The following is a 52,663-nucleotide window of genomic DNA, read 5'->3' on the forward strand; positions in this document are numbered from 1 at the left end:
GGCAAAGCCCTTGCGCTTGACGAAGGCCTCCGCGAGTTCGTCCTCATCGTTCCAGGCGCCCTCTCCGACGAGCGAGTTGACGTTGGCGCCATAGGTGCCGTCGGAGTTGCCGAACACGCGCAGCGCAGCTTCCTCGATGCTGCCCCCGTGCGACGCCAAGTGGGACAGGACGTGCTTGCGAATGAAGTTTTGCTCTGCCGGCTCCTCGGCCACGGCGGCCAGCAGGGCGGCTTCCGCCAGCAGCTTCATTTGAAGCGGCAGGAGGTCGCGGAAGATGCCCGACAGCGTGATGGCAACGTCGATGCGCGGTCGACCCAGAGTCGCAAGCGGGATCAACTCGGCGCCGGCCAGCCGGCCGTAGCTGTCGAAGCGCGGACGAGCTCCCATGAGCGCGAGCGCCTGCGCGATCGGGCCGCCCTCCGTCTTCAGGTTGTCGGTGCCCCAGAGTACCATGGCGACGGTTTCCGGCACGCCATGACCGTCGGCCTCGTGGCGTTCCAGCAGGCGCTGTGCCTGGCGTGCCCCGTCCCCCACCGCGAAGGCGCTCGGCAGCTTGAAGGGATCGAAGCCGTGCAGGTTCCGCCCCGTCGGCAGTACGTCCATGCTTCGCAGCAAGTCGCCGCCCGGGGCTGGCCGGATGTAGCGACCGTCAAGTGCATGGAGCAGTCCCGGAATCTCGTGGTCGGTTCCGAGCAGCCCATCGAGCCGGGTGCGTTCCGCTGCGTCGGTGATGCCGGCGGCATCCAGCATCTCGGCACGCTGCCCGGCATCCGGCGGCTCGCCGACAACGTGCAGGCCATGCGGGATGAGGGTGTATTCAAGTTCGAGGAGCGAGCGTCCCAGTTGGTCGATCTCCCCCGTCGCGTCGTGCCAGACGGGCTCCTCCTTGGCCAAGTTTACGGCTGCCGCCTGCGCCTGGATCAGCCCCGCCAAGGCCGCGCGCTGCCCAAGGTCGGCATCTGGCCCGAACGTCCGCCACCGGTCGATGGACGCCTTAAGGTCCAGCAGGCCACGGTACAGGCCCGCAGCGGCGACCGGCGGCGTGAGATAGCTGATCAGCGCAGCGCCGGCACGGCGCTTGGCCAGCATCCCCTCGGACGGGTTATTGGAAGCGTAGAGGTAGAAGTTTGGCAGCGTCCCGATCAGGCGGTCCGGCCAGCAGGTGGCCGACATTCCGGCCTGCTTGCCGGGCATGAATTCCAGCGCGCCGTGGGTGCCGAAATGCAGCACGGCATGAGCACCGAAATCCTCGGCAAGCCAGCGATAGAAGGCGGTAAAAGCGTGCGTGGGCGCGAACCCGTGCTCGAAGAGCAGGCGCATCGGATCGCCCTCGTAGCCGAAGCCGGGCTGCACGCCGACGAACACGTTGCCCAGCTGCACGCCAAGTATGAAGATGTCGCGGCCGTCGGTCTGCAGCTTGCCCGGCGCCGAGCCCCAGCTCCGCTCTATCTCGGCGAGCCACGGCGTCCGGCGCACGTGATCGTCGGCGCTGACGCGCGCACCGACGTTGGCCGTGGTACCGTGGCGTTCACGGTTGCCGTTGATGACCATCTCGCGCAGGGCATCGTGGTTCTCCGGTACCTCGACCGTGTAGCCGGCCGCCTTCATCGCGGTCAGCGTGTGATGCAAGGACGCGAAGACGCCGAGATACGCGGCCGTTCCAGTGGTACCCGCGTTGGGGGGAAAGTTGAACAGCACGGTTGCGATCTTGCGGTCGGCCCGCTCGGACCGCCGCAGCGCTACGAGCTTCGCGACGCGCGCCGCCAGCGTCGCCGCCCGTTCGGGGTGGGAGACCATGTCCCGGGCGCAATTGACCCCGTCACAGCCGGCGCACCGCTCGGCTGCGATCTCCGAGGCGCCGCAACGGCCACCAAAGGTCATCGGCCAGATTCCCCCGTCAAGCTCCGGGATGGCCACCATCATCGTCGCCTCGACCGGCAGTAGGCCGCGCGCGTCCGCTGCCCATTGCCGCATCGTCTGGAACTCCAGCGGATGCGCGGTGATGTAGGGCACGTCGAGCTTGGCAAGCGCCTCCTCGGCGGCCCTTGCATCATTGTATGCCGGACCGCCCACGAGGGAGAAGCCGGTTAGCGACACGATCGCGTCGACCGTCGGCACGCCCTCGCGAAAGAAGAAGGCGTCCATCGCAGGCCGTGCATCGAGGCCGGACGCAAAGACTGGGATGACGTTAAGTCCCTGCGCCTCAAGCGCGGCAATCATACCGTCGTAGTGCCGGGCGTTGTTGGCCAACACGTAGGATCGCAGCAGCACGAGCCCGACCGTGCCCTTGGTACCGGGCTGCGGTAGCTGGTCGGGCCGTTCCACCACACGGCCCTTGGCCCGAGGGTGATACAGGCCGACTTCCGGATACTGCGCGGGCGGCTCCACCGGGAACTTGCCGGCCAGCATCCGGTGCGTCCCCGTCGCATAGCGGTTGACGAGCATGGCGACCATGTTCGCCAGGTTGTCGGCCGACCCGGCCAGCCAGTACTGCAGGGTGAGGAAGTAGGCACGGATGTCCTGTGCCGTGCCGGGGATGAAGCGCAAGATCCTCGGCAGCTCCCGCAGCATCGTCATCTGGCCGCGGCCACTCGCGACGGAGTCGCCGGGCTTTGGCTTGCCGCGAAGCTTTTTCAGGAGGCCGGCAATGCCCTTAGCCTCGCCTGCCATGGTGAACTTGCCGAGGCGGGTGAGCCGCATGACCTCGGGGGCCGAGAGGGCGCAGACCAGCGCGTCGCACCCGTCGCGCCGGGCGGCGAGCGCTGGCAGGACGAGGCGGATGTGATCCTCTAGGAACAGCATGCCGGCGATAATGATGTCGGCGCTGCCGATGTCGCCGATGCAGCGTTCGAGCGCGACGGGGTCGGAGGCGAACTCGTCTGCCGCGTGCAGCACGAGGTCGAGCTCTGGCATGCTGCGCCGCAGGATGCCTTGTGCGGACGTGACGGCCGCGCCGAAATGGCTGTCCATCGTCAGGATGACGACCCGCATCGCCGAAGGGGCATCGAGCGAACGGCCTGCACTCATTCTCACGTTTCCTTATCGGAGCACTCCGGTAACACCCTCAGCCACATCGGGCCCGAGGATCGAACCGGGCTGGATCTCTGGCACGGCGCGAGTCCCAGGATCGCGCGGGTGCCTTCGCTGATCCTGGTTGCCCAAGGTTGATCCCTCACCCCGCGCCGGCTGGCGGAAATGATCTACGAACAACTCCGACACAGTCAAGCGAGATTGACGTCAGGTATCTCTGACACTCTGGGGTCGTGTCCCAACGCATGGTGTAGGAGCGGTGGCTCCTGGCGGGTGGGACCGCCGGTCAGGCGGGCACGGCGCCGAGCCTGACAGGGCCAGTATCGCTGACAGCGCTGATCGTGCGGGGGACATGTACCGGGAGCGCTGGGTGGCCCACTCGTCGGACTGCTCCAGCAGGATCGCGCCGATGAGCCGGACGGCGGCCGCTTCATTCGGAAAGATGCCGACGACATCCGTCCTGCGCTTGATCTCGCCGTTGAGGCGCTCGATCGGGTTCGTGGAGTGCAGCTTCGGCCGGTGCGCGGCGGGGAACGCCATGTACGCCAGCACGTCCTCTTCCGCGCTGTCCATCAGCGCCGCAAGCTTCGGCACCTTCGGTCGCAGCTGATCGGCAACCCTCCTCCACTGCCGCTTGGCACCTTCGGCATCGGCCTCGGCGTAGGCGGTCCCAATCCAGGCCGAGACGATGCGCCGCTGGCTCTTCCCGGCATGGGCCAGGGCGTTGCGGGCGAAGTGCACGCGGCAGCGCTGGGAGGTGGCCCGGAGCACCTTCGTCACGGCGGCCTTCAGCCCCTCGTGCGCATCAGAGATGACGAGCTTCACCCCGGCCAGGCCGCGGCGCTTGAGGGAGCGGAGGAAGTCGAGCCAGAACGTCTCTGCCTCGGAGGAGCCCACCGCCATGCCGAGGACCTCACGGCGGCCATCGGCGTTGACGCCGACTGCGATCGTGACCGCGACGGGGACGATCCGGCCCGCCTCGCGCACCTTCACGTAAGTCGCGTCCAGCCACAGGTAGGGCCAGTCACCCTCGATCGGCCGCGTCAGGAAGCCCCGCACCCTCTCGTCGATCTCGGCGCAGAGCCGAGAGACGCCGCTCCTGGAGATCCCCTCCATCCCCATGGCGCGGACCAGGTCGTCCACCGACCGCGTCGAGATGCCGTGAACGTAAGCCTCCTGGATCACCGCCGTCAGCGCCTTCTCCGCCAGGCGCCGCGGCTCGAGGAAGGCCGGGAAGTACGACCCTCGCCGGAGCTTCGGGATCCGCAACTCGACGGTGCCCGCCCGGGTCTGCCAGTCCCGCTCGCGGTAGCCGTTCCTCTGCACCAAGCGGTCGGAAGACCGCTCGCCATGGGCAGCGCCGGTGATCCCGGCCACCTCCAGCTCCATCAGCCGCTCGGCGGCGAAGCCGATCATCTCGCGCAGGAAGCTCGCGTCAGCAGACTTCTCCAGCAGCCCACGAAGGGCCATCGTCTCATCGGTCATCGCGGTCAGTTCCAGGTCAGGGGTGGGGGTCAGCAGCCCAACCCTACCCGAAGCCACCGCGGTGACCGCCGCCTGGGCGACCGTCAGCTCCTACACCACCAGCCGGGACGCGACCCACTCTGGCATAGCGTTTTGAGCCGGCGTGGGGCAGAAGCGGCACACCACCTGCGTGCCCCGGCCGGTGCTTTCGTAACCTCAAACATCGTCACTCCCGGTTGTCCTTGACCCAGGATCCAACTCCAGTCACGCCGCACCGACAAGCAGGCGTCCGCCGCACCGATCCGCCCGCCTTTAGAATCCGCCCAGCGAAGCCCTGATTCATCATGAGCGACCTCGTGCCCGAAAGCGGCTCCCGCCAGTTCCTTCGAGACTTCGCACGTCTCGCGACACCCTACTGGACCGGGAGCGGTCGCTGGCGGCCACGACTGCTGACAGGCCTGCTGGCGCTGCTGGGGATGTGCCAGATCGGGCTGGTCCTGCGGCTGAACATCTGGAGCGCAGATCTCTTCGACGCGCTGGAACGGCGCTCGACGGAGAACACTCTGGCGCAGATCGCCATCTTTGCTCTGATTCTGGTCGGTACGATGGTCGTCAACATGGGGCACCTCGTCGTGCGGCGGCATCTGCAGCTGGACTGGCGGCGCTGGCTGACGGGACGGGTCGTCGGAAGCTGGATGCAGGACGCGCGGCACTTCCAGGCCGGCCTGATCCCCGGCGACCACGCCAACCCCGACGGTCGCATCGCCGAGGACATTCGCGTGGTGACGGAGGCTGCGATCGACCTCGCCAGCTCGCTGTTCTACTGCTTGCTGCTGCTCGTGACCTTCGTCGGTATTCTCTGGTCGCTGTCCGGCTGGGTCAATGTGGCGGGCATAACCGTTCCGGGACACTTGGTCTTGTTGGCCTTCGTGTATGCTGGCGTGGGTGCCGCCATGGCCTTCACACTCGGCCGGCCACTGGTCCGGGCCACCGACATGCGCCAGACGAGGGAGGCGAATTTCCGCTATGACCTGGTCCGCGCGCGGGAGAGTGCGGAGCCGATCGCGCTGGCCCGGGCCGAAACTGCCGAGCGCAGACGTCTGACGACGGCGTTCGAGACCATAGCGCTGGCCTGGAAGGATCAGTCAGTCGGGCTGGCGCGGTTGGTTGCATTCTCATCCGGCTACGTGGCCCTGGCCGGGGTATTCCCGATCCTGGTCGGTACACCGCGGTTCCTGGAAGGCGCGCTGACGCTCGGGCGCTTGGTGCAGTCGGGGCAGGCCTTCCAGCAGGTGACGGCAGCGCTGTCCTGGCCGGTCGACAACCTGCCTCGCATCGCCGAGTGGCGGGCGTCCGTCGAGCGGGTGCTGGCGCTGGAGGACGCCGTGCAGGTCGTAGCCCTGGAGGCAGCGCGGGCCGGCGACACTGCCATCAACATGGAACGCGCGTCCGGCCCCTGGCTTGGCGTATCGGACCTCTGGGTAGCGGAGCCGGATGGCACTGCGCTGCTGAATAACCTGACCTTGCGGGTAGAGCCCGGTGAGCATGTTCTGGTCGACGGGGACGCGGACGCGGCGGCAGCGTTCTTCCGGGTCGTCGCGGGCATCTGGCCTTGGGGCTACGGCCGCGTGGACCTCCCCACCGACGCGCTCATGGTCGCGACCGGCCGTCAGCTCTTCTTGCCGCAGGGAACGTTGCGGAGCGCGCTGGCGCTGCAGGCGATCGAAAGTGGGCCGGGCGATCGCGCCATTGTGGATGCGCTTTCCGCTGTCGGGCTGTCATGGCTAGCAGGCCGGCTGGACGTGTCGGAAGACTGGGCGGCCGTCCTGAACGGTGCCGATCTGCAGCGGCTCGCCTTTGCGCGCCTGCTGCTGCTACGGCCGGAGTGGGTGGTGCTCGGCAACGCCACCGATGCGCTCGATCCGGCTTCCGCGGATGCGCTGCTGCATCTGATCGCGACCCGGCTGCCGCACGCCGCACTGATCGTCATTGGACGGCATCCCGGATCAGCGTCGACCTTCGACCGGCGCCTGACGCTCGACCGCTCGAAGGGAGGAGAGGTGCTGCTGAACGAGGTCTCCGCCCGGCGGCAAGCGGCGCGCGTTCCACGCCGCCGGCCGCTGGAGGTCGTGGACTGGTTACGCCAGGGCTACCCGGATGACGGGCCGAGCACGACGCATGGATGAGGGGAGGACATCAGCCGTTCCCCCTCACCGGCGGGATCGGCGCGTATCGGGCGGGACGTTCATCCTCGGGCTTGTCCTCCTGATGCTCGTACTGGTCGGCATCCTCGCCCTCGTTCAGTTCGTCTTGAACTAGGAATCTCCCGGCAACGCGCGCGAATGTCAGCGGCGCCATGGTCTCGGAGACGCAAGGCGAGGACTGGTTCGACGCACTCCGCGTCGGAAGAGGCCCGGGGGCGTCGGGCCAGCCGCCTCAGGCCGCGAAGGTCACGGTCGTCGAGACCCCGCCGACCCCTTCCACCACGATCTCGCCCCCGATCTGGCGCACCAGGGACCGCACGATCCCGAAGCCGAGGTTGCCCTTGGCCCCGACCTCCATGCCCACTCCGTCATCGATCACGCTCATCACCACGCGCCCCGCCCCGGACCGCGCGGCGCGCACCCGCACCGTCCCGCGGGCCTCGCCGGGAAAGGCGTGCTTCAGCGCGTTGGTGACCAGCTCGTTCACAATCAGCCCGACGGCCACCGCCACGTCCGCCACGATCAGGATGCCATCCTCCACGTCCGCGGCGATGCGGAGGCGCACCGGCTCCGCGGGCGGTACGAGCGACGCACAGACGCCGCGGAGGTAGTCCGCCAGGGCGACCTGCTGGGGATTGCCTGAGAGGCTCAGCAGGTCGTGGACGCGGGCCATCGCGTGCAGCCGGGACTGCGCCTCCTCCAGGGCGACCTGCAACGCCTCGTTCCCGTCCCGCCGCGCCTGCACCGAGAGGAGGGAGGACGCGACCATGAGGCTGTTCTTCGCCCGGTGGTTGACCTCGTCCAGCAGCACCCTGCGTTCGTCCAGCAACTCGGTCAGCCGCGCGTTGGCCGCTTCCAGCTCGGCCGTGCGCTCTTCGACCCGCCGCTCCAGCGTCGCCGAGAGGGCGCGCAGATCAGTCTCCGCCTCAACGCGCTGCGTCACATCCAGGAAGGATAGGAAGTGGTGCGTTACCACGCCGTCCTCATTCCGCAGCGGGCTCACGAAGACCGAGGCCGTCAGCGTGCTGCCGTCCCGCCGGTACTGCAGCAGGTCCAGCACCTCGTCGCGTCCGCTCTGGATGGCAGCATCGAACCGCGCGACCGAGGCCGGGTCCGTCCGCGGCCCGTCCATGAAGTGCGGCTCGCGCCCGATCACCTCGTCCATGTCGTAGCCGGCCATGGCCAGGAAGGCGGGGTTGGCGAAGACCACCGGGTTGCCCGGAACCGCCGGGTCGGTGACCAGCATGGGCACGCGCATCACGCGCACGGCGTCCACAAAGACGCCGCCGAGGGCCCGAACGGCGTCGATCCGGTTCTCGGATATCGTCTGCTGGATTTCAGGCGAGAGGACGCCGGCGATCTCGTTCATGTGAACAGCGACTTCCCATAATCGGTTTTCCGGCGCAACCTGGAATCAGGTTTGTATCGCGTCCCCGAGGGACAGCTGCTCGACCAGGGCGATGATCCTCGTGACGTCGAACGGCTTGGCCAGGAATGCGGCATAGCCCGAGCACCGCTCGGCAACCGTCGCCTCGGGCATCGAACTCATCATTACGACGGCGACACTACGCAGCCCAGGGTCGGCCGCCATGGCACGCAAGGTCGCCGCGCCGTCCATCACCGGCATCATGTAGTCGAGGAACATCACGTCCGGCCGCTCCTCGGCTAGCATCCTCATTCCTTGCTGGCCGTTCATCGCCGTCCGCACGCGGTGCCCCTCGTCCGAGAGCACCGCGTCGAACAGTTCCACGATCCCGAACTCGTCTTCGACCACGAGGACCGTCGCCATGGTCAGCCCCTGCCGCGCTCGGACGGCCCAGGCTCCCGCACCGCGGCGGAGTGTTCAGCGCGGAGCTGCCTAGCCATCGCTGCTGCCGCACCGTCGAACGGCCCCTCGATCCGCAGGCCCTCGCCGGTGGTGACGTACTCGTACAGCATGGGATCGAAGTCGTGGCTTCGCACCTTCACGAGCGACATCACGCGGTGCAGGCGGGAGCGCTGCTGGACGTACCGCATCACGACGAGGTTGTCGGGCAGGATGGTCAGATCGCCGCCGGGCGCATGGATGGATGCTTCCAGCAGGGCCGGGGCCACGGCCGTATAGACCGTCGTGACCCCTCGCACGCGCAACTCGTTCATCAGGGCGGTCAGGTATTGGCTGAAGCGGTTGGCCTCGATCGCCGCACTCTGCAGCGCACTTAACCCGTCGATGAAGAGGCGGCGCACGCCCCGGCGGTGGACGGCGTTCAGCAGCCGGTCACCGTAGGCATCGAGCAGGCCCTCGGTCGCCGGCTGCCAGAGCACCTCCACCACCCCGCTGTCGAGCAGGGCGTTCAGCGGCGGGCAGACCTCGTTCGCCCTGGCACGGAGGCGGGCTTGCGTTTCGTAGAAGCCGAACAGCAGGCCGGGTTCGTCCTCGTCGCAAAGCGACAGGAACTGCATCCCGAGCGTGGTTTTGCCCACGCCGGACGGACCGACGACCATGGTGGTGGAAGCGCCGGGCAGCCCGCCGCCGAGCATGGCGTCGAGACCGCGCACGCCGCTCGGCACCGTGCCGACCGCGCCGGGGTCCGGGCGCGACGGTCCTGCGAGCAGCGCCTCGATCCGCGGATAAACCACGAGCCCACCGGCAGTGATCCGGAATGCGTGCCGGCCGCGCAGGTAGTCCGTGCCCCGGAGCTTGACCACCTTCAGCGTACTCTCAGACGCCCAGCCGATCAGCTGGTCGCTCAGCTCCACAATGCCGTCGACGATGGTGTACTCGGGCGTCTCCTTCACGCGTTCCGCGCTGGAGAGGAGGAACATGGTGCAGCCCGTCGCGATGGCGACCGCCTGCAGCTCGTGGACGAACTCGTTGAAGTCCTGCTCCCCGGCACCCTGGCGCTGCGCGGTCGCGAAGCCGTCGAGGATAAGGATGGTCGCGCCATGCCGCGTTACCTCCCGGCGTAGCAGGTCGCGCAGCGCCGGGTAGCCCCCTTCGCGCAGCGTGCCGAAGCCGTTCAGGTAGGCGACCTGGTCAGGGATCTTCGAGACGTCGAAGAATGACATGCCGCCGAGGTGCAGCATCATCCGGCCGTGGTATTCTGCCAGCAGGGTGACGTAGAGCGCCCGCCCCCCGCCCCCCGCCGCGTGGTGGAAGCAGATCTGGTTCGCCAGCGTCGTCTTCCCGGTGCCGGGCTGGCCCTGCACGATATAGAGCCCACCCTTGAGGAAGCCGCCGCCGAGGATGGTGTCGAGGCCGGCGATGCCCGTTGGTACCCGCCGGATGATTGTACCGCTCACGGGTACGCTCCGCGCGCGTGCAGGGGCAGGGTGATGGTGAACAGCGCGCCCCCGCCCGGGGCGTCCCCTATCTCGACCGTACCGCCCATCGCCTCCGAGAGCTGGCGGACCAGCCACAGCCCGACGCCGAAGCCGCTGCGCCGCTCTCCTGCCCCCAACGTGCGCTCGAAAGCACCGAACACCCGGTCCCTGTCGCCCGCGATGATCCCCGGCCCGTGGTCGCGGATCCGGATGCACACGTGCTCGCCCTCGACGCTCGCGGAGACCTCGACCGGCGTGCGCCCGCCGTGCCTCAGCGCGTTGGCGAGCAGGTTGTCCACGATCTGCTCGACTGCTGGGCGGTCCCAGGTCACCTGCAGGCTGTCGGGCACGTTCAGCGTGATCGTGACGTCGGTGCGCCGGGCTGGCTCCTCGAACTCGCCGGCGACCTCGCGCAGCAACCCGACCAGGTCATAAGGCTCAGGTGCCATCCGGAGCCGGCCGGTGTTGATCCGGACGACGTCCAGAAGTACCCCGGCGCGTCGCATGTAGCGACGGGCGGCGTGCTGGATGCGCTCCAGCCGCTGCGCGACCTGCTCCGGCGTCAACCGCCCCGCCTTCACCTGGGACAGCATGAGGTCGATCTGGCCGAGGATCGGGGTCAGTGAGTTGCGAAGCTCGTGACCGGTCACCCGGATGAAGGTGTCCCGCGCTTCCACCGCGGCGGTGAGCGCGGCGACCTGTTGACCTGGCTCCTCAAGGCGATGCTCAGCGAGCAATGGAAACGGCACGCGTTCGTTTGGCGGCTCAGTCATCCTGGCGGGCGGGCTCCCTGGACGATTTGGCCGAAGGTGGCAGCAAAGCCTCCTCCCGACAACGGAGGTGCGCTGGGGCGAGAGCCATCGGGGAAGCCCGGTCCTGCTTAGCCCGGCAACGGCCGGCTCAGACGATTTGGGGTCACGCCATAGGACGTGGGATGATCACGGGCGGCGGTAGTCTGCCCGGGTCGGTGACGCGGTGTCATCGGCCCCCTTGCTCTCGACCAGATCCTTGGGCCGAGCATCAACCAGGCCGCTTTGTTGCGAACGAAGAAAAGCGCCAGGCTATGATGACGCAAAGCTCGTCTGGAAGGGCCTCGCGAGCAAGTGGAACAAGGGTCTTCCGTCCTGACGAACGCGCTTCGTGAACCGTCCTGCGCCGTCTCCGACTACCCGGCGGGCCGCTTTGGTCGTGTCCGCCCTCGCATAACGGTAGAACGCTCGTCGGTCTGGAACGAAGCCGTAACAGGCACTTCGCCCGCGATGTCGGGTTAACCATCGGCTTCACCCAAGCTTTCTTCTACGCCGCCTCCGTCGGCCTTCTCCGACATCGGCTCGGCTGTTACACTTGGGTCGCGAAACGGGCTCGTAGACGCTGGATTGCGACACAGCCGGCAAGCTGGACAGGATTTCCCGCTCGTCGTCACTGCCAGCATGGGAGTGCACACATTCCGACAGCCTCGCCATCACGCCAGCTGCTGGATTGGAATCCGGAGCACCTACGGGCTGCCATCGAGGCCGCTGGCGTGGGCCTGTGGTGGTGGAACGTCGAAACCGACCAGATCGCCATGGACAGGCGCGCCTACGCCCTGTGGGACTTGGAGGAGGGGAGCGTTGCGACCTTCGAGGACCTGTCCGCGAAGATCCATCCGAAGGACCTCGACAGAGTACGGGCCGCATTTGCCGCGACGCGGGCCATCATCGGCCCCTACGAGATCGACTTCCGTATTTTGTCAGGCGATGACATCCAATGGGTCTCGGCCCGAGGCCAAGGCAATGATGCGGATATCCGGCACGACGTCATGCGCGGCATCTTCCTCGACGTGACCGGGCGCAAACAAGCGGAAGAAGCCAGTCAACTGCTCGCCGGTGAGATGAGCCACCGGGTCAAGAACCTGCTGCTGGTCGCCTCGCAGCTGGCTCAGATCACGTCGCGCTCGGCGGCGACCACCGCGGACATGGCACGTGACCTCGCGAAGCGGTTGACAGCCCTCGGGCGTGCCCATGACCTCGTTCGCCCGAGGGGCGGCCGTCCGGTGGAAGCGGCGCTGCTCGGCGACCTGCTGGCGGTGCTGCTACAGGCCTATGACGATACCGACCGCTCCTCGGGGCGCATCCGTGTCTCGGTGCCGCGGATGGATATCGGCGAGGCGGCGGCCACGACGCTCGCCCTTGTGGTGCACGAGTTGGCCACGAACTCCCTGAAGTACGGCGCGCTTTCGGTGGAATGCGGCACTCTCGACTTAGGGTGCGCAGCCCCGGGCGAGTATGTCGTGCTCGTCTGGACCGAACGGGGCGGCCCGCCCGTGGTCGAACCCTCCGCTCCAGCCGGCTACGGCAGCGAACTCATCCGGCGCAGCATGGAGCGCCAACTCGGCGGTAGCATCGACTACAACTGGTCGGCAGAGGGGCTTATCGTCACATTGCGAATGCGCCGGAACCTTCTGGCCGCCTGACCGGTCAGAATGGCTGACGGCGCCGCTCGAGGTCACGCCATAGAGCGGGGTGTTGAGTCGGGGTGGCGCCATAGGACTGAGCTGGATTTGCCCTAAGTGACCGTTTGAGAAAGGCTTGGCCCGACCGCGGCCGAGGGTGGTTCAAGCTCGGGATGTGGACCCGAGAGACGCGAGGCCGGATGGCCGAACTTGGCCGAAAGACGAAGCGCTACCTGTCCGACCTGACGGACGAGGAATGGACGCGGATCGAGCCGCTGCTGCCGAAGCCATCGCGGCGCGGCAGGAAGCCCGAAGTCGATCTACGCGAGGTGCTGAATGCGATCCGCTACATGGCGCGCAGCGCGGGCGGCTGGCGGATGCTGCCGGTGCACTTCGGGCCATGGCAGACGGTCTATTGGTGGTTCCGGCGTTTCGTCCGGCGCCTGCTCTTTCGCACGATCCACGACGTGGCGCTGATGCTGGACCGCGGGGCGGCGGGCCGGGAGGCCAGCCCGACCGGCGGCGTGCTCGACAGCCAGACGGTGAAGGCGCCGTTCGCCGAGGTGCGCGGCTACGACGGGGGCAAGCGGATCATCGGGCGCAAGCGCCACGTCGCGGTGGACACCGACGGGCGGCTGCTGATGGTGAACCTCACGCCCGCCGACGTGTCGGACAGCGCGGGCGCGCAGACGATCCTCGGCGCCATCCGCAAGCGCTGGCCTTGGCTGAAGCACCTGTTCGCCGACGCGGGCTACGACCGCACCAAACTCATGGACAAGGCCGCGTTCCTCGACTTCGTCGTCGAGATCGTGCGTCGGTCCGACACGGCAAAGGGTTTCGAGGTCATCCCTCGCCGATGGGTCGTGGAGCGCACCTTCGGGTGGATGGTCCGCTGGCGCCGCCTCGTCCGCGACTACGAGAAGCGCCTCGACGTATCCGAAGCCATGATCCACGTCGCCATGGGCGCCCTGCTACTGCGCCGCGTCGCCCATCGATGATTCTCAAACTGATGCGGTGGACGGCCCCTGAGCGGCATCGATGTGCCAGGCTCGCGGCTGGCGAGGTCTGCGAGCAGAGGAGCCGTCCGCCATGGAGATTACTACGATCGGTCTGGACATCGCCAAGCGCGTGTTCCAGGCGCACGGAGTTGATGCTGCGGGTCGCGCGGTGGTGCGGCGTCGGCTTGGGCGTGCCGAGGTGCTGGACTTCTTTCGTGCTCTGCCGCCTTGCCTCATTGGTATCGAGGCCTGCGGCACGGCGCACCACTGGGCACGCGAGATCCGTGAACTTGGCCACGAAGTGCGGTTGATCCCGGCGGCCTACGTGAAGCCCTACGTCAAGCGCGGCAAGACCGACGCGGCCGACGCCGAGGCGATCTGCGAGGCGGTGACCCGGCCGACGATGCGCTTTGTGCCGGTGAAGACGGCGGAGCAGCAGGCTGTGTTGATGCTGCATCGGACGCGGGATCTGCTGGTTCGCCAGCGCACGGCGCTTGTGAACGCGCTGCGCGGGCACCTGGCCGAGTTCGGCATCGTGGCGCCGCAAGGGATGAGCCGCGTCGCGGACCTGCTGGCGGTTCTGCTCGGCGAGGATGAGGCCACGCTGCCGCCGCTGGCGCGGCAGGCGCTGCGAGGCTTGGCCGCGGAGCTGGAGGCGCTCGGCAAGCGGGTCGAGGAGATCGAGGCGGCGATCCTCGCCTGGCACATGGAGAACGAGGCCAGTCGGCGACTTGCCGCGGTGCCCGGCATCGGCCCGATCACGGCGTCGGCGATCGTCGCCACTGTGGGCGACGTGTCGAACTTCGCCTCGGCGCGGCATTTCGCGGCCTGGATCGGGCTCGTGCCGAAGCAGAACAGCACCGGCGGCAAGCCACGACAGGGCGGCATCTCCAAGGCCGGTGACCGCTACCTGCGGCGCCTCCTGGTGCTCGGGGCGACCGCGGTGATCCGCCATACCCGCATCAAAGTGCGGGAGGGTTGGCTTGCTGACCTCATTGGGCGCCGACCAACGATGGTCGCGGCCGTCGCGCAGGCGAACAAGACGGCACGGATCGTCTGGGCACTGCTGGCGCGCGGTGAGAGCTATCGCCCGCAACTCGCAGCTCCACAGCCTGCAGGCGCATAGGCGTGGATGGTTCCCCGCCGGAGGTCGCCGCGGCCGGCGGGTGCGTGAGGGCGATGGTGGCATGATGGCGTACCGGTCGAAGCCGGGGCCAAGCAGAACCCGTTTAGAGTCTCGCGCCTCAGAGCGCGCGAAACTGATTGGGAGCCAGGCCGCGGATTGCATCAGGGCCAGCGGCCATGAGCCGCGCAGACAGGCCGGACACATGACCGCACCCGACCGCGTCGCCGAACGTCAAATCGCCCTTGCGTCCAAGGGGCCGTCCACACAGGACTCTGAGGCCTCGCCGTCGCGCGACGTCAGGCGTTCGGTTGGATGCGGCTTCCCTCTTCACCCAGGGGAGTCAGGCCGAGAAGGCGCCGCTCCGAACGGTTCGCCGGAGGGCGCGGCCCTTCGGATCGACCGCGCCTCCCCGCCGCGCCGATCGGTCGACGACCGTCAGCGTCGCGCCGCTGATGTCGCTCCTCGATGGACGACCCGTCCTCCCTCATCCCCGCCGGACGTTCCAGAACAGGAAGAGTGGTCCCTCGATGATCCCGGTCAGGTTGCTGCGGAAGGCCGTGGGGACATAGAACTGGCCGAGCGGGATGTAGTTCACCTGCTCGAGCGTGCGGCGCTGCACCTCGTCCGCGAGGCGCTTGCCCTCGGCCTCGTCCCGCGCCCCGAGCCAGTCCGCGCGCAGCCGCTCGATCCCCGCATCCTCGTTCCAGCCGGCATAGCCGCCATCTGCACGGGTGACAAAGTTGACCGAGGGGTTGACCGTGTCGAGCGCCGTGATCCAGGTGTGGAAGACGTGCCAGCTTCCCCGCGCACCGAGCTCGCGGTTGTTGCGACGCGAGAAGAACGCGCCCTGGTCGGTCGCCTGCAGCTCGACGTTCATCCCGAGCCGCTTCAGGAGGTCCGCCGTGACGAGGGCCTGGGACTGCATCATCTGCACCTCCCCGGCCGAGAGAACGATCACCTTCTCGCCCGCGTAGCCCGACTCCCGCAGCAGGGCGCGGGCGCGGTCGAGGCTCCGGGGAGCTCGGAGGATCTCGGTGCCCGCCTCACTGCTGAGGGGCGTGCCGCAGGCGTAGACCGAGTTGCAGGTCCGCCAGTACTGCGCGTCTCCCGCGATGGCGGTGAGGTAGTCCTCCTGCGACACGGCGGCCGCGATCGCGTGGCGTGCGGCGAGCTTGTCGAAGGGCGGGACGAGCTGGTTGAAGCGCATGAGCGCCTGGCTGCCGAGCGGGTCCACCCGCGCCACTGAGACGTTTCGCGCCCGCGCGAGGGAGGGCAGGAGGTCGAAGGGCGGCAGCTCGTACCAGTCCACCTCGCCCCGGGTCAGCGCCGCCGTCGCGGTCGCCGCGTCGGGCATGGAGATCCATTCCACCCGGTCGAAATGCGCGGCCTTGCCGCCCGCGCAGAAGCTCGCGGGCTCGGGGCGGGAGCGGTAGGCGGCGTTGCGGGCGAAAACGACCTTGTTGCCGGGATCCCACTCGTCCCGGATCATGCGGTAGGGACCGGAGCCGATCGCCTCGGGGATGGCGGTCGCTGGGTCGAGCGAGGCGAGGCGCTCGGGCATCATGAAGAGCGGGAGCGAGGAGGGTTTCGCCAGGGCCGCGAGCACCTGCGCGAAGGGCTCGCGCAGGTGGAGGGTGAAGCTCCGCGCGTCGTCGGGCGAGAGCGACTGCGCGGTCGCCATGAGTCGCAGCCCGATCGTGTCGCGCTTGGCCCAGCGCGTGACCGAGGCAACGCAATCCGCCGCGGCGACGGGTGTGCCGTCGTGCCAGGAGAGCCCTTCGCGGAGGATGAAGCGCCAGGTGAGCCGGTCGTCCGAGACGGTCCAGCGCTCGACCATCTGCGGCTGCGGCCGGTAGTTCGCGTCGAGGGCGAAGAGTGTGTCGAAGACGAGGTAGCCGAAGTTGCGGGTGATGTAGGCGTTCGTCTGGACGGGGTCGATCGCGCGGAGGTCGGCCTGCGGCACGAAGCGCAGCACCCGCGGGGCGGCCTGCGCGCCGGCGAGGCGGGGCGCGGCTAGGGCCAGTCCGGCGCCGAACGCGGCGCGGCGAGTGATCTCGGTCATGCGGGGGCGTCCTCGGGCGGGTAGGTGGCGAGCCAGTGGCGGGCGATGTCGGCGCGGCGGGCCACCCAGACCTCCGGGTGGTCCGCGACGAGGTCGAGGAAGCGCGCGAGCGCCGCGGCGCGCCCCGGGCGGCCGGACAGCCGGGCGTGCAGGCCGACGGAGAGCATCTTCGGCGCACCTGCCCGCCCCTCGGCAAGGAGGGTGTCGAGCGAGTCGCGAAGGTAGGCGTCGAAGTCGGCGCCCGTGCCGAAGCCCGGCGGCATCGCGAACTTCATGTCGTTCGAATCGAGCGCGTAGGGGATGACGAGGTGTGCCCGTCCTGCCACCCGCACGTAGTAGGGCAGGTCGTCGGCGTAGGAGTCGGAGTCGTAGAGGAAGCCCCCGTGCTCCACGACGAGGCGCCGTGTGCGCTCGCTCACGCGCCCGGTGTACCAGCCGACAGGGGGCGCGCCCGTCGTCGCTGCGATGGCGGCGACCGAGGCGGCGATGTGCGCCCGCTCCTCCGCCTCCGGCATAGCGCGGTAGTCGATCCAGCGCTGCGCGTGGCTCGCGACCTCGTGGCCTGCCTCGGCGAGGGCGCGTCCGACGTCGGGGTTCAGCTCGAGCGCGCGGCCGACCGCGTAGGCGGTGAGCGGCAGGCCGCGTTTCCCGAAGAGCCGCAGGACGCGCCAGACGCCGGCGCGGGCGCCGTAGTCGAACTGCGATTCGACGGTGACGGCGCGCTCGCCCATGCGCGGCGACGCGCCGGCGGAGGTCTCGTGGAGGTAGGCCTCGCTGCGGTCGTCGCCGTTGAGCGGCGTGTGCTCGCCGCCTTCCTCGTAGTTCAGGACGAAGGAGATCGCGACCTTCGCTCCGCTAGGCCAGCGCGGGTCGGGCGGGGAGCGGCCATAGCCGCGGGGGTCGCGGGGATACGCCGTCGCGGAACCGAGCTCGTCCAACCCATGCCCTCCAGACGCGGGGCAGAGTGACGGGGACCGGGGCGCATATCAAGCCTGTTTGATATTTCTCCGACCCTCTATTGCACCCCCATGCTGACCCGTCCCGAGGCCTCCCGCGGTGCCTACCTCCAGGTGCTCGTCGCCGCGCGCGGCGCGCCGCGGAACCAGGTTTCCTCCCTCTCGGGGCTGACGAACACCTACATCCGCGACCTCGAGCGCGACGTCATCGCCAACGTGCCGCGCGGCAACCTCATCGCGCTCGGCCTCGCGCTGAACCTCGGCCTAGACGAGCTGGACACCCTCCTCGCCCGTTTCGATCGCGCGGCGCTGGCCGAGGGCGACATCCCTGCCTTCCTGGGCCTCGCGGATCGGCTGCGGCTGTCCACGGCGCTCCACGCCTGCCACAACCTGCTTTACGAGCTCGTCGTCACCTCGCTCGTCGGGCCCGGCGCGTCGCGGGTGACGATCGTGAACCAGCGGCCCACGGGTGCACTGCGGCCGTCGGGCTACCGGACCTACTTCGACCGCCACGTCCTCGCGGCGCACCCGCTCTACCCGGCCCTCGTCGAGGCCATCGGGGCGTTCCGGCGGGAGCGGCTTGAGGCCGCGCTCGCCGCGGGCTGCCGGGTGGAGCACGTCCTGAGCCACGCGCACCTGACGGAGTATGCGGGCGCGCCCGGGCCGAGGGTCGAGCGGCGCTGGCGACGGGCGCACGTAGCCGCGCTCGCCGACCTCATGCGGCGGTCGCCTGGCTTCTCGGTGCGGCTGATCCCGACGGCGCCGACCTTCCAGTACACGCTCGCGGAGCGCTCCGGCGATGGCGCCCCTGCTGTAGGCTTCGAGGGCTGGCCCTCACCGGGGACGACGCGCCTGTCGCCGGGCGCGCTGACGGGCTTCGCGACGGCGGCGCCCCCGGTGGTCGCGAGCTTCGCCGAGGACCTCGCGCGCTGCCGGTCAGGGGCGGTGGACGGGTTGGCGGACCGGGACGCCACGCTTAACGCCCTGGAGGAGCTGGCACGGCAACCGGTCTGAGGCACCCGCGCCGATCGCTGCCGTTACTGGGATCAGCCCGTCCGGCCGCCTCGGCATCAGACCCGGGCGAAGCGCTAGCCCCAGCCTCGGCGGGTCCGAGGCGCTGAACAGCACGATCGAGTTTGGTCGGGAGCGGCATGGCCGCTCTGGAGCTGCGACAGCGGAGAAGCGGACGTACCCGCGTTGCAGCCGATAGCGCCAGCAACTTGGCGCGGAGGGCTTTGCGCCTTTCTGCCAGGGGTCGGCCCCTGAGCGCGACGGCGCCAAGGGGCACTGGTCGGGCGATCGGAAGCAGACGACGCTCTGGTCCATCCCGACCCGCGCCGGCGCGGAGGACAGCGCGACGGTCCACGGCACCCAGAAGCCCGTGGAGTGCATGCGCCGGCCGATCGAGAACAACTCCTCCCCGGGTCAGGCGATCTACGAGCCGTTCTCGGGGTCAGGCACGACGATCATTGCGGCCAAGGCCTCCGGACGGGCCTGCCATGCCGTCGAGCTGTCGTCTGCCTACGTCGACGTCGCCCTCCTGCGCTGGGCGGCCTTCGCAGGCGGCACCGCCCGGCTCGAGGCGACGGGGGCGACCTACGCCGAGGTCGCGGCCGAGCGGGTGACAGGCGCCCCGCGACCGGCGGACGCGCCGGCGTGAGCCAGGAGGTAGCCTTCGAGCCGACGGAGGAGCAGCGCCGGACGGTTCGCGCCATGTCGGGCTACGGCGTGTCCCAGGACGACATCGCGACGCTCCCCAAGGTCTCGCCCAAGACGCTGCGGAAGCACTTCGGGCACGAGCTGAAACGCGGCTCGATCGAGGCCACGGCGAAGGTCGGACAGAGCCTGTTCCGGATGGCCACCGAGGGCGGCTCCGTGGCGGCCGCGATTTTCTGGATGAAGGCACGCGCGGGCTGGCGGGAAAAGCAGGTCCCCACAGAAGGGGGGAGGTCGCCGGCTCCGTCGATGGTGCCGAACTGCGGCGCCGCATCGGTCAACGCCTGACGACCCTCGCGCCCCTCCTCCCAGACGACCCGCACGAGGCCGTCCGCAGCTAGCGCCAGATCATCGAAGGCCGGGCAGATTGATCAACAATGAGCACGGCCTTCCGGCCGTGCTCGCGCAGATGCTCACCAGGCGTCAGACGTCAGCCTTCGAGATGTCGTAGGTGACGTGACCGGTCGTCGTCGACTTGAACTTGTCGTCGATGTTCAGGTACTCGCTGTCGATCGCCGCGTAGGAGAAGGACGCGGAGATGTCCGGCCGCGCGCCGTGGCTCGAGAGCGAGTAGGAGGAGATCAGCACGCGTTCCAGCTTGTACTTCTGGAAGGCGACGTGCTTGCCCTTGCCATCGGTCTGCGTGATGTGGATCTCGACCTTCTTCGCCTCGCCGCCGATCGCTTCCTTCAGCATGAGCTGGTCGAAGCTGTCCATCGACTTCGTGATGACGAACTCGGAGAGCGACGGGGCGGAAGCCTCGCGCTTGGAGCCGCCGCCGGAGCCGATGGAGACGCCGCGGCCGACGCCGAACTGAAGGCTGCCGGCCTCGACCCACTTCTCGTAGCCCACTGCCGTGACCTCGCCGTTGAGGCCTTCGTACTTGAAGAAAATCGCCATGGTCTGATCCCTTCGGACTGGTGTGTCTGAGGGCGATATACCCGGCCCGCGCCTTGGGGCTGTGTCGTCGTGTGCCGCTTCGTGTCACGCGTGTCATGGTGCACAGCTCAGGCCAGCACTAACCTGAAGCCGGCACCCTCTCGCCGTGACCCTGTTCACCATCGACCAACGACCGTTGCTCGGTGGTGAACAGGCAGGTTCAGCGGGCGGGTGGCGACCGTCGGCCGGGGAGACAGGCAGCGCGGACTGGTCCAAGGTCATGCCACACTCGGAGGAACGACCTTGGACATCCGCAACCTCGGCTGCTCTGGCCTTCGCGTCTCGGCGGTCGGTCTGGGCTGCAACAACTTCGGCGGGCGAATCGACCTAGAGGCAAGCCGGGCCGTGGTCCACGCGGCCCTCGATGCGGGCATCACCCTCTACGACACGGCCGACGTCTATGGCGAGCGCGGTGGCTCCGAAAACGCTCTCGGCGAGATCCTCGGCCCGCGCCGCAGGGACATCGTGCTTGCCACGAAGTTCGGCATGCCGATGGACGCAGCGGAGACGCTCAAAGGCGGTAGCCGGCGCTACGTCATCGCCGCCGTCGAGGCGAGCCTGCGGCGGCTACGCACCGACTGGATCGACCTGTACCAGCTTCACCGCCCTGACCCGCTCACCCCGATCTACGAGACGCTGCGCGCGCTGGAGGACCTCACGCGGGCCGGCAAGATCCGCTACGCCGGCTGCAGCAACCTACCGGCCTGGCAGGTGGTCGAGGCCACCTGGACGGCGCGGGATCTCGGCCTCGCGGGTTTCATCTCCTGCCAGGACGAGGTCTCGCTGCTCGTTCGGAAGCACGAGGCGGAACTGATGCCGGCGATGCGGGCTTATGGCTTGGGGCTCCTACCCTACTTCCCCCTCGCGAGCGGGCTGCTAACCGGCAAATACAAGCGCAACACGACGATGCCGTCCGATGCGCGGCTGACGAAGACGCAGCGTCTGGCCGAACGCTACCTCACCGATCGGAACTGGACGGTTGCCGAGCGGCTCGCCGACTTCGCCGAGGCACGCGGGCACACACTGCTCGAGCTCGCCTTCTCCTGGCTGCTCGCCCGTCCGCCGGTCTCGAGCGTCATCGCGGGCGCGACGAAGCCAGAGCAGGTCGCGGCGAACGTGGCGGCCGGTGGGTGGTCCCTCACCGCCGACGACCTGGCGGAGGTCGACCGGATCTGCGGCGCGGAGCTGGCCGCGGCGTAGGCGTTCGCAGACCCGACCGGGACGGGCCGCGACCGCTTCGGGCCGTATAGTCCCTCGTCATGGCCGTCATGAAGATCGCGCGCATGGGGCACCCCGTGCTGCTGGAGCGCTGTCAGCCCGCGGCGGACCCGATGACCCTAAACCCGAGAACTGGCCCGCTCATTCCGAGAGTTTTCCGGCAGGATCCCTGACCCAGGAGGAGGCCTGCCGATGCGGAAGAGCCGTTACAGGGAGGAGCAGATCGCGTTCGCGCTAAAGCGGGCGGAACTGGGCACGTCGGTCGCCGAGGTCTGCCGCAAGATGGGCGTGTCGGAAGCGACGTTCTTCCGGTGGAAGCAGAAGTATGGGGGCCTAGGGCCGTCTGAGCTGCGGCAGCTTCGTCAGCTGCAGGAGGAGAACACGAAACTCAAGAGGCTCGTGGCCGACCTGAGCTTGGACAAGGCGATGCTGCAGGATGTGCTGGCAAAGTGGGTGTAGGGCCTCGTCGCCGACGCGAGTTCGTCCGGCATGTCCAGGACGCGTCCGGCGTGAGCGAGCGACGAGGCTGTCTGGCGCTGCGGTTCCATCGGTCGTCGCACCGGTATCGTACGCGCCGTGACGAGCAGATGCCGCTGCGGCTGCGCATCCGGGAGATTGCGGCGGTACGGGTCCGCTACGGCTATCCGCGGATCCACATCCTCCTCAGGCGGGAAGGATGGCAGGTGAACCGGAAGCGGGTGTACCGGCTGTATCGCCTTGACGGCCTGAGCTTGCGTCACAAGCGGCCGAGGCGGCACGTGACCGCGGCGCGCCGTACGGAGCGCGAGGTTGCAGGCCAACCGAACGAGCACTGGTCGATGGACTTCGTCTCTGACGCGCTGTTCGATGGTCGGCGGATCCGGGCCCTGACCCTCGTCGACAACTACATGGGCGAGGCACTGGCGATCGTGGTCGACAGCGGCATCCGCGGTGAGCATGTGGCGCAGGCCGTCGAACGCGTCGCGGCGTTGCGTGGACCACCTCGCCTCATCCGTGTCGACAACGGCCGGAGTTTATCTCGAAGGTCCTGGACCGTTGGGCCTACGAGCGCCGCGTGACACTCGACTTCTCGCGGCCTGGCAAGCCGACCGACAACGCCTTCGTGGACTCCTTCAACGGACGCCTCCGGGACGAGTGCCTCGACACGCATTGGTTCTTGTCGCTGGAAGATGCCAGGAGCAAGATCGAAGCCTGGAGACGGGACTACAATGCGTCCCGACCTCACAGTGCCCTGGGGCACCTGACGCCCCAGGAGTTCGCCCTACAGGTCGCCTCCGGAGGCGGCCGATGAAGCCGGAAGGCTCTCCCATGGGCCGGACCAGTTCCGGGGATAGGTTCAGTCAGACTTGCGCGCGCGAGGAGATACCGACCCGCTATGGCACGCCTCTCCATCTTCATTGCGGCCCTCCTGGTAGTAGCGACGTCGGCCGTTGCTCAGCAGCTCGTGGGCCGCTTCGGCTCTTGGACCGCCGCCACCCACCAGGAGGCCACAGGCAAAGTCTGCTACGCGTTCACGCCGGTCGTAGGCCGCACCCGGCGGAACGGCATGCTCACCATCGTGCATCGCCCCGAGGGGCGCAACGAAATGGTGCTCCGGCTTGGTCGCACCTTCCGTCGCAGCGCCGAGGTGAACGTCACGGCGGGAGATGCCAACCTCCGCTTCTACGCGATCGGTGGGAACGCCTTCGCCCGGGATGGCCGTGCTGCCGTCGCCGCATTCCGCAACGGGCAGACCGTGGTGGCGAGGATCCCGACCGCCAACCGCCGCGGCACCGTCAGCCGCACCTTCTCGCTCTCCGGCTTCTCCGCAGCCTACAACGCCATCAGCCGTGAATGTCCTCGCGCGGCCCCGCGGCGCGGCGGGTGAGCGATCTGCACCGGACCTACTCGATCATCGCGACTTCGGTGTACGGACGTAGCGTCGCGGCCTGTTCAGCAAGGGCGAGACGTGCCGCCTGGAACTCCGCCAGCTGACGCTCGGAGAGCCGGGCCTGGGCCGACACGTGCGTGCTGGGGTCAACCGGCTTGCCGGCGACCAGCACCTCGTAGTGCAGGTGTGGCCCGGTCGACAGTCCGTCGGACCCGACATTGCCGATCGTGTCGCCCTGCTTCACGGCGCGTCCCGGGGCAAGGCCCTGCGCGAAACGCGAGAGGTGGGCATAGCGGGTTTCCGATCCCCCGCGATGGCGGAGGCGGACCGTGCGGCCATACCCATTCTCGCGCCGGGCGGAGATGACCCTGCCGTCCGCAGCCGCGTAGACCGGGGTGCCCGTTGAGGCGCCGAAGTCGATGCCGTCATGCGGTCGAGATGAGGCCAATACCGGATGGCGCCGCAAGCCGAACCCGGACGTGACACGCGCCCCGTCGAGCGGCGTGCGCAGGAAGGAGCCGCGCACGCTCCTGCCCTCGGCATCGACCCAGTCGGTCGATCCGTCACTCGCATCGTAGCGCCAGAGGGTCAGTCGCCGGCCGGAGAGGATGAGTTCCACCTGTAGCACATGACCGTGCCCGATCAGCTCGCCGTCATTGTCCCGGAGCCGCTCGAAGAGGGCGGAGAAGCGGTCCCCGGGCTGGAGGTCACGCCCGAAGTCGACCGCATGGCCGAGGGTTCCGATGAGGGACATGGCCAATCCTGGAGGGAGGCCAGCTGCGACCATCGACGGGAAGAGGCCGCCCTCGACCTCGCCGGCAGCCATGGCCAACATGCGGTGCTGATCGGAGGAGAGGTCCTCGACGTGCCAGCCATCCTCTTCGAGGCGTGCCCGGACCGTTCGTCCCGGAGCCGGCTCGATTTCCACGCCGATGAGCTCGTCTTCGCGTGACGGATGGAGCTCAATCGTCACCTCCTGGCCGGGGCGGAGCGAGCGCAAGGGGAGCACCCGCTCGATCGCGGTCACCGTCGCCTGCACCTCCGAGCGGTCGAGGCCCGCACCCGTCAGCAGGCCGGCGAGAGTATCGCCCCGTCGCACGACCAGGACGCGCTCCGTCGTCGAGGCGGCTGCTCCTCTGGCTACGGAGATGTCGAGCGATGCCGTCGCAAACAGGGCAAGGATGCTCGCCGCCAGTCCGACGGAGCGCCTAGATGCCATCGTGTCTCCTGTCCCCAAGATTGTTGAGTTTTGCTGAGAACTGACCCGTGGGTGGATATGTCCCGCAGGCCTGCGTCGCGGGTCAAGCGGGTGTTTTGGTCCTCCCCTTTCTGGGTTCGGCCGAGCTACTCCTGAACCGGAAGCTGTCGTTGCCGGTCTCCAGGATGTGGCAGTGGTGGGTGAGCCGGTCGAGGAGTGCGGTGGTCATCTTGGCGTCGCCGAACACGCCACCCCACTCGCTGAAACTGAGGTTGGTGGTGATCACCACGCTGGTGCGCTCGTAGAGCTTGCTGAGCAGGTGGAACAGCAAGGCGCCCCCTGATGCGCTGAACGGCAGGTAGCCGAGCTCGTCGAGGATGACGAGGTCGAGGCGGAGCAGGTGGGCGGCGAGGTGCCCGGCCTTGTTGGCGGCCTTCTCCCCCTCCAGCGCATTCACCAGGTCGACCGTGGAGTAGAACCGCACCTTCTTGCGGCCGTGCTCGATGGCCTGGACGCCGAGCGCCGTGGCGAGGTGGGTCTTACCGGTGCCGGGCCCGCCGATGAGCACGACGTTGTCGGCCCGCTCGGTGAAGTCCCCCCGGTGCAGCTGGCGGACGGTGGCCTCGTTCACCTCGCTCGCCGAGAAGTCGAAGGTGGCGAGGTCCTCCTAGGCCGGGAACCGGGCCGCCTTGGTATGGTAGGCGACGGAGCGCACCTCGCGCTCGGCCATCTCGGCCTTGAGCAGCTGGGACAGGGTGGGGACGGCCGCCTCGAACGCAGGCGCTCCCTGTTCCGCCAGCTCGCCCACGGCCTGAGCCATGCCAAACATCTCCAGCCCGCGCAGCATCACCACGAGGGCGGCGCTCGCCGGATCATGACGCATGGCGCACCTCGCGGGTCCGCAGCGCGTCGTAGCGTCCGATGTCGGCCCTCGGCTCCTGGCGCAGTACCAGGGCCTGCGGCGCGTCGATGGCCGCGGTCGTGCCGCGTCCATCCGTCAGGCGGTGCAGGATGTTGAGGACATGGGTCTTGCTTGCGATGCCGCCCTCAAGGGCCAGTTCCACGGCGCACAGCACCGCCGCCTCGTCGTGCTGCAGCACGAGGGCGAGGACGTCCACCATCTCCCGCTCGCCCCCGGGTCGCCGCAGCAGCTGGGCCTGGAGGTTGCGGAACGCCTCCGGCATCTCGGCGAAGGGCGCGCCGTTGCGGAGCGCCCCGGCTTGCGCTGGATCACCGCGAGGTAGTGCCGCCAGTCGTAGACGGTGCGGCGGGGCACGTCGTGCGCGCGCTCGACGATCCGGGCGTGCTCGCATACGGCCTGCCCCTCGGCCACCACGACGAGGCGGTCGGGGTAGACCCGTAAGCTGACCGGCCGATTGGCAAAGGAGGCCGGGACGCTGTAGCGGTTGGCCTCGAAGTGCACGAGGCAGGTCGGCGACACGCGCTTGGCGTGCTCGACGAAGCCGTCGAACGGCCGTCCCAGCGGCATGAGGCTCGCCGTCTCCCGGGCATGCACCTCGGCGACGCTGCCCGGCAACTCTCCGTGCGGGATCTCGCCCCAGCGCTCGATGCAGCGGGCCGCGAGCCAGGTGTTGAGGGCGGACAGGTCGCCGAAAGGCGGCAGGGCCTGCCAGATCTGCCGCCGGGCGTCCTGGACGTTTTTCTCGACCTGACCCTTCTCCCAGCCCGAGGCCGGACTGCAGAACGTCGGCTCGAAGAGGTAGTGGCTCGCCATGGCCCCGAACCGCGCATTCACCTGCCGGACCTTGCCCGAGCCGACGCGGTCCACCGCCGTCCGCATGTTGTCGAAGATGCCGCGGCGCGGCACGCCGCCCAGCACCCGGAACGCCTCGGCCAGGGCGTCGAACAGCATCTCGTGGGTCTGCAGCCTGTAGGCTCGCACCACGAAGGCCCGGCTGTACGACAGCTTGGTGTGCGCGGCCTGCAGCTTGACCCGCTTGCCGCCGATCATCGCCCAGTCCTCGCTCCAGTCGAACTGGAACGCCTCGCCTGGCCCGAAGGCGAGCGGCACGAACACGCCCCGCCCCGGCGTGCGCTGCGCAACCTCCCGATCCGCCCGCCAGCGCCGGACGAAGGCCGCAACCCGCGCGTAGGAGCCAGCGTAGCCCAGCGCGACCAGGTCGGCGTGCAGCCGTCGCGCGGTCCGGCGTCCCTTGCGACCCTTGCTCGCCTCCCCCTCGAGCCATCGCGACAGTTCCCCGGCGAACGGGTCCAGACGGCTCGGGCGCTCGGGTACCTTGAACCTCACCTCGACCGCGTCCGAGCGGAGGTATTTGCGGATCGTGTTCCGCGACAAACCCGTCCGACGCTCGATCTCCCGGATCGAGATCCCATCCCGGTGGCGCCACCGCCGGATCACACTGGACAACTCCATGTCAATCACTCCGATCACCCCGACCGTGCGGTCGAGGACGTGCTCAGACACGGGTCATTTCTCGGCGAAAACTCAGGCCCTCCCCGGGTCAGATCTCAACGCGAATCAACAATCTACGGCCATTTCCGGCCACGGCGGCATCTGATGACCGCGGCTCAGCATCGGCGTGCTCGCGCCAAGGCCTTCCGGGTCTGGCGCGAGGAAACATGCGTCCAGATCGCGGCCTGAACCCGCGCACGCACCCTCGTGCGGAAGACTCGGCGCCACTTCCAACAAGTCGCCAATTCCCCTACGCCATCTGGGATAGGTTGATCTCCGTCGCGACGGCGGCGGGCGAGAGGGATATGGCGAAGGCGACGGAGGCGGCGACGTCGTCCATCGGGATCGGCACCTGCGGGCCGAAGCGCCCTACCGCGATATCCTCCTCCACCTCCGGCGTCGCGACGTTGCCTGGGTTGAGCACCGTGACGGCGAGCCAGGGCAGCTCGCGCCGGAGAGCCCCGGCGGCGCCGCGCAGGCCGGACTTCGAGGCGGAGTTGGCTACCTCACGCGAGGCAGCGTTGTCGAGGCCGGAGAGGGAGCCGATGAACAGTGCGCGGGGCGAGGATGATCGCCGCAGGGCGGGCAGGAGGGCGTGCACGAGGTGGATGGGGGCGAGCAGGTTTACGGCGAGCACGCGCTCCATCTCGGCCCGGTCGCCGCGCTCGAAGCCGTAGCCCGTCGTGAAGGCGTCCCGCTCCCAGGTGCCGCCGAAGTAGAGGAGGGCATCGAGGCGCTCGCCGCCGAGGCGGTCCGCAACGGCCATCACGCCCTCGCCCGTGGCGAGATCGGCCGCGATCCATTCCCCATGCGGCGAGGGGGAGCGGGAGACGCACCAGAGGCAGGTGGCGGTTCGGACGAGGCGTTCCGCGATCCCGAGGCCGATTCCGCGGCTGCCACCCGCAACGAGCACGTTCTTTCCCAAGACCACCTCGACGCATTCCCTCTGCCCTGACGGTTGAGGTTATCCCATGCAGGCCCCCGCGCCGCGCGTCACGGATCGCCGGAGCGCAACGGAGCTGATGGGAGAGGTGCACGACTGCAATGACGTGGTGCGCTGCCGGCGTCAGCCCAAGATTCCGCGGACGGCGCCGACCCAAGCGAGGATCGCGAAGGCGGCGAGTGCTGCGGCGCAGCTGAGGTTGGGCCCCGGTGCAGGGCAGGGGTGAGGATCATCCCCGCCCAGGCGATGAAGCCCGCGGCGACGAAGCACCAGAGAATGGAGGAGGCGCCGAAGCCGGCGAAAAAGGTCGCCGCCTCCGGGGAGAGAGGGCGCTCGACGCCAAGGGCTGCCATCGGCGCGTCGAGGGCAACCCAGAAGGTAACGTTCTGCGGATTCGAGAGCGAAAGCGCCGCCCCGGCGGCGAGCGCTCCGCGGTCGGTCTCCTCTTTGGGGAGCTGGAACGAGCCGCCAGCGCGCCCGTCGCGCAGGGCACCCCAGGCCATCCAGGCGAGGAGACCTGCACCCGCGATCTCGAGAGGCACGCGGAGAAGCGGCAGGGAGAAGAGGGCGCCGGCGCCGGCGCCGGCGAGGCCGAGGAGGGCCCAACCGAAGTCGCCGACGAGGAAGCCGAACTGAACTGCGAAAGCCGGGCGGAAGCCACCGCGGAGACCTCGCCGCCGGCTCTCGGCGGTGACTGCGCCGGGGGCAGCGTTGAAGGCGAGGCCGAAGAGGAAGGCGGACGCAAAGATGGCGAGCATGGATGGCGCGGTTCCGTTGCAGGTTTTAAGCCCGGCAGTGACCGGGGCCATGTTTCGGGATGACGAAGCGGCGACCACTGGATGAGATCGGGGTGGGTCGGTCCTTCAAGGGCCGCCAGTTCGCAGCCGAGGTGATCCTCTGGGCTGTCTGGTGATACCTCATGTTCCCGATCAGCTACCGCGACCTCGATGTGATGATTGGGATCGAGGGGTGGAGATCGCGCACACGACGATCTTTCGTTGGATCGGGGCCTATGCGCCGGAGTTGGAGAGGCGGATCCGGCCGCACCTGCGGATGAGCAACGGATCCTGGCGGGTCAATGAAACCTACATCCGGGTGAAGGGGCGCTGGACCTACCTGTATCGTGCGGTGGAAAGCCGTGGGGCGACGATCGACTTCCCCCTCTCAGCCAAGCGAGATGCGGAGGCTGCGAAGCGGTTCTTCAGGAAGGCCCTGGGCCAGCCGCACACGGTCAACCCGTGCAGCATCACCGTCGACCGGAACCCGGCCTACCCGCTGGCCGTGTCGGACATGAAAGCCGAGAGCGAGCTCTGGCGCTTCGCGCGGCTGCGGCAGGCCAAGTTCTTGTACAACATCGTGGAGCAAGATCACCGGCGCGTGAAACGGCTGGTCCGACCGGGGCTGGGCTTCGGGGGCTTCCGGACGGCGCGACGAACGCTGGCCGGTTACGAGGTGATGGCGATGGTGAGGAAGGGACAGGTTCAGCAAGTCGGCGGGCGAGACATGCGGGCGCAGGCCACCTTCATCGCCGAGTTGTTCGGGGTCGCGGCCTGATCAGACACCGTACAAGACGCGCTTCGACATAAGCCGAACTTTGCAACACAACCCCCCGGGGCGCTTCGCACCCACCTGATGGGGCTACGCCCTGTCGTGTCACACCGGTCTGTCGCCCTTCTCGACCTTGAGGGTGCGGTTATCGACGCCCGGGAGCATCTTGGCCGGGTCGCGCGTGACGATCACGTCCACGACGGTCGGGGTGGACGTGTTCGCCAGGCCTTCCCGAATCGCGTCGGGGATGCGGTCGGGATCCTCCACGCGGATGCCGCGGCAGCCCATGGTGTTCGCGATGGCCGCGTAGTCCATCTCGACGAGGTCGGAGGACTGGTAGTTGCCGTGGCCATACACCGCGTGCTGCAGCGCCTTCACGTAGCCGGAGGCCGCGTTGTTCACGACGAAGAGGATCGGGGCGACGCCGGTGCGCCGCGCCGTCTCGAGATCCCCGAGCGTCATGTTGAAGCCGCCATCGCCGGTCAGCGCGGCCACGCGCCGGTTCGGCCCGACGCCCAGCTGCGCGCCGATGGCACCGGGCAGGCCGTAGCCGATGGAGGCGAAGCCGCGGTCGGGGACGTAGTGACGTCCCGCCTTCTTCGTCTCGAACAGCAGCCCGGTCCAGTGTCCGGCGAAGCCGCCATCGGCCACGAGCACGCCGTCCTCCGGCATGAGCCGGTTCAGTTCGCCGATGAGGCGCGCAAGGTTGATGGGGCGCTCCGTGCTCTCCAGCCGGTCGCGGGCGTCGTGCTTCCACTTCGCCATGCGCGGCGCGACGGTGGCGGCCCATTCCGACCGTTCAGGGCCCGCACGGTCGTGCTTCCGGCCTTGCAGGGCATCCGCCAGATCGGTCAGGCCCGCCCCCATGTCGCCCCAGAGCGCGACGTCGCAGCGGGACGTCCGCCCGAACTCCTCCGCGAGGATATCGAGGTGGATGACGGGCACGCCCTCGGGCAGCAACTGGAAGCGCTTCGTCGCGATCTCCCCGAGCTTGCAGCCCGCAACAATCAGCAGGTCGGATTCCGCGATCAAGTCGTTGGCGATGCGCGAGTAGCGGCCGAAGAGGCCGGCGTTGAAGGGATGGGAACAGGCGATCGCGCCCTTGCCCGAGATGGTGTGGGCGAGCGGGATGGATCCCTCCTCCACCAGCCGCAGGGAGGGATCGTAGGCGACGGAGAGATGCGCGCCGCCGCCCACCAGCAGCATCGGGCGGCGGGCGCGGGCGATCATCGCCGCCGCACGCTCCACGTCCTCCCGCGCCGGGCGGGACCGCACGGCGGGGATGCGGGTGATCCGCTCGGGGACCTCGAAATCCGTGGGCGAGAACTCGTGTTCCCCGTGCGCCACGTCCTCCGGCACGTCGAGCACCACCGGTCCCGGTCGGCCGGAGGTCGCGACGGACAGCGCGCGGCGCAGCAGTTCGGGGATGCGCTTCGTGCTCTCGACGCGGATCAGTTCCTTCGCGGCGGGACGGAGAATCTCCACCTGCCGCGCTTCCTGCGTCATGTTCTTCCAGGCGTGGTCGCGGTTGGCGTCGCCCGTGATCGCGACGAGGGGCGTGCCGGCGTTCAGCGCCTCAACGAGCGCGGTGACGAGGTTGGTCGCACCCGGGCCGAGCGTCGCGTCCGCGAAGCCGACCCGGCCCGTGACGCGGGCATAGGCGTCGGCGGCGAAGCAGCCCGTGCGTTCGTCGTTGATGAGGAAGTGGCGCAGGCCGAGCGCCCGGCAGGCCTCGTAGAAGGGCAGCAGCTGGAAGCCGCCCATCCCGAAGATCGGGCCGGCGCCGGCGGCCTGGAGGGAGCGGGCCAGCGCCTCCCCGCCCGTCATCCGCACGGCGGTCGCGTTGGGGAGGGCGTCCATCAGGTCACTCCGAGGTAAAGGGCCTGGACGGCCTCGCTCTCGCGCAACTCCGCCGTCGTCCCGCCAAAGGCGACCTCCCCGTGCACGAGGACATAGCCTCGGTCGGCGACTCGGGCGGTCTGCTCGAAGTTCTGCTCGGCCATGAGGATCGTCAGGCCTCTCTCGGCCTTCAGGGCTGCAAGTGTGTCCATGACCTGCGCGACGAGGATCGGCGCAAGGCCGACCGAGGGCTCATCCACCAGCAGCAACCGCGGCCGGGCCATGAGGGCGCGGGCGATCGCCACCATCTGCTGCTGTCCCCCGGAGAGGGAGCCCGCCATCTGTCGACGTTTCTCCTTCAGGATCGGAAAGGTGGCCCAGGCCCGCTCGAGCTCCTCAGCGACCGTCGCCCGAGCCTCCGCGCGGAAGGCACCGAGGATAAGGTTCTCCTCGACGGACAGGCGCGGGAACAGCCGTCGGCCTTCCGGGACGAGCGAGACACCCGCAGCGACCACATCCTGCGGCGGGATGGCGCCCAGCTCCGTTCGGCCGTCCACGACAATGCGTCCGGCGGTCGGACGAAGGAGCCCCGAGAGGCACTTCATCAGCGTGGACTTGCCGTTGCCGTTGGTGCCGAGCAGCGCGACGGTCTCGCCAGACCGGACCTCTAGAGACACGCCGTGCAGCACGCGGACGGCGCCGTACCCCGCTTCAAGGCCGGTGACGGAGAGGTCAGGCACCGAGATAGGCCCTCCGGACCTCGGGGTCGGCCACGACCTCCCGCGGCGTCCCCTCAGCAATGATGCGGCCAAGGTCGAGGCAGACCACACGCTGGGAGAAGCGCATGATCGCCCGCATCATGTGCTCGATCATGATGACGGCGATGCCGCGCGCGTTGAGGCGCAGGAGCAGGTCCAGCACCTCATCGATCTCGCGGCCGGAGAGCCCGGCCATAGCCTCGTCCGAGATGAGCAGGCGGGGGCTCCCGGCGACGGCGCGGGCCAGCTCCAACTTCCGGAGCTCCACCTGGGAGAGATCGGCTGCCGGGTCCGCCGCGCGCGCGCCGAGACCGAACTCGGCCAGGAGAACCTCCGCCCGAACACCCGGCGCTGCCTCCCCCGCTGCTCCAGCGGCACGCAGAGGTTGTCGCGAACCGTCATCCCGCCGAACGGCAGCGGGATCTGGAAAGACCGGGCGATGCCGAGCCTCGCGCGGCGCCAGGCGGAGAGCCCGGCTAGGTCGGCGCCGTCCAGGCGCACGCTTCCGCCGTCCGGCCGCATCCGGCCCGCGACCACGTTCATCAGCGTGGTCTTGCCCGAGCCGTTGGGGCCGATGATGCCCAGCCGTTCCCCCGGGGCGACCGAGACGGAGACGCCGGACAGCGCAGTGAAGCCGCCGAAGCGCTTGACGATCCCGGTCGCCTCGAGCAGCGGCGTCATCGCCGCAGCAACCCGAGAATGCCCTTCGGCGCCGCGACGACGAAGCCGATGAGCAGGAGACCGGTGACGAGGACGTTGACCTCCGAGGAGATCGTGACGGTGACCGCTTGCTGCGCCGTTCCGAGCAGGAGCGCCCCGATCACCGGCCCGATCCAGTGCGAGGTCCCGCCGATCATTGGCATGGCCATGGCCGAAACAGCATAGTGCAGCCCGAAGGCGGAGGTGTGGTCCACGAAGGAGAGGAAGAGCGGCAGCGGCGCCCCGGCCGCCCCCATCAGCGCGCCGGAGAGAGCGGCCGCCTCGACCTTGCGGCGGAGGGTCGGCACGCCGCAGGCCTCAGCCGCGTCCTCGCTGTCGCGGATGGCGGAGAGGGCCCGTCCGAAGGCGGACCGCCCGACCCAGCGGGCGATCCCAACGGCCAGCACTGCCATCACCGTCATGAGGACGACGAGCATGCGGTTGTAGGTGCCGAAGAGCGCGTCGACCTGGGGCCGGTCCACTGTGATGCCCCGCGCCCCGCCCACGTAGTCCCAGTTCAGCACCGCGGTTTCGAGGATCACCGTGACCGCGAGGGTCGCGATGGCGAAGTAGATGCCGCGAAGCCTCAGGGTGAGCAGACCCACACCGGCGCCGAGGAGGGCTCCGGCCACCGCCCCCGCTGCGACCAGGGCCAAGAGGGGCAGGTCGAGCCACTTCAACAGGGCGACCGCGACGTAGGCTCCCGTCGCGACGAAGGCGCCGGTACCGAAGTTCACGTAACCGCCATAGCCGCCGAGGATGTTCCAGGCAGTGGCGAGGACCACGAACTGCAGGACGACGAAGGCTGCGAAGAAGGCGTACTCGTTCGTCGGGAGCCTTGTGGCGAGCACCGCGAGCGCGATGACAGCAGATCCTCCGGCGAGGAAGCGTCCCCAACCCTTCATCGCCCGAACAGCCCCTGCGGCTTCAGGGCCAGCACGGCGAGCAGCAGGCCGAAGCCGACGGCAGGCGTCCATGAGGCTGCCGTCGAGGAGAGCATGAGGCTCTCGACCACACCGAGCAGCAGGGCCGCGAGGACTGTGCCCGAGATGCTTCCGAGGCCCGCAAGGACGACGATGGCGAAGACCTTGCCGATGTAGATCCGGGCCATGTTCGGCTCCACCGGCCCGACCACCACAAGCAGCGCGCCGGACAGGGCGACAGAGGCGGTCGCCACCCCGAACGCGATCCGCTTCACGCGCACGGGATCGGCACCGACGAGGGAAAGCGCCGTCGCGTCCTGCGCGACCGCCTGGACGGCACGGCCGACATAGGTCCGGGAGAGCCAGAGCATCATGGCGCCAGCCACCACCAGCGCGACCCCGGATGCCACGATCATTCGCCAGGGCAGGCGGAAGTCACCAAGGATCAGAGCGCGCCCGATGTAGGCAGCCCGCACGCCGCGCTGGTCGATGCCGAACGCAAGGATCAGCGCGACCTCCGCCACGAAGGCGACGCCGAAGAAGAAGGCGAGGCCCCGCAGCCCTGCGTCGGTGCCCCGCCGCTCGAAGGTCATGTGGTAAAAGCGATAAACGGCGGTACCGAAGAAGTAGAACGGCACGGCGAGGATCAGCCCCGCCAGGACCGGGTCCAGGCCGAACCGTCCCTGGAGCAGGACCGCACCGTAGGCCCCGACCAGGGCGAAGGCCGGGTGGGCGATGTGCGGCACGTCTAGCAGCCCGAAGGCGATCGCGAGGCCGAGCGACAGGGCGGCGTAGAAGCCGCCGAGCAGCAGCCCCGCGATGACGGCCTCAAGGAGGAGTTCGAGGTCCAAGCCGCTAGCGCCGCGCCCGCTCGAAGGGCACGCGCAGCTCGCCTGAGACGTATTCCGGTGGCTCCACGATCACCTGGCGGCCGGGCTGCCGGTATTGCTCGACGTCATTGCCCCGCACGCCCTGGAATTGGACCTGGACGACGCGGGGGTCCCGCCACTCGCCCGTCGGGCCGAAGGCGATCTTGCCGACGACGGTCTCGAACTCGGCCGACTTCATATGCCGGGTGAGGGACTCGTCCTCAATGCTGTTCGTGGCCTTGATCGTGGCCTCCAGGATCTGTCCCATCGCGTAATTGAAGGGTGCGAGATAGAAGCCCAGCACATCCACGCCCGCAGTCTTCGCGGCGGTCGCGTAACGACCGATGAAGTCGCGGATGCCCGGGAAGTCCATCGTCCGTTCGGGCACGTAGGTCTGGAAGTTGACGATGCCGTTCACGGAGTCGCCGAGGCTCTCCAGCAATGGCGCAAACTGCAGTCCGACCATACCACCGCCGAAGAGCTGGACCGTGTTGCCGACGCCGATTTCCTCGACCGCCCGGATGATGCCATTGGTCTCATTCGGGAAGGACCCGACATAGACCGCCTCGGCCCGCGCGTTCCGGACGGCGCGGATGACGGAGGAGAAGTCCACGTTGTTGAAGGGATAGCGCTGGTCGTAGACGATCTCCATTCCGAGCCCGCGCGCCGTCTCCCGAGCTCCCGCGCCGAGGGCCACCGTGCCCTCGGCATCCGCGACCATGATGGCAAGGCGCTTCAGACCACGCCGGTTCGCGAGCTTGACGAAGGCGCCGGGCCACGCGTCAGGCGTCGCGCCGAACGGGGCGATGTTGAAGTACCGGTCGTACCGGGTCTCCTCGTTCGCCCGGAAGGAGAAGTTGCCGAAGAGCAGCTTACCGCGCTGGCGCGCGAGCGGGATGATCGGCGCCTGGACCGGCGTGCCGTAGGGGCCGATCAGCAGGTCCACGCGGTCCACGTCGAGGAGCTTTGCGTAGATGCCGGGCGACTGCGCGGCGCTCGTCTGGTCGTCGTAGAAGACGAGTTCCACGGGCCGCCCGAGGAGGCCGCCGCGGGCGTTGACGTCCTGCGCCCACATCTGGCGAGCGAGAAGGGATGGACGCCCACCGGCCGCGAGCGTCCCGGTCTGCGCGACAGAGAAGCCGATCTTGATCGGCTGCCCTGCGGGCTGGGCGCGCGCGACCAGCGGCATCGCGAGGCCCGCGGCCCCCAGACCGGCGGACAGGGCGGCGCGCCGCCCGATGGTGATCCCGTTCATTCTTTCCTCCCCGTTCGCTATCCGGTCAGCAGGGTCGCCCCGCCGTCCACCACCAGTTCCACTCCCGTGACGTATCGGGCCTCGTCCGAGGCGAGGTAGACGGCGGCCATGGCGACGTCCCGGGCCTCCCCCCAGCGCCCGAGCGGAATCGCAGCGCTACGCTTCGCGAGATAGGCATCGAGCGTCATCCCGCCCGCGGCGCCGAGCACGGCGCGCTCGACCATTGGGGTCAGGATGAAGCCGGGCAGGATGACGTTGCAGCGGATGCCGTCTGGCCCGTGGTTCGCCGCGACGACCCGCGTCAGCTGTGACAGCGCGGCCTTCGCCACGGGGTAAGCGACGTAGGCCAGCCCCTCGAGGACGCGGATGCCAGAGATCGAGGCGATGTTGATGATGGACCCGCCCCCGCGGCGCCGCATGGCAGGGATGGCGGCCTGAATCGCGAGGAGCGCGGTCGTGACGTTCAGGCGGAAGCCGCGCTCGAAGGTCTCGGCCGTTACATTCTCCGCCGCGCCCTGAACGGCGGCGCCGATGTTGTTATGCAGGATGTCGAGACCACCATGGGCCGACTCGCAGGCCGAGACGGCCTCTCGCAATACCGCCGGATCCGTCGCGTCGCCAATGGTGGTCGTGCTTCCGGGGATCTCGCCCGCCGTCTCCGCCAGCGCCGCGGGATCACGATCCAGCAGGTGGAGTCGCGCACCCTGTTCCGCGAAGGCCAGCGCGGCCGCCTTGCCATTCCCGAGGCCGCCCCCTTCGGTTCCCGCGCCACAGACCAGCGCGACCTTGCCCGCGAGACGCCCGGTCACAGCCGGTACACCCGGGCCGCGGTGTCGTGCAGGACGGCACGGCGCCCCGTGTCATCTAAATGCGCGATGCCCGCCTGGAACGCATCGAAGAGAGCGGTGTAGGAGGTCCAGAGCTTCTCAATTGGGAAGTTGCTGCCGAACATGCAGCGGTCAGGGCCGAAGGCGTCGAGCGTGTCCCGGATGACGGGAGCCCAGTCCCTCCCCCGCGCAGCGTGGATGAACGTGCCGAGGCCCGAGAGCTTCGTGGTGACGTTGGGGTAGGCTGCGAGGCGCCGGATGAAGGCGCGCCATGCAGCCCAGCCCTCCTCCGAGCGGTCCTCCAGCATTCCCGCGTGTTCGAGAACGAAGGTCTGGCTGGGAAAGTCGCGCACGAGCCGCTCAGCCGGGTCGGCCTGACCCGCGAAGACCTGCAGTTCGAAAATCCAGCCGGTGGATCCCAGCACGGCGAAGCCGCGGCGCCAGGCCGGGTCATCCGAGAGGTCGGGGTGGGCGGCGAAGCGGTAGAGCGGCGTCCCGTGCCAGTGGAGCTGCTGCCGGATGCCGCGCATCAGGGGCGACGCCCGGAGACGTTCCAGGTGCTTCCCAACCTCAGGATGGGCGAAGTCGGCGTGGGCGACGATCCCCGCGATCGTCCCGCCGCGCTCCGCCTCGGACTGCACCCACGCCGCCTCGTCGAAGGCCCGGTCGTTCGGCCAGTTCGCCTGGACGTAGATCGACTTGGTCACGCCGAGCGGTGAGGCATCTGCGACGAATTCGGTCAGCGGGTAGTCGCGCATGATCGGGCGGTAGGGGCCGAAGATACGGGGACGTTCCTCACCCTGGAGCCATTCCAGATCCGCCTGGCGCCAGATGTGGTGATGGGCGTCGATCACGAGGTCGGTCATCCCATCACCCCCGCGGACAGGAAGCCGCCGTCCACCCGCACCACCTCTCCCGTGACGTAGGAGGCCTCGTCCGAGAGGAGGAAGAGTGCGGCGCCCGCGATCTCCTCGGGGCGCGCGTAACGGGCGAGCGGGATACGACGGTCAAACTCCGCCCGCGTCGCGTCCGAATGCATGCGGTCCGTCAGCGGAGTGGAGACGGGGCCGGGTGAGATGGCGTTGACGCGCTGGCCGAAGGGCGCGCGCTCGATGGCGAGCGTCTGGACGAGGTTGACGACGCCTGCCTTCGCGGCAGCGTAGGCACCGCGCCGGGCGGAGCCACGCTCCCCCGCGGTGGAGGCGACGGCGATCGCGCAGCCTTGCCCCATCGCCCGCAGGCAGGCGCGCAGGACGAGGAAGGTCCCGGTTAGGTTCAGATCGAGCATGCGGCGCCACTCGGCGAGCGAGGTCTCGACGATCGGGGATTCGGCGCCCGCACCCGCGCAGTGGACGACGCCGTCCAGACCGCCGAGCCGGGCACGGGCCAGATCCGGCAGCGCATCGCACGCCGCCTCGTCCGTCACGTCGAGGGCGGCGGGATGTAGTCCGGGACGGTCGGCGGCCCGGTCGGCCGCGGCGGCATCGCGGTCGGCCAGTAGGACCTGGGCACCAGCGGCGGCCAGCCGTCGACCGATTGCCGCACCGATGGCGCCTCCCCCGCCGGTCACGACGATATGTCGGCCGTCGAGGTTCATGCGGCAAGGAGCCTTCGCGCGGCGTCGGCCACCTGCCCCTCGGTGATCCGGTGCAGGTCTTCGAGAGGCTTACTGAAGGGGGTCGGGGCGCGTGGGCCGCCCAGGCGAACGGGCGCGGCCTTCAGGTCGCCCCAGCAGGCTTCCGTGACAGTCTGTGCGATCTCCGCCCCGAGACCCGCTGTCAGCACGGCCTCATGAACCACCAGCAGGCGCCCCGTCTTGCGGACGGAGGTCAGAACGGCCTCCTGATCCCAGGGCCAGAGGGACCGGAGGTCGAAGAGGTCCGGTCGAACGCCGCCCTCCACCAAGTCGCGAACAGCCCCCTCGCAGACGTGCCGCATGCGGGACCAGGTCACGATCGTGACGTCCGGCCCGGCGACGATCCGCTCCGCCCGACCGATCTCGGCTGGCGGCGCCTCGGCGTCCACCTCGCCTAGTAGTGCCCAGAGCTCCTTGTGCTCGAGGTAGACGACCGGATCGTCGCACCGGATCGCGGCCTTCAGGAGCGCGTGGTTGTCGGCCGGGGTGGCGGGCGCGACGACGACGAAGCCGGGTACGTGGACCCAGAAGGCCTCGGTGGATTGCGAGTGTTGCGCGGCGATGCCGTTGCGGAAGCCGATGGCCTGCCGGGCAACGAGGGGCACCCGGGCCTGGCCGTTGAACATGTAGCGGATCTTCGCCGCCTGATTGATGAGCTCGTCGGCCGCGCAGAGACCAAAATCAGCGAAGCGCAGCTCCGCCACGGGGCGGGTGCCGCAGACCGCGGCACCGACGGCCGCCCCCATGATCGTGTTCTCCGAGATCGGGGTGTCCACGATCCGGCGGCGGCCGAACATCTGCTGCAGGCCGCGGTACTGTCCGGCGACGCCGCCCTCCGGGCCCAGGTCCTCGCCGAGCGCCCAGACGAGCGGGTCCCGCGTCATCTCCTGCTGGAGCGCAAGTCGAGAGGCCTCGGCGTAGGTAAGCTCGGTCATGCCGCGGCCCAGCGCGAGAGCTGCTCGGGTGCGCCGACGTCCTGTACGTCCGTGAACGCCTCCCGGGGATTGGGCCAGGGCGCCGATCTCGCCTCGGCGACAGCCTCCGCGATGAAGGCCTCCGCGTCCCGGGCGATCCGGGCCGTCTCGGCCTCCGAAACACCCGCGGCGTGCAGGCGGGCGGCGTGACGGGCGATGGGGTCGTCCGTGATGCGGCGCGCGTGGTCGTCGGCGTCCCGGTAGGCGGCCTTGTCCGGCGCGAAGTGGCCGTGCCAGCGGTAGGTGCGGCAGTGGAGGAAGGCGGGACGCCCCTCTGCCCGCACCTGCCTCACGTGCCGTGTCGCCGCCTCTATGACAGCGTCGAGGTCGTTTCCGTCCACGCTCTCCGCAGGCAAGCCGAAGGCGAGCGGGCGCGCGAGCGGGTCGTCCACCAGAGCGGTCACGTCTGCAGTACGGGTCGTAGCGGAGTAGAGGTTGTCCTCGCACACCAGCAGGACCGGCAATTCAAGCGCGCGGACCCAGTTCAATGCTTCCAACAACGGTCCGCGGTTCATCGCGCCGTCGCCGAACATGGCTACAGCGATCCGGGCCTCGCCCCGCAGGAGCGCGGCATGAGCCGCCCCGACTGCGAGGGTGACGCCGTCCCCGACCACCCCGTTCGCACCGAGCATGCCGACGGAGAAGTCGGCAATGTGCATCGAGCCACCCTTACCGCCGCAGGTTCCGCCCGCCTTGCCGAAAAGCTCCAGCATCATGGCCCGGGGATCGGCACCCTTGGCGATGGCGTGCCCGTGGCCGCGGTGGTTGGAAGCGAGCCAGTCGTCGCGGCGAAGGGCCGCGCAGACACCGACGGCGACCGCCTCCTGCCCTGTGGACTGGTGAACGGAGCCACGGACCTCGCCCGCGAACCAAGCCTCCGCGGCCGCGGCCTCGAAGGCGCGGATGGTATGCATCAGGCGCAGTCGCGCCAGGCCGTCACTGACGTCCAAGGGCGTTTCCTCCGCCCCGTGTCGCCGGGGCTTGGATGGTATGGCATACCAAACGGGCCTTCGTGGCAAGGGAATTCGTCGCTATGGTCCCGATGGCACGCCATCGGGAGCACCATCCTGTCCCAGGCCATCACCCGTGCGTATGAGGCCATCCAGAGTGGCATCCTCTCCGGCCGCTTTCGCCCTGGCATGCGGCTCGTGGAACGTGACCTCGCGGCGGATCTCGGGATCAGCCGGACGCCGGTCCGTGAGGCGTTGCGGCAGCTGGAAGCTGACGGCTTCGTTCAGCACCGGCCGAACGCGGGCGTTGCCGTGTCGCTCCTGACGGAGCAGTCCATGTCCGATCTTGGCGACCTGCGCGCTCACCTCGCATCGATGTGCGGGCGGCTCGCGGCACGGCGACTAGATGCTGACGGCCGCGCGGCGGTGGCCGAGCGCTGCCGTGCGGTCCACGTCTACGTCGGGCGGCACGCGGCCGAAGACTTCGTGGTGACCGAGGCATTCCGCCTCGTACGGGATGCGCACGCCCTCCTGTTCGACCTCTGCGGCAACGACTGGCTCGCGTCGGCTTTCCACCGCACGACCTTCGGAATGGTCATGCAGGCGAGCTACATGGATGCGACGGCGGACGAGTGGTCGGCGATCGCCGGATACTTCCGCACCCTTCCGGAAGCGTTGGCATCAGGCGACGAGGCGCTCACCGCGTCGCTGATGGAAGCGTATTTCCGTGGGGCCCGGCACCGCCTGTTGCGTGCACACCGGCGCGGGGTCACGGTGTCCGGCGTCCCGGCTGAGCGCAAGGGCTCCCGCTGACGAAACAACCTAACGAACCTGCCGAGGCACCGTCCGCTGGGCCGTGATGCATGCGGCCTGCACCTTGTCCTGACCCGGCCCGGCATCAGGCGGGGGCGGCCCCCAACGGACGAGCCCCGGGCGGACGCGCGCTTCAACGCGAATCGAGAAGACGATCGGCCGCCGTCAGATCCCCCGAGGTTTCCAGCTCCCGGCACGCTGCCTGACCGTAGCGCTCGTGCTCCGCCGTCGCCGCGGCGGTGGCGTTCAGACGCGCTCCCAGCATCATCCAGCGGAGCGACGCCTCACCGCCCTCGACTTCGTCGGTGTGACGCCGGGCATCCTCGGCCTGCCGGGCGGCCACGAGGTCCCGAAGTTGCGCAATCCAATCGGCGTCGCGGAGGCGGCAGGCTCCTGCGAGGTGGGCGACCCGGAGGACGTCTCCTGCCAGGAGCACGCGATCCCGGATGGACGAGACGCGGGCCGCGTCGTCCGCCCAGGCCACCCCGCCGAGCAGGAGGGCCGTCGCGAGGGCAACCCAGCAGGCGGCCCGCCCCGTCACGAGCGGCCGCGCTCGGCGGCACGCAGGCCCGCCGTGAGGTCGGAAGCCAGGCCGGTCAGGTCCGTCGTGCGCTGGATCTCGGCCGCGACCGCCTCCCGGGCCTCGTCGAGCGAAACGGCAGCCAGGCGGCGCACCTCCGTGTGGAAAGCCGAGCCGGTGCGATCCGGCGTCGCGGTCACGAGAAGCCATGGGTGCCCGGCGGCGGCGACCAGGGCTGAGGAGGCCGCCCCAATCGCGCTCTCCAGCACCGCGGGGTCCGGACGTGACGGGCCAGCCTCCTCGGAGAGGACGAGCATGCGGGCGAGGAGTGCGGAAAGCGCGCCCACCGCCGCCTGGTCCGCAGGCGCGACGCCCGGCATCGCATCGGCCACGCCGACCTCACCGCGCGGGTCCCGGACCACGCCGCCCGTCTTGCGGAGCAGCTCCTCCCCGCGAACTCGGTAGGTCTCGCGCGCGAAGAACCCCTGCCAGAGGCCGTGGGCGGGGATGTGAATCCCAACGTACCCGACGACGTCGGGTGGCGCACCGTCCTTCATGGTGGGCCCTTTTCCATCGAGCTATCCTACCACGAAGTCGCATCGTCCGGATCCCTCCGGCACAGACTTAACGACGGCAGGCCGCTGGCGATGTTCGGTTCACCCGTCGCGTACGTCACCGTTAACTCCCGGTCGCTTCAACTCACCGTACTCGGGCGCGGTGGCTCATCGGCCCGGCGCAAGCAAGACGACCGCCGCGATGGCCGTACCCACCCCGAACGCGCCGAGGCTCATTCCAAACAAAATGGCGGCTAACCCACGCCACCGGCTGGACGCCGTCACACGTAGCCCGAATGCGGCGTTGTGCGACAGCGTGACGCAAACCGACACAAGGACGGCGAGCATCACCCCCGTCGCGTACGCAAGCAGGGCAGGCCCGACGCGCGGTAGGAGTCCCTCGAGGGTCATCCCTCCCCGCCCCACGAGGTTGCCGACAAGGGTGAGGAGAGCGACGCCGCCACCGGCATTGACAACGAGGGCTTGGCCAACCGCTAGGCGAGACGCCTCGGCTCCGACCTTCGCGAGTTCGGTCAGCGTCGTCACCTGGAGTCTCCACAGGTCCATCGCGACGCCATGCCTTCGGACAGCGACGTCACGCTCCTCTGGCGTGAGGCCGTCCAGGTTCGGGAAAGGCGGCACGGGGGCGTAGCCGGGCGTCGACGTCCTCGGATCGGGCCTACCTTCCGGCGGCCCCTGCATGGCGGACATGATGTCTCACTCCGCGGCGGCCGCGAGCGATGAGCCAGTGATCGACGGTGCGCCGAGCACCCCGACGACAATCCCCTGGGACGCGAGGCGGGTGGCAAGCGCGCCGCGAGGTGACCCGGCGCCGAGAAGTTCAGGGGGCGGCGCCGCGAGGCGGACCGATCGCCATCCCATGACCCAGGTGACGGCTTCCTCGATCATCGTCTGAGGCAGCGCGATGTGGACGCCGAGAATCGCGGACTGGACCGCCTGCCGGACCTCCTCTGGTGGTCTCTCGCGCTGGACGGCCTCATCTCGGCGAGCGACGGCCAGGGCTATGTTCTGATGCGACAGCCAGACAGGGGCGGCAGGAGCGGCAGCGGGGGGGTTCTGCATGGCAAGGAAGATAGGCGAGCATCCGAGAACAAAGCAAGAACTATGTCTCATCACAGGACGTCCAACCTAGAGCGTTTTCCGCTCAGTCTGGATCGTATCCGGCGGCGGCGAAGTAGTTCGCGCACTCGGCGGGCGTGAATGTCGGTACGAGACGGCCGATGGTGGTCCAGAGCCCGTCGAGGGTCCGTTCGGCGGCGGCGCGGAGAGCGGATTTCAGCTTCGCGAAGGCGTTCTCGATCGGGTTGAAGTCGGGCGAATAGGGTGGGAGGTAGAGCAGGGTCGCACCCGCGCTCTCGATCGCGCGTCGCACGCCCGCGCCCTTGTGGCTGCCGAGGTTGTCCATCACGACGATGTCGCCGGGGCGCAGCTCGGGCACCAGCACCTGGTCGACGTAGGCCTGGAACAGCTCGCCGTTGATCGGCCCGTCCAGCACCATCGGGGCGACCATGCCCGTGTTGCGCAATCCGGCGACGAAGGTCGTGGTCTTCCAGTGCCCGTGCGGCACCGCGGCCCGCAGCCGCTCACCCCTCGGTGCCCGGCCGTGGGTGCGGGCCATATTCGTCGAGGCCCAGGTCTCGTCGATGAACACGAGGCGGTCGGGATCGAGGTCGAGCTGGCCGTCGAACCACGCCCAGCGCCGCTTCAGGATATCCGGCCTGTCCTGCTCCGCGGCGTGGGCCGTCTTTTTTTCCATGTCATCCGGCGCCGGTCGAAGAAGCGCCATAGCGTGCCCATCCCGACCGCCACGCCAGCCCCTGCGAGCTCGGCCCGGATCTCCGCGAGCGTGATGTCGGACTTCGCGTCCACCAACCGCAGGATCAGTGGCGCGTGCGCCTCGATGCGCCCCGACCGCCGGTCCCCGCCGAGCGGACCCGGCGCAACCGAGCCCTTGTCCCGCGCAAGGGCGGCCCACCGGATCGCGCTCGCCGCACTCACCCCGAAGCGGGCCGCGGCCGCTCGGCACGACGACCCCGCCGCGATCGCCCCCACCACCCGCTCCCGCAGGTCTACCGACAACGCCCTCGACATGCCCGCCCGCCTCCTAACCAGGCGACACTGAATCACCTCGCGACGAAGCCGCGGATCACATCCGATTCAGTCAGGCCGGATACCGCTCTAGCGCGAGCTCTGTTGCAGGGTATCCGTCGTCCGACGCCCACGGTTGAGGGTCGGGTCTGAGCCGCCGAGGTCTGTTCTTGTGGCCCAGGGGGCGTGCGGTGGACGGCGACCTGGTGGAGAGCGCGTCTGCGAGTGCTCATACGAGTGATGATGTGGACGGCCTGGGGCGCGCAATCTGCCATCATCGACCAAGACGGCGCATTGCGTAATCGTGGATCTCGTGACCATCGGTCATGATCTCTCCTGGAGGCATGGCTGACCCCGAGCGTGGCGTGACGCGCCTGCCCGTTGAGAACCAGTGGTGAGCACGGGGGAGGATCGACTTTGGTGCAGCAAGGCGATGAGGACGAGGCAGTGCTCGCCCGGTGAGCGTCAGGCAGTCCGTAGGGCGCGAGACATGCCGAGTTCGGCCATGCGGTTCAGCGTGCGGGCGGCGATCGCGGCCTCGGCCCGTTGCCCCTCGAGGCTCCGCAACCGCAGAGCGCCCCCGAGCAGGCGCTTCCATCGCGAGTGCGTCCACTCCGCCGCGTTGCGGCGGCCGTAGCCGGTCGCGCGCTCCCACGCGCAGCGACCCTTGCGCGCGACGTGCTGCGCGTTTCGGCCGCGCCCGGTCAGCGGGTTCAACTCATCTGCCGCGCGCACGTCAGGCGCCTTCGGCCTGAACACGCCCTCGGCGTTCGGCAGGACCTGACGGTGCTCCGCGACGGCTCAGTAGGTCGGCCCGCCCGCGTATGCCGCGTCGCCGTAAACACGCCCGATCCGACCGGCGACGCGATCCAGCAGTGCCGGCACTGGCACGGTGTCGTGCACATCCGAGCGCGTCAGCTCTTCCGCGATAATCTGTCCCGTGTCCGGGTCCACGGCGATGTGCAGCTTGCGCCAACCCTCGTGCCCCGCACCGATCGGCTTGGCCAAGCGCAGGCCCGTGCTGTCGATGGCGAGATCCAGGCCACGCCCGGCATCGGCATGCCGGTTGAGCGGCAGCGTCCGGCCGCGGCGCGACAGGGTCGTGTGGTCCGGCACCGGCAAGACCAGGCCGAGGAGGGTGAAGATGGAGCGGACCAAGCCCTCTGCCTGCCGCAGCGCGAGGCGGTAGACGGCGCGCACGGTCAGTGCCGCCGCGATCGCCGCGTCGGTGCAGGTGCGACGGCCGCCAGGAGCTCGCCACCCCGCGACCGCCTCGAGCGACACCCAAACCGTGATGTCGCCCCGGCGCACGAGCGAGTGGTCATAGGCGGCCCAGTCGCGGACCTTGTACCGCGTCCGCGGCCCGCCCCGACGACACCGCACCGCCATTGCCCGCTTCACTCCAGCTGCTCATCCGTGAGCCCAGCCCATCACGGCACCGCCCGCAAGGTTGCTGCACTAAAGCCGGCTGACGCTTACGCATCTTCTGCTGAACGTGCGGCAGATGGCCGAGCGCTGGCTGGCCGGCGTCCACGGTCGCCTCCGGCGTCTGCCGCCTGTCGCTCGACAGTGCCCCTCCTCGATGGGACGTTCAGGCACCTTCGCGCGGAGCCGAGCGGAGCGCGTCGCTGGCGCAGAGGCACGGGGCCGCAGGATGGCCCTCTACGATGAGGTCCGGCGTCGGCACGCTGCGGGCGAACCACTGCTCGCCCTCAGCCGCCGCATGGGCCTGGCCCGCGGGACGGTGCGGAAGTACGCCGGAGCCGAGAGCTTCCCCGAGCGCGCCGTGCGTGCTCCCGGTCCCAGTCTACTGGACCCCTACCTCGCCCATCTCGAGGCGAGGCTCGCCGAGCGCTGCGAGAACGCCATGGAGCTCTGGCGCGAGCTTCGCAGCCTCGGCTACCCCGGCACGGCGAGGCAGGTGCATCGTTGGCTCAACCCACGACGCAATAGGCCTTCGAAATACGGGCCCAAGCTCGGGGATGACACCGAGACTGCGCGCGCTGCCAGCAGCGGAAACGCACCCGCACTGCCCTCGCCGCGGCAACTCGCCTGGTCTCTGACCCGGCCGCGGGAGTGCCTCACCCAGGAGGAGGACGCTACCGTCGAGCGCATCCAGCAGGATGCCCTCGCGGCCACGGTCTCCACGCTCGTCCGCCGCTTTGCCGATCTTGTACGGGGCCAGAGCCTTGGCGCCACGCCAAGAGGCCGCGCACCAATGACCGCGCTCAGGGGTTGGCTCCGAGACGCGAGCCGCAGTGGCGTGGCCGCACTGATCACCTTCGCCAACGGACTGCAGCAGGACAGCGCGGCCGTGAAGGCTGCACTCAGCATGCCACGGAGCAGCGGACAGACAGAAGGGCAGGTCAACAAACTGGAGCTGCTGAAGCGCCAGACCTTCGGTCGCGCCAGCTTCGATCTGCTCCGCCGTGTCCTCCTCGCCAACTGATCCACGCAAAGCGCGGAAGAGCCACGAAGCCGGGGCAATACCATTCAACAGAGCAAGATGACCTTCAAACCGCCTCGACACTGCGGCCGGGTGTTGGTGCCTCATCCCCCGATCGGGTGAGGCGCCAGTTGCCGGAGGCCTGCTTACTCTCGCGAGGACATTTGCAGGAATGGTTTCGTGTTCGATGCGTCGATGCTGCTTCCACTCGGCCTCCTGATCCCGTCCTACGCCTTGGTCCTAGTAACGCCCGGACCGAACCTTCTTATCGTCCTGCGTGCCAGCCTATCCGGATCGGCTCGCAGCGTATCCGCTGCAGCGCTGGGAATTGGCTGTGGCGCCGGTTTAGCAGCAATCGGGGCATTGCTCGCAGCTTCAGCGCTTGGGAGCGGCGTGACGACGGGGATGACAGGCATTGAAATCGGAGGACGCCTGCTCTTTGCCGCGCTTCTGGCTCGCGCTGGCTGGCGCACGCTTCGGCGAGTTGGCGCAAGGCGCGAAACGGTTGCGATAAATCCTCAGTCAGAGCTGGTCGGTCATTTCCGAGTCGGACTTCTCACCGCGCTGAGCAACCCGCTAACGCTCCCCTTTTTCGCAGGCTATTTTCTCAGTCATCCCGAAACACAAGATCCCCGGGTCGCACTTTCGGCATGTGCTCTGGTGGTCGCGATGGCCATAGGATGGTTTGGAGGATTGGGCTGGCTGTTGGCTCGTCGCGCTTGGCGCGACTTTTACGGCCGAGCGGGATATTGGCCGGACCTTACCGTCGGTGGTGCTCTCTTGGTCTGCGCCTGCCTCGCCGTCTGGCCAGTCTTCTCAAGCTCATATCATACGCCCGGCGTCGTTGGTTGACCTGTGCCGAGTGGCGGGTGGCGATGCGCTCGGGCTTCTGCATGAGCCAGATAGAACCGCCCCGCGTTTGGAGGAGATGGTTTGCCTTGGGTCACGCTGCTGGCGCTGGTGTCCTGTTAACCTCCCCAGTTCTGCGGGACGGCCGCATCGGGCGCTGAACGGCTGAGCGGATGTCGGCCGGGAGCTGACGATCCGTTTCCGGCGGCTCCTCCTCCAGGGCAGACATCGGGTTCCGGCCGGCGGGCGCGAGCCGGTGCCCCTTCGCTTGCTCCCGCTCGCCCCCCGTCGTCAGTAGAACGCGAAATCGGCAGCCGAGAGTGTGGGCCTGCCGGCGAGGGTGGCGAGGAGGGTGAGGCCGCCATCCCCCGTGCCGTTCGCGTCGTGGAACAGCCCCCCTGTCGCCGCGCTGTAGAGGAGCGTCGGTGGCGCGGTGACAGGTTGGGGGATGTCGGCCGACAGGAAGGTCACCCCCGCCACGACGCCCGTCAGCCCGAAGGCCGCCGCGTTGAGCTGGATCCGGTCCTCGCCCGGCGTGAAGTCGAGGAGGGTGTCGCCCGTGTTCACCGCCCCCGCGAAGGCGTCGGCCAGCCCCTCGAAGCGGAACAGGTCGGCGCCCGCCCCGCCCGTCAGCGCTCGGGCCCGTTGCCGCCGATGAGGATGTCCGCGCCCGCCCCGCCCTCGAGCACGTCGTAGCCCGCCCCGCCCGAGAGGATGTTGTCCGCCGCGTTGCCGAGCACGACGTTGTCGCCCGCGTTCCCCGTGCCGTAGACCGCGGCGCCGAGGAGGACGAGGACCTCGACGTTCTCGGGCAGCGTCAGGTCGGCGGTGGAATAGACCGTGTCGATGCCCCCGCCGGCGGCCTCGACCACGACGTCGAAGCTGCCGTTGACGGAGTAGTTGTCGTTCCCCGCCCCACCCGCGAGGACGTTCGCCGCCTCGTTCCCGACGAGGACGTCGTCGCCCGCGCCGCCCGTCAGGTTCACCGCGGCGGTGCCGAAGGCGACGAGCGCCTCGACGTTCTCGGGCAGCGCCGTCGTGACGCTCACGTAGAGGACGTCGATGCCGCCGCCCGGCGCTTCCGTCACGATGTCGCCGGCGTCGTCCAGCACGTAGGTGTCGTCGCCCGCCCGCGCGGTGAGGCTGTCCACCCCCGCACCCCCGGACAGCACGTCCGCGCCGCCGCCGCCGTCGAGACTGTCCGCCCCCGCCCCGCTCTCCAGCGTGTCGTTCCCCTCGCCGCCAAGCAGGGTGTCCGCCCCGTCGGTCCCGGTCAGGACGTCTGCGAAGGCCGACCCGGTGAGGTTCTCGATGGCGATGAGGACGTCGCCCTCGGCGTCGCCGCCCGTCCCGGTGCCCGCCGCGAGGTCCACCGTCACGCCCGCGCCGGAGCCGGAGTAGTCCACAAGATCCACCTCGACGCCGGCAATCGTCGTCGAGCCCTGGAGCGTGTCGGCCCCCGCGCCGCCGATGAGCGTGTCGGGCCCGCCGCGGCCGTTGAGGTAGTTGTCCCCTGCATCGCCGATGAGGGCGTCGGCCGAGCCCGTGCCGAAGACGCACTCGATGCCGATGAGCACATCACCCTCGGCCAACCCTCCTCGCCCCGTCCCGAGCGTGAGGTCCACGAGGACGGCCCCGGCCTCCGGGAAGTCGTAGGTGAGGAGGTCAACCCCCGCGCCGCCGATGAGCGTATCCGCCCCGAATGACCCGCCGAGCAGGTCGTCGCCCGCGCCGCCGTCGAGCGTCTCGGCGCCGGCCGCGCCGCCGAGAAAGTCGTTGAAGGCGGTCCCGATCAGCCCCTCGATGCCGGTGAGGGTGTCGCCGACCGCTTCGCCCTCGGTCGCGGAACCGGCGAGGCTGAGGGAGACGCGGGACGACGCTGCGGCATAGGAGGCGACGTCGCCGGACCCGTCCCCGCCATCGAGGCTGTCGGCTCCCGCCCCGCCCTCCAGCGTGTCGTTCCCCTCGCCGCCGAGCAGGATGTTCGCCCCGTCGGTCCCGGTCAGGACGTCTGCGAAGGCCGAGCCGACGAGGTTCTCGATGGCGATCAGGATGTCGCCCTCGGCGTCGCCGCCCGTCCCGGTGCCCGCCGCCAGGTTCACCGCCACGCCCGCGCCGGAGGTGGCGTAGTCCGCCCAGTCGCTGTCGCCGCCGAAGAGGGAGGTCGAGCCCTGCAGCGTGTCGGCCCCCGCGCCGCCGACGAGCGTGTCGGCGCCGCCCTCGCCGTTGAGGAAGTTGTCGGCCGCGTTTCCGGTCAGCCGGTCGTCGCCGCCGCCGGTGATGACGTTCTCGATGCCGCTGAGCACGTCGCCCTCGGCAATGCCTCCGCGGCCCGTCCCCGCGGCCAGGTCCACGGTGATCGCGACGGCGCCGCCCGGGTTGTAGAAGGCGAGGTCGGTCCCGGCCCCGCCGATGAGGGTATCCGCACCGGCCGATCCGAACAGCACGTCGTCCCCGGCGCCGCCGTCGAGGGTCTCGGCCCCGCTCCCACCCTCCAGCCGGTCGCCGAAGGCGCTGCCGATCAGGCCCTCGACGCTGACGAGGACGTCGCCGTCGGCGTCGCCACTCGTGAAGCCGCCGCCCAGGCCCGCCTCGACCCGCGCCGTGGCGCCGGCGTAGGAGACGACGTCGTTCCCGTCGCCGCCATCGAGGCTGTCCGCCCCCGCTCCGCCCTCCAGCGTGTCGTTCCCCGTGTCGCCGAGCAGGGTGTCCGCGCCGGCCAAGCCGACCAGCAGGTCGTCCCCGGCGCCGCCGTCGAGGGTCTCGGCCCCCTCCGCGCCGCCGAGGCTGTCTCCGAAGGCACTGCCGATCAGGCCCTCGACGCTGACGAAGACGTCGCCCTCGGCATCGCCGACCGCGAAGCCGCCGAGCCCCACCTCGACCCGCGACGCGGCGCCAGCGTAGGAGACGACGTCGTTCCCCGCGCCGCCATCGAGGCTGTCCGCCCCCGCCCCGCCCTCGAGCGTGTCATCCCCGTCCCGCCCGACGAGGAGATTGTCCGCGTTCGTGCCGGTGAGCGTGTCCCCGAAGTCGCCTCCGAAGGCCGCCGACCGGAACCCGCCGGCGGTGCGCGAGACCGCCTCGGTCGGCTCGCCGTAGAGGACGGTGGCGGAACCGGCGGCGGTCCTTCCGGCCGGACTGGAGCCGGGGGCGCCGACGAGGAGGTCGGCGTAGCCATCGCCGTCCAGGTCGCCCGCCGAGGCGACGGAAGTGCCGCTTACGTCGCGCTCGGCCGCTCCGTCCACCCGGAAGCCATCCGCGGCCATGAGGTTCGCGAGGTCGACGTCCGCAAAGCCGCCAGCCTTGCCGAACAGGACGTAGCTGCTGCCCGCGTTCGTGCGACCCGATGGGTCAGCGCTGTACGCGCCGATGACGAGGTCGGCGTAGCCGTCGCCGTTCACGTCGCCTGCCGACGCGACGGAGAAGCCGCTGAGGTCGAACGCCGCCGCACCGTCCACGCGGAACCCGTCCGCGGCCGAGAGGTTCGCGAGGTCAACGTTTGCAAAACCGCCCGCCTTCCCGAACAGGACATAGCTGCTGCCGGCGCCCGTGCGGCCTGATGGGGCGGTGCTGTAAGCCCCGATGACGAGGTCGGCGTATCCGTCGCCGTTCACGTCGCCTGCGGAGGCGACGGAATTGCCGCTGACGTCGAGCGCCGCCGCGCCGTCCACGCGGAAGCCGTCCGCGACCGAGAGGTTCGCGAGGTCGACGTCCACGAAGCCGCCCGCCCTGCCGAACAGGACGTAGCTGCTGCCGGCGCCCGATCGGCCCGATGGGTCGGCGCTGTAGGCGCCGATGACGAGGTCAGCGTACCCGTCGCCGTTCAGGTCACCCGCCGAGGCAACGGAGTTGCCGCTGAGGTCAAGCGCCGCTGCCCCGTCTACGCGGAAGCCGTCCGCGACCGAGAGGTTCGCGAGGTCGACGTCCGCGAGGCCGCCAGCCTTGCCGAACAGGACGTAGCTGCTGCCGGCGCCCGCTCGGACCAACGGGTCGGCGCTGAGGACCCCGATGACGAGGTCGCCGTATCCGTCGCCGTTCAAGTCACCCGCGGAGGCAACGGAGGTGCCGCTGAGGTCGAAATCCGCTGCCCCGTCCACGCGGAAGCCGTCTGCAGATGAGAGGTTCGCGAGGTCGACGTCCGCGAAGCCGACCGCCTTCCCGAACAGGACATAGCTGCTGCCGGCGCTCGTGCGGCCCAATGGGCTCGCCGTGTAGGCCCCGATGACAAGGTCGTCGTATCCGTCGCCGTTCAGGTCGCCCGCGGACGAAACGGAGCGGCCGCTGAAGTCGCCGTCCGCCGCCCCGTCCACCCGGAACCCGTCCGCGGCCGAGAGGTTCGCGAGGTCGACGTTCCCAAAGCCGTCTGCCCTTCCGAACAGGACGGTGGTGCTGCCGGCGCCCGTGCGGCCTGATGGGGCAGCGCTATACGCGCCGATGACGAGGTCGGTGTAGCCGTCTCCGTTCAGGTCGCCCGCGGAGGCGACAGAGATGCCGCTGGTGTCGCCCGCGGCCGCCCCATCCACCCTTGCGGCGCGCGTGTCGTCCGTGATGTTGGCAAGGTCGATGACGCTCGGGATGCCGGCCATGGTTCAGCGGGTGCTCAGCGCCCCGCGCCACGGCCGCCCCTCGCGGCCTGGATCGGGCGGGAAAACTTCAGCGTGACCAAGGCGGCGTGTCCAGCCGTGAGCACGGCCGTGCGCGCGGGACGGACACGTCAGGGAGAACAGAAACCCGAGCCAGCGCGTCTCAAACTCTCGACGACGCAGCCATGGCAGCTTTCACCGCGCGTCCGCGAACGAAGTCCCGTCAGGCGCATCGACGTCGCAGGTTTTTCAGCGGCCCAGCACGCGAGACCGTACCGATCCAGCGGCAGGCGGAAGATGACCCGCGTCATGTCCGCTATTGGGCACCGCTCTACCCCGCGTAAGCGGCTGCTGTGGGCGCTACACAGCATGGCGGCTACTGGCCGAAAGTGGCTTGGCAGCCCTTGAGTGACCGTGCTGGAGAGGCGGACAACGGCCAAACCTGGGCGGTCGCCAAATATTCGGCCGGGCCTCTCTGATTGCGCCTTCAAGGCACATTGGGGTCAACGGCTGTCGTCGCGGGCGCGACGCCCTCGGGGATTGGACTGATTTGTCCGGAGCCAGGCTCGGGGACGGTGCGATACAGGGGCACGACCTCTCCCTCGGCTCACTCCGCCTC

Annotated in this window: 42 protein-coding genes and 7 pseudogenes (1 of these 49 running past the window's edge); 14 read left to right on the plus strand and 35 right to left on the minus strand. The window is 69.3% G+C overall.

Going from position 1 to position 52,663, the window contains the following annotated elements:
- Nucleotides 1-3,027, minus strand: partial view of a magnesium chelatase subunit H gene (locus ACE7GA_RS27265; protein ID WP_376100730.1) — the 5' portion only. It extends 600 nt beyond the left edge of the window; the window shows 3,027 of its 3,627 coding nt (coding positions 1-3,027); its start codon is at nt 3,025-3,027; the stop codon falls past the left edge of the window.
- Nucleotides 3,028-3,316: 289 nt separating this feature from the next.
- Nucleotides 3,317-4,515 (minus strand): annotated as a pseudogene (locus tag ACE7GA_RS27270) (IS256 family transposase).
- 323 nt (nt 4,516-4,838) lie between these two features.
- Here ACE7GA_RS27270 and ACE7GA_RS27275 point away from each other — a divergent pair.
- Entirely contained in the window at nt 4,839-6,680 is a 1,842-nt protein-coding gene (locus ACE7GA_RS27275; protein ID WP_376100732.1) for an ABC transporter ATP-binding protein/permease, read from the plus strand.
- A gap of 250 nt (nt 6,681-6,930) precedes the next feature.
- Here ACE7GA_RS27275 and ACE7GA_RS27280 read toward each other — a convergent pair whose 3' ends face one another.
- From ACE7GA_RS27280 to ACE7GA_RS27295, 4 genes are read right to left on the minus strand one after another with little or no spacing between them, the layout of a single operon-like run.
- Entirely contained in the window at nt 6,931-8,067 is a 1,137-nt protein-coding gene (locus ACE7GA_RS27280) for a sensor histidine kinase (RefSeq protein ID WP_376100734.1), read from the minus strand.
- A gap of 45 nt (nt 8,068-8,112) precedes the next feature.
- Nucleotides 8,113-8,487 (minus strand): response regulator, encoded by a 375-nt coding sequence (locus tag ACE7GA_RS27285; protein WP_376100736.1) that lies wholly within the window; start codon nt 8,485-8,487, stop codon nt 8,113-8,115.
- 2 nt (nt 8,488-8,489) lie between these two features.
- Nucleotides 8,490-9,980 (minus strand): RAD55 family ATPase, encoded by a 1,491-nt coding sequence (locus ACE7GA_RS27290; protein WP_376100738.1) that lies wholly within the window; start codon nt 9,978-9,980, stop codon nt 8,490-8,492.
- Nucleotides 9,977-10,774 carry a sensor histidine kinase gene (locus tag ACE7GA_RS27295; protein ID WP_376100740.1) on the minus strand — a complete coding sequence of 266 codons (798 nt, stop codon included), beginning with the start codon at nt 10,772-10,774 and terminating at the stop codon, nt 9,977-9,979. The genes ACE7GA_RS27290 and ACE7GA_RS27295 overlap by 4 nt, the downstream gene beginning before the upstream one ends.
- Before the next feature lie 749 nt (nt 10,775-11,523).
- Here ACE7GA_RS27295 and ACE7GA_RS27300 point away from each other — a divergent pair.
- From ACE7GA_RS27300 to ACE7GA_RS27310, 3 genes are all read left to right on the plus strand, one after another.
- Entirely contained in the window at nt 11,524-12,453 is a 930-nt protein-coding gene (locus ACE7GA_RS27300) for a sensor histidine kinase (RefSeq protein WP_376100742.1), read from the plus strand.
- Between the two features lie 152 nt (nt 12,454-12,605).
- Nucleotides 12,606-13,430, plus strand: coding sequence for an IS5 family transposase (locus tag ACE7GA_RS27305; RefSeq protein ID WP_376100744.1), 825 nt, complete (start codon nt 12,606-12,608; stop codon nt 13,428-13,430).
- A 91-nt stretch (nt 13,431-13,521) separates the two neighbouring features.
- Nucleotides 13,522-14,556 (plus strand): IS110 family transposase, encoded by a 1,035-nt coding sequence (locus ACE7GA_RS27310; protein ID WP_376100746.1) that lies wholly within the window; start codon nt 13,522-13,524, stop codon nt 14,554-14,556.
- A 484-nt stretch (nt 14,557-15,040) separates the two neighbouring features.
- Here the strand turns inward: ACE7GA_RS27310 and ACE7GA_RS27315 are convergent, their stop codons facing one another.
- Nucleotides 15,041-16,618 carry an ABC transporter substrate-binding protein gene (locus ACE7GA_RS27315; protein ID WP_376100748.1) on the minus strand — a complete coding sequence of 526 codons (1,578 nt, stop codon included), beginning with the start codon at nt 16,616-16,618 and terminating at the stop codon, nt 15,041-15,043.
- Entirely contained in the window at nt 16,615-17,556 is a 942-nt protein-coding gene (locus tag ACE7GA_RS27320; protein WP_376100750.1) for a polysaccharide deacetylase family protein, read from the minus strand. Before ACE7GA_RS27320 ends, ACE7GA_RS27315 begins: the two co-directional genes overlap by 4 nt.
- Nucleotides 17,557-17,646: 90 nt before the next feature.
- Here ACE7GA_RS27320 and ACE7GA_RS27325 point away from each other — a divergent pair, with 90 nt between their 5' ends.
- From ACE7GA_RS27325 to ACE7GA_RS27335, 3 genes and pseudogenes are all read left to right on the plus strand, one after another.
- A complete protein-coding gene (locus ACE7GA_RS27325) occupies nt 17,647-18,588 on the plus strand; it encodes a hypothetical protein (RefSeq protein ID WP_376100752.1) in 942 nt (313 codons plus the stop codon).
- A gap of 253 nt (nt 18,589-18,841) precedes the next feature.
- Nucleotides 18,842-19,234, plus strand: a pseudogene (locus ACE7GA_RS27330) (DNA methyltransferase); the annotation flags it as partial.
- Nucleotides 19,231-19,578: a hypothetical protein gene (locus tag ACE7GA_RS27335; protein WP_376100754.1), complete on the plus strand. Its 348-nt coding sequence runs from the start codon at nt 19,231-19,233 to the stop codon at nt 19,576-19,578. The pseudogene ACE7GA_RS27330 and the gene ACE7GA_RS27335, both read left to right, overlap by 4 nt.
- Before the next feature lie 135 nt (nt 19,579-19,713).
- Here the strand turns inward: ACE7GA_RS27335 and ACE7GA_RS27340 are convergent, their stop codons facing one another.
- Nucleotides 19,714-20,190 (minus strand): Hcp family type VI secretion system effector, encoded by a 477-nt coding sequence (locus tag ACE7GA_RS27340; RefSeq protein ID WP_376100756.1) that lies wholly within the window; start codon nt 20,188-20,190, stop codon nt 19,714-19,716.
- A gap of 282 nt (nt 20,191-20,472) precedes the next feature.
- On the opposite strand from ACE7GA_RS27340, the gene ACE7GA_RS27345 reads away from it, so the two are divergent.
- The 3 genes and pseudogenes from ACE7GA_RS27345 to ACE7GA_RS27355 all read left to right on the plus strand — a co-directional run bounded on the left by ACE7GA_RS27345 (nt 20,473) and on the right by ACE7GA_RS27355 (nt 23,314).
- Nucleotides 20,473-21,429: an aldo/keto reductase gene (locus ACE7GA_RS27345; protein ID WP_376100758.1), complete on the plus strand. Its 957-nt coding sequence runs from the start codon at nt 20,473-20,475 to the stop codon at nt 21,427-21,429.
- Nucleotides 21,430-21,639: 210 nt separating this feature from the next.
- A pseudogene (locus tag ACE7GA_RS27350) lies at nt 21,640-22,738 on the plus strand (IS3 family transposase).
- 84 nt (nt 22,739-22,822) lie between these two features.
- Nucleotides 22,823-23,314, plus strand: coding sequence for an invasion associated locus B family protein (locus tag ACE7GA_RS27355; RefSeq protein WP_376100760.1), 492 nt, complete (start codon nt 22,823-22,825; stop codon nt 23,312-23,314).
- Nucleotides 23,315-23,330: 16 nt separating this feature from the next.
- On the opposite strand, the gene ACE7GA_RS27360 is transcribed toward ACE7GA_RS27355, so the two are convergent.
- From ACE7GA_RS27360 to ACE7GA_RS27380, 5 genes and pseudogenes are all read right to left on the minus strand, one after another.
- The gene (locus tag ACE7GA_RS27360; protein WP_376100762.1) at nt 23,331-24,536 is read right to left on the minus strand and encodes a peptidoglycan DD-metalloendopeptidase family protein; all 1,206 of its coding nucleotides are present in this window, start codon (nt 24,534-24,536) and stop codon (nt 23,331-23,333) included.
- 82 nt (nt 24,537-24,618) lie between these two features.
- A pseudogene (istB, locus tag ACE7GA_RS27365) lies at nt 24,619-25,398 on the minus strand (IS21-like element helper ATPase IstB).
- A pseudogene (gene istA / locus ACE7GA_RS27370) lies at nt 25,388-26,910 on the minus strand (IS21 family transposase). Before istA ends, istB begins: the two co-directional pseudogenes overlap by 11 nt.
- Nucleotides 26,911-27,199: 289 nt before the next feature.
- Entirely contained in the window at nt 27,200-27,880 is a 681-nt protein-coding gene (locus tag ACE7GA_RS27375; protein ID WP_376100764.1) for an SDR family oxidoreductase, read from the minus strand.
- Between the two features lie 62 nt (nt 27,881-27,942).
- The gene (locus ACE7GA_RS27380) at nt 27,943-28,650 is read right to left on the minus strand and encodes a LysE family transporter (RefSeq protein ID WP_376100766.1); all 708 of its coding nucleotides are present in this window, start codon (nt 28,648-28,650) and stop codon (nt 27,943-27,945) included.
- A 59-nt stretch (nt 28,651-28,709) separates the two neighbouring features.
- On the opposite strand from ACE7GA_RS27380, the pseudogene ACE7GA_RS27385 reads away from it, so the two are divergent.
- Nucleotides 28,710-29,446, plus strand: a pseudogene (locus tag ACE7GA_RS27385) (IS6 family transposase).
- Between the two features lie 99 nt (nt 29,447-29,545).
- Here ACE7GA_RS27385 and ACE7GA_RS27390 read toward each other — a convergent pair.
- The 12 genes and pseudogenes from ACE7GA_RS27390 to ACE7GA_RS27445 form a co-directional block, all read right to left on the minus strand.
- Nucleotides 29,546-31,300 carry a thiamine pyrophosphate-binding protein gene (locus ACE7GA_RS27390; protein WP_376100768.1) on the minus strand — a complete coding sequence of 585 codons (1,755 nt, stop codon included), beginning with the start codon at nt 31,298-31,300 and terminating at the stop codon, nt 29,546-29,548.
- Nucleotides 31,300-32,019, minus strand: a complete 720-nt coding sequence (locus ACE7GA_RS27395; RefSeq protein WP_376100770.1) for an ABC transporter ATP-binding protein — start codon at nt 32,017-32,019, stop codon at nt 31,300-31,302. The genes ACE7GA_RS27390 and ACE7GA_RS27395 overlap by 1 nt, the downstream gene beginning before the upstream one ends.
- The gene (locus ACE7GA_RS27400; RefSeq protein ID WP_376100772.1) at nt 32,012-32,305 is read right to left on the minus strand and encodes a hypothetical protein; all 294 of its coding nucleotides are present in this window, start codon (nt 32,303-32,305) and stop codon (nt 32,012-32,014) included. The genes ACE7GA_RS27395 and ACE7GA_RS27400 overlap by 8 nt, the downstream gene beginning before the upstream one ends.
- A gap of 137 nt (nt 32,306-32,442) precedes the next feature.
- Nucleotides 32,443-32,718 (minus strand): annotated as a pseudogene (locus ACE7GA_RS27405) (ATP-binding cassette domain-containing protein); the annotation flags it as partial.
- Nucleotides 32,715-33,587: a branched-chain amino acid ABC transporter permease gene (locus ACE7GA_RS27410; RefSeq protein WP_376100774.1), complete on the minus strand. Its 873-nt coding sequence runs from the start codon at nt 33,585-33,587 to the stop codon at nt 32,715-32,717. The gene ACE7GA_RS27410 and the pseudogene ACE7GA_RS27405, both read right to left, overlap by 4 nt.
- A gap of 50 nt (nt 33,588-33,637) precedes the next feature.
- The gene (locus ACE7GA_RS27415; protein ID WP_376100776.1) at nt 33,638-34,510 is read right to left on the minus strand and encodes a branched-chain amino acid ABC transporter permease; all 873 of its coding nucleotides are present in this window, start codon (nt 34,508-34,510) and stop codon (nt 33,638-33,640) included.
- Between the two features lie 4 nt (nt 34,511-34,514).
- Nucleotides 34,515-35,783, minus strand: a complete 1,269-nt coding sequence (locus ACE7GA_RS27420; protein ID WP_376100778.1) for an amino acid ABC transporter substrate-binding protein — start codon at nt 35,781-35,783, stop codon at nt 34,515-34,517.
- Between the two features lie 17 nt (nt 35,784-35,800).
- Complete coding sequence (locus ACE7GA_RS27425) at nt 35,801-36,592, minus strand: SDR family NAD(P)-dependent oxidoreductase (protein WP_376100780.1); 792 nt, start codon at nt 36,590-36,592, stop codon at nt 35,801-35,803.
- Nucleotides 36,589-37,476 (minus strand): amidohydrolase family protein, encoded by an 888-nt coding sequence (locus ACE7GA_RS27430; RefSeq protein WP_376100782.1) that lies wholly within the window; start codon nt 37,474-37,476, stop codon nt 36,589-36,591. The genes ACE7GA_RS27425 and ACE7GA_RS27430 overlap by 4 nt, the downstream gene beginning before the upstream one ends.
- Nucleotides 37,473-38,207, minus strand: coding sequence for an SDR family NAD(P)-dependent oxidoreductase (locus ACE7GA_RS27435; protein WP_376100784.1), 735 nt, complete (start codon nt 38,205-38,207; stop codon nt 37,473-37,475). The genes ACE7GA_RS27430 and ACE7GA_RS27435 overlap by 4 nt, the downstream gene beginning before the upstream one ends.
- Entirely contained in the window at nt 38,204-39,181 is a 978-nt protein-coding gene (locus tag ACE7GA_RS27440; RefSeq protein ID WP_376100786.1) for an alpha-ketoacid dehydrogenase subunit beta, read from the minus strand. The genes ACE7GA_RS27435 and ACE7GA_RS27440 overlap by 4 nt, the downstream gene beginning before the upstream one ends.
- Nucleotides 39,178-40,170 carry a thiamine pyrophosphate-dependent dehydrogenase E1 component subunit alpha gene (locus tag ACE7GA_RS27445; protein WP_376100788.1) on the minus strand — a complete coding sequence of 331 codons (993 nt, stop codon included), beginning with the start codon at nt 40,168-40,170 and terminating at the stop codon, nt 39,178-39,180. Before ACE7GA_RS27445 ends, ACE7GA_RS27440 begins: the two co-directional genes overlap by 4 nt.
- Here ACE7GA_RS27445 and ACE7GA_RS27450 point away from each other — a divergent pair.
- The gene (locus ACE7GA_RS27450) at nt 40,129-40,983 is read left to right on the plus strand and encodes a GntR family transcriptional regulator (protein WP_376100790.1); all 855 of its coding nucleotides are present in this window, start codon (nt 40,129-40,131) and stop codon (nt 40,981-40,983) included. The genes ACE7GA_RS27445 and ACE7GA_RS27450 overlap by 42 nt on opposite strands.
- A gap of 133 nt (nt 40,984-41,116) precedes the next feature.
- On the opposite strand, the gene ACE7GA_RS27455 is transcribed toward ACE7GA_RS27450, so the two are convergent.
- The 7 genes from ACE7GA_RS27455 to ACE7GA_RS27485 all read right to left on the minus strand — a co-directional run bounded on the left by ACE7GA_RS27455 (nt 41,117) and on the right by ACE7GA_RS27485 (nt 45,567).
- On the minus strand, nt 41,117-41,524 hold the full coding sequence (locus tag ACE7GA_RS27455) for a hypothetical protein (RefSeq protein ID WP_376100792.1): 408 nt from the start codon (nt 41,522-41,524) through the stop codon (nt 41,117-41,119).
- Nucleotides 41,521-42,060, minus strand: coding sequence for a hypothetical protein (locus tag ACE7GA_RS27460; RefSeq protein ID WP_376100794.1), 540 nt, complete (start codon nt 42,058-42,060; stop codon nt 41,521-41,523). Before ACE7GA_RS27460 ends, ACE7GA_RS27455 begins: the two co-directional genes overlap by 4 nt.
- A gap of 165 nt (nt 42,061-42,225) precedes the next feature.
- The gene (locus tag ACE7GA_RS27465; protein WP_376100796.1) at nt 42,226-42,768 is read right to left on the minus strand and encodes a hypothetical protein; all 543 of its coding nucleotides are present in this window, start codon (nt 42,766-42,768) and stop codon (nt 42,226-42,228) included.
- 6 nt (nt 42,769-42,774) lie between these two features.
- Complete coding sequence (locus tag ACE7GA_RS27470) at nt 42,775-43,140, minus strand: hypothetical protein (protein ID WP_376100798.1); 366 nt, start codon at nt 43,138-43,140, stop codon at nt 42,775-42,777.
- A gap of 82 nt (nt 43,141-43,222) precedes the next feature.
- Nucleotides 43,223-44,169 (minus strand): IS630 family transposase gene (locus tag ACE7GA_RS27475; RefSeq protein ID WP_376100691.1). Its coding sequence is split into 2 segments (ribosomal slippage): nt 43,223-43,828 and nt 43,831-44,169, totalling 945 coding nucleotides; the frame shifts between segments, so codons are not numbered across the junction.
- Between the two features lie 462 nt (nt 44,170-44,631).
- Nucleotides 44,632-44,901: a hypothetical protein gene (locus tag ACE7GA_RS27480; protein ID WP_376100800.1), complete on the minus strand. Its 270-nt coding sequence runs from the start codon at nt 44,899-44,901 to the stop codon at nt 44,632-44,634.
- A 66-nt stretch (nt 44,902-44,967) separates the two neighbouring features.
- Nucleotides 44,968-45,567, minus strand: a complete 600-nt coding sequence (locus ACE7GA_RS27485) for a transposase (RefSeq protein WP_376100802.1) — start codon at nt 45,565-45,567, stop codon at nt 44,968-44,970.
- 253 nt (nt 45,568-45,820) lie between these two features.
- Here ACE7GA_RS27485 and ACE7GA_RS27490 point away from each other — a divergent pair, with 253 nt between their 5' ends.
- Together ACE7GA_RS27490 and ACE7GA_RS27495 are read left to right on the plus strand one after the other, a co-directional pair.
- Entirely contained in the window at nt 45,821-46,615 is a 795-nt protein-coding gene (locus ACE7GA_RS27490) for a transposase (protein WP_376100804.1), read from the plus strand.
- A gap of 192 nt (nt 46,616-46,807) precedes the next feature.
- Nucleotides 46,808-47,464, plus strand: coding sequence for a LysE family transporter (locus tag ACE7GA_RS27495; protein WP_376101010.1), 657 nt, complete (start codon nt 46,808-46,810; stop codon nt 47,462-47,464).
- A 288-nt stretch (nt 47,465-47,752) separates the two neighbouring features.
- On the opposite strand, the gene ACE7GA_RS27500 is transcribed toward ACE7GA_RS27495, so the two are convergent.
- Entirely contained in the window at nt 47,753-48,028 is a 276-nt protein-coding gene (locus tag ACE7GA_RS27500; protein ID WP_376100806.1) for a hypothetical protein, read from the minus strand.
- Nucleotides 48,029-48,090: 62 nt separating this feature from the next.
- Nucleotides 48,091-52,047: a beta strand repeat-containing protein gene (locus ACE7GA_RS27505; protein WP_376100808.1), complete on the minus strand. Its 3,957-nt coding sequence runs from the start codon at nt 52,045-52,047 to the stop codon at nt 48,091-48,093.
- Nucleotides 52,048-52,663 lie beyond the last annotated feature (616 nt).

This window comes from Roseomonas sp. CCTCC AB2023176, assembly GCF_042259275.1.
Taxonomy (GTDB): domain Bacteria; phylum Pseudomonadota; class Alphaproteobacteria; order Acetobacterales; family Acetobacteraceae; genus Roseomonas.

What these genes read in the sequence shown, in the direction of transcription:
- ACE7GA_RS27275 (WP_376100732.1), top strand. Translation starts at nt 4,839, where the DNA reads ATGAGCGACCTCGTGCCCGAAAGCGGCTCCCGCCAGTTCCTTCGAGAC.
- ACE7GA_RS27280 (WP_376100734.1), bottom strand. Translation starts at nt 8,067, where the DNA reads ATGAACGAGATCGCCGGCGTCCTCTCGCCTGAAATCCAGCAGACGATA.
- ACE7GA_RS27285 (WP_376100736.1), bottom strand. Translation starts at nt 8,487, where the DNA reads ATGGCGACGGTCCTCGTGGTCGAAGACGAGTTCGGGATCGTGGAACTG.
- ACE7GA_RS27295 (WP_376100740.1), bottom strand. Translation starts at nt 10,774, where the DNA reads ATGACTGAGCCGCCAAACGAACGCGTGCCGTTTCCATTGCTCGCTGAG.
- ACE7GA_RS27305 (WP_376100744.1), top strand. Translation starts at nt 12,606, where the DNA reads ATGTGGACCCGAGAGACGCGAGGCCGGATGGCCGAACTTGGCCGAAAG.
- ACE7GA_RS27310 (WP_376100746.1), top strand. Translation starts at nt 13,522, where the DNA reads ATGGAGATTACTACGATCGGTCTGGACATCGCCAAGCGCGTGTTCCAG.
- ACE7GA_RS27315 (WP_376100748.1), bottom strand. Translation starts at nt 16,618, where the DNA reads ATGACCGAGATCACTCGCCGCGCCGCGTTCGGCGCCGGACTGGCCCTA.
- ACE7GA_RS27325 (WP_376100752.1), top strand. Translation starts at nt 17,647, where the DNA reads ATGCTGACCCGTCCCGAGGCCTCCCGCGGTGCCTACCTCCAGGTGCTC.
- ACE7GA_RS27340 (WP_376100756.1), bottom strand. Translation starts at nt 20,190, where the DNA reads ATGGCGATTTTCTTCAAGTACGAAGGCCTCAACGGCGAGGTCACGGCA.
- ACE7GA_RS27355 (WP_376100760.1), top strand. Translation starts at nt 22,823, where the DNA reads ATGGCACGCCTCTCCATCTTCATTGCGGCCCTCCTGGTAGTAGCGACG.
- ACE7GA_RS27360 (WP_376100762.1), bottom strand. Translation starts at nt 24,536, where the DNA reads ATGGCATCTAGGCGCTCCGTCGGACTGGCGGCGAGCATCCTTGCCCTG.
- ACE7GA_RS27380 (WP_376100766.1), bottom strand. Translation starts at nt 28,650, where the DNA reads ATGCTCGCCATCTTTGCGTCCGCCTTCCTCTTCGGCCTCGCCTTCAAC.
- ACE7GA_RS27390 (WP_376100768.1), bottom strand. Translation starts at nt 31,300, where the DNA reads ATGGACGCCCTCCCCAACGCGACCGCCGTGCGGATGACGGGCGGGGAG.
- ACE7GA_RS27420 (WP_376100778.1), bottom strand. Translation starts at nt 35,783, where the DNA reads ATGAACGGGATCACCATCGGGCGGCGCGCCGCCCTGTCCGCCGGTCTG.
- ACE7GA_RS27430 (WP_376100782.1), bottom strand. Translation starts at nt 37,476, where the DNA reads ATGACCGACCTCGTGATCGACGCCCATCACCACATCTGGCGCCAGGCG.
- ACE7GA_RS27435 (WP_376100784.1), bottom strand. Translation starts at nt 38,207, where the DNA reads ATGAACCTCGACGGCCGACATATCGTCGTGACCGGCGGGGGAGGCGCC.
- ACE7GA_RS27440 (WP_376100786.1), bottom strand. Translation starts at nt 39,181, where the DNA reads ATGACCGAGCTTACCTACGCCGAGGCCTCTCGACTTGCGCTCCAGCAG.
- ACE7GA_RS27450 (WP_376100790.1), top strand. Translation starts at nt 40,129, where the DNA reads ATGCATCAGGCGCAGTCGCGCCAGGCCGTCACTGACGTCCAAGGGCGT.
- ACE7GA_RS27460 (WP_376100794.1), bottom strand. Translation starts at nt 42,060, where the DNA reads ATGAAGGACGGTGCGCCACCCGACGTCGTCGGGTACGTTGGGATTCAC.
- ACE7GA_RS27465 (WP_376100796.1), bottom strand. Translation starts at nt 42,768, where the DNA reads ATGTCCGCCATGCAGGGGCCGCCGGAAGGTAGGCCCGATCCGAGGACG.
- ACE7GA_RS27470 (WP_376100798.1), bottom strand. Translation starts at nt 43,140, where the DNA reads ATGCAGAACCCCCCCGCTGCCGCTCCTGCCGCCCCTGTCTGGCTGTCG.
- ACE7GA_RS27490 (WP_376100804.1), top strand. Translation starts at nt 45,821, where the DNA reads ATGGCCCTCTACGATGAGGTCCGGCGTCGGCACGCTGCGGGCGAACCA.
- ACE7GA_RS27495 (WP_376101010.1), top strand. Translation starts at nt 46,808, where the DNA reads ATGCTGCTTCCACTCGGCCTCCTGATCCCGTCCTACGCCTTGGTCCTA.
- ACE7GA_RS27505 (WP_376100808.1), bottom strand. Translation starts at nt 52,047, where the DNA reads ATGGCCGGCATCCCGAGCGTCATCGACCTTGCCAACATCACGGACGAC.